The sequence below is a fragment of the Micromonospora sp. WMMD723 genome (assembly GCF_049863385.1).
Taxonomy (GTDB): Bacteria; Actinomycetota; Actinomycetes; order Mycobacteriales; family Micromonosporaceae; genus Micromonospora; species Micromonospora wenchangensis.
The window spans coordinates 4,132,547-4,190,217 of record NZ_JBMKNR010000001.1 but is presented as its reverse complement, the minus strand read 5'-3'; the positions used below and the strand labels follow the sequence as shown (position 1 = coordinate 4,190,217).

Below are 57,671 nucleotides of genomic sequence, written 5' to 3'. Positions count from 1 at the left end.
CGCCGGGAAATTCGGCAACGTCGAAATGTCATTACCCAACTGCGCCGTCTCCGAGGTGAACCTGTCCCCCGTCAACTGCATCCCGTCACCCGAGTCACCAGCAAACCGGATCACCACCCGGTCCAACTGACGCACCTCGGTCCTGCCGGGCGTCCCGCCGTCCGCCGCCGGCGCATCGTCGTACCGGGTGGTGGAGGTCATGGGCGATCACGTCCCTCTCTGCTGCGCGACCCGCACCACGACGGTGCGTTGCCGGCGAACGGCGGGCCGACACCCGGCCCCGGCGGTACCAGCGCAGCCATCGGCCGGCGCGGTACGGCGGCGCAGGTCCGTACCGCCGGGGTCGGCGACCCCGGCGTCATCCTGCGGGGTCGCCGACCGCATCAAGCGCCGGCGAGCGCGTGCGACCACACGCTAGGTTCCGGCCCCGGCCGTGCCAACCCTTAGCGATCCCCTACCCCCACCCGGCTGCGAGCGGCCGGACGACGGGCTGTCCGGGGCGTCCACCGGGGACGGCGCAGGGGGCGCGTGCCTCGACCCGACATGGGACACTTGTCTACATGGGCGAGCTGACCAGCGGCGCAGTGGCCGAGCCGGGGTCACCGCTGCGGCCGGGCGATCCGGAGCACGTCGGGCCCTACCGGCTGCGTCGCCTGCTCGGCTCGGGCGGCATGGGGGTGGTGTTCCTGGCCGAGGCCCCGGGCGGGGGCCGGGTGGCGGTCAAGGTCGTCCACGACGAGCTGCGCTCCCGGCCGGAGTTCCGGCGACGGTTCGCCCGCGAGGTCGCCGCCGCCGGCCGGGTGGCCGACTTCTGCACCGCCCGGGTGCTCGACGCCGACCCGCAGGGGCCGGTCCCCTACCTCGTCACCGAGTACGTGACAGGCTCGTCCCTGCACGAGCACGTGACCCGGCACGGCTCGCTCTCCGGCCCGCAGGCCGAGGCGCTCGCCGTCGGCGTGGCCGCCGGGCTCACCGCGATCCACGCCGCCGGGCTGGCCCACGGCGACCTGACCCCCCGCAACGTCCTGCTGTCCCCGTTCGGCCCGAAGGTCATCGACTTCGGGTTGGCGAGCCTGATCGAGGCGCTCGACCCGACCACCGGCCCCTCGTACGGCACCCCGGGCTGGTTGGCCCCGGAACGTCTCGCCGGTTTCCCGCCGGCCCAGCCCGCCGACGTCTACGCCTGGGGCATCCTCGTCGGCTGGGCCGCCACCGGCCGGCTACCGGTGGACCCCCGGGTGCACCCGGGGGGCCCGCCCGACCTGAGCGGGCTGCCCGCGGGCCTGGCGGCGGTGGTCGCGCGGGCGCTGCGCACCGAGCCCGGCCAGCGCCCCACCGCGCGGGAGGCGATGCTGATCCTCGTCGGCAGTGCCGACACGGCCAGCATCCGGTCGGCGGTGGAACCGGTGGCGGCCACCACCGAGCAGCTCGACGGCACCCGGTGGTACCCGGCGACCGGCCAGCCGGCCACCCTGGTCGCCCCGACGCCGCCGCCACGTCGCCCGCCGCCGTCCTGGCCGGCGGTGCTGACCGGGGTGGTGGCGGTAGTGGCCCTCGTCGTGCTGGGCGTGGTCGCGCTGCGCCAGGCCGACCAGCGCGGCGCGCCGTCCGCCGGGCCGGGCCCGTCCGCGCCGTCCGGCGTCGTCACGCCGAGCCCCACCCCGAGCCCGTCACCCACTCCGAGTCCCACCCCCGCCACCGCGACCGGGCAGGACGGGTCGTTGGAGTTCACCGTGACGGGGGTGCACTGCGGGTCGCGCGAGATCGGGTTCTGGCCGTTGACCCAGAAGGCGGACGGCGTGTTCTGCATGGTCGACGTCGACGTGGTCAACAAGGGGTCCAAGGGCACCATCGTCTGGCCGCTGAGCCAACGGTTGGTCGACGCCGACGGGCGCGGGTACACCCCCGACACCCGTTCCCTGCTCTACTATCCGGACACGCAACGGTTGACGAAGAAGATCGAGCCCGGCGCGACGGTCAGCGGCTCACTGGTCTACGACACGCCGGTCGGTGCCGAGCTGCGCCAACTGGTCGTCCACGACACGCCACTGAGTGCGGGCACCACCATCGATCTGCCGTGACCGGGGAGCCGGAGGACATGGACGTCGCCAACGCCGCGGAACTCATCGGGCGGGCCCTGTCGCGGGCGCTGCACGCCACCGGGCGCGGTGTGCTGCTCGTCGCCAGCGCCGCGCTCAGCCTGGCCCTGCTCGTCGCCACCGTGCTCGCCACGGCGTTCATCTCGCTCGGCGTCGGGGTGCTGCTGCTGCCCCTGGTCACCCCGCTGGTCCGCCGGGTCACCGGGCTGTGCCGGGACCTCGCCGGCCGGGCCGGGGTGCCGATCGCCACGCCCTACCTTCCCGCGCCGCCCACCGAGCGGGGCGTGGTCGGCTGGGTGCAGCGCTGCCGGTCCATCCTCACCGACCCGGCGACCTGGCGGGACCTGCTGTTCCTCCTGCTCAACGTGCTGGTCGGTTTCGTGCTCGGCCTGCTGCCGGTGACCCTGCTGGTCTACTCGGTGGAGGGGCTGGTGCTCTCCGCCGGGTTCTGGATGCTGATGCGGGAGTCCGGAGTGGACTTCTGGTACGGCTTCACCCCGATGGACACCTGGCCGCACGCGGTGCTCGGCGCGCTGGTCAGCCTGGTGGTGTTCGCGATCTGGGTGGCCGCCGCCCCCGGGGTGGTGGCCGGGCACGCCTACTTCGCCCGGACGCTGCTGGGTCCGAGCGAACGGGCGGAGATCGCCTCGCGGATGCGGCACCTCTCCGAGACCCGCTCGGACGTGATCAACATCCAGGCCACCGAGCTGCGCCGGATCGAACGGGACCTGCACGACGGCGCGCAGGCCCGGCTGGTGGCGATCGGCATGAAGCTCGGCGCGGCCACCCGGCAGCTACGCACCAATCCGGACGTCGCGGAGACCCTGCTGGTGGACGCCCGCAACGCGACCGCCAGCGCACTGGAGGAGCTGCGCTGCCTGATCCGGGGCATCCATCCGCCGGTGCTGGCCGAGCGGGGGCTGGAGGACGCCATCCGGGCGATCGCGTTGGAGAGCCCGATCGAGGTCGACGTCACCGCCGACGTCCCCGGCCGGCTGGCCGCCCCGGCGGAGTCCGCCGTCTACTTCGCCCTGTCCGAGCTGTTGAACAACGTGGTCAAGCACTCCAACGCCGACCGGGCCAGCATCGACCTGCGGCACGAGGACGGTTCGCTGCGGGCCGTCGTGATCGACAACGGTCATGGCGGGGCCGACGCCAGCCTCGGCACCGGACTCCGGGGCATCGAGCGGCGCTGTGCTACGTTCGACGGGACGCTCGACCTCAGCAGTCCCGAAGGTGGGCCGACCGTCGCGATCCTGGAGCTGCCGTGCGCGTTGTACTCGCCGAGGACCTCTTCCTTCTGAGGCAGGGAATGGTCCAGCTCCTGGAGTCCTACGACTTCGAGATCGTCGCGGCGGTCGACAACGGACCGGCTCTGCTCGACGCCCTGGTGACCCTCCGCCCGGAGGTCGCGGTGGTCGACGTGCGACTGCCGCCCACGTTCACCGACGAGGGCCTGCAGGCTGCACTGGAGGCGCGTCGCCGCTGCCCCGGCCTGCCGATCCTGGTGCTCTCCCAGCACGTCGAGCAGCTGTACGCCAAGGAACTGCTCGCCGACGCCAGCGGGGGGATCGGCTACCTGCTGAAGGACCGGGTGCTCAACAGCGACCAGTTCGTCGACGCGATCCGCCGGGTCGCCGACGGGGGCACCGCGATGGACCCGCAGGTGATCTCCCAACTGCTGGCCGGCCGGTCCCGTCGGGAGCCGCTGTCGACCCTCACCCCGCGCGAGCGGGAGGTGCTGAAGCTGATGGCCGAGGGATGTTCAAATACGGCCATCGCCCAGCGTCTCATCGTCAGCCAGGGTGCCGTCGCCAAGTACACCACCAGCATCTTCACCAAGCTCGACCTCACCCCGGCTGACGACAGCAACCGGCGGGTGCTGGCCGTGCTGGCGTACCTGAACGGCACCCGGGCCGACGTCGGCTGACCCCGACGCCACATGCGACGGTGCCCCCGGTCGGTCGACCGGGGGCACCGTCGTGTGTGCGGGTTGCCGTCACTCGACGGCGACGGCGGCCTCCGCCGGCCGGGAGAGCATCACCCGGCGGCCCGGCAGCACGGTGGCGGCGAAGGCGAGCACGGTCGCGCCCGCCACCACGGCCAGGTAGATCCAGATCGGGCCGGAGGGCACCGGTCGGCCCAGCACCACGATGCTGAACGGCATCAGCGTGGCGATGGAGGCGATGGTGCCGAGCACCACCCCGATGACCGCGACCATGCCCGCCTCCACACTGAGCATCTGGAGGGCCTGCTTGCGGGTGGCGCCGATGAGCCGCTGCATGCCCAACTCCCGGCGTCGGCCGGCGGTCGCCACGATCAGGGTGTTCGCCACCGAGATCATCGTGTAGCCGGCGACCAGGGCGACGAGTAGGTAGTTGACCCAGGCCTGGGTCTTGGTCCGTTCGGCGAACGTGGTGATCGCATCCCGGCCCTCGATCATGGTGCCCGGCTGGTTGGCGACCTTCTCCCGCAGGCTGGCCGTCAGCGCGTCCCGACTGGTGCCGGGCTCGGCGGTGACCAGGATCTGCCGGGACAGGCCGGTCGTGCTGTGCGCGGCGAGCAGGTCGGCGGGGAGCAGGATCGTCTCGAACCCCTTCTTCGCCGGGTAGAGCGCCACCACCCGCAGGTCCACCGCCGAGCGGTCACCGAGCCGCAGGGTGATCTGGTCACCGACGCCGACGTTGAGGTTCTTGCCGGCCACCTCGGGCAGCGCCACCGTGTCGCCCCGCAGGTCCCCCAGATTGCCGTCGCTGGTGCGCACCCCGGTGATGCCGGCGGCGCTGGCCCCGCTGACCCCCTGCAACGGCCAGGGCGACTCGACGTGCGACCCGTCGTACGGCTTGTTGATCCAGCCGGCGCTGGTCACGTACGCCGAGGCCTCCTCGACGCCCGGCGCGGACCGGATCGCCTCCACCGTGTCGGCGGGGAAGCCGCCAGTGGTGGAGCTGAGCACCAGGTCGGCCCGGAGGTTGTCCGAGTAGTAGCGCTCGGCGGCCTCGTTCTGGGTGGTCTGGAGGTAGAAGTTGGCCACCGCCAGCGCCACGGCCAGCATGATCGGCGTGACCGCGGAGGCCACCCGGACGGCCCGGGTGCGGACGTTGACCGTGCCGAGGTAGCCGGCGAGGCCGAAGAACGCCCGCACCGGCAGGCTGAGCACGCCGGCCAGCAGCCGGGTCAGCCCCGGGCTGATCAACGCGATCGAGATCGCCCAGCACATCACCGCCGGCCCGGCGGTCGCGGACGCCACCGCGCCCTGCATCACGATCGCCGTCACCAGGATCAGCGCGAACCCGGCGGCGAAGAACAGGATGGAGAACACCACCCGGGGCCAGCTCACCCACTTGCGCTGCAGGGCCGCCTCGGCGATGCCGGCGGTGGGCTTGGTCTTGGAGGGGCGACGGCCGGCAACGTAGGCGGCCACCATGGCGGCGAAGATGCCGATCGCGGGCGCGGCCAGGTAGGGGATGAAACCCTGGTGGAACTGCACCACCGGCGAGATGACCCCGGCGTCGGAGACGATGTCGTAGAGCAGCGGCCCGAGGAACACCCCGGGCGCGCAGCCGAGGATCGCCGCGCCGACCGCGACGACGAGCGCCTCGCGGCGCACCATCGCGCGGATCTGCCGGGGCGTCGCGCCGATCGAGCGCAGCAGCGCGATCTCCTTCTGCCGCTGCTGCACCGACAGGCCCAGGGTGCTGGCGACCACGAAGATCGCCACGAAGACCGTCATGCCGGCGAACACCCCGGAGAGCGGGATGAGCTGCGCCTGGCCGCCGACCGCCTCGGGGAACTCCGCCGCGCCCCGGTCGTCGCCGGTGAGCACGACGAGCTTGCGGTCGGCGAGGGTCCGCTCGATCCGGTCGCGCAGCGCGTCGAGGTCGGTGCCGGGCTTGGCCAGCACACCGATCGCGTCCGCCGTGCCGGTGTGCGGGTTGAGCCGCCGCTCGTCGTCGTCGGAGAAGAACAGCGCCGACTGGCTCAGCTCACCGGGCGGCGCGGCGATGCCGGTCACCTGGAAGGACGACTGGACCCCGCCGACCACGACGTCGACCCGGTCGCCGACCTTGATCCGGGCCAGCTTGGCCACGGCCCGGTCCAGCACCACCTGACCGGCCTGGGCCGGCGGCTGCCCGTCGAGCCGGTACGGCCCGAGCTGCGCCGACTCCCAGCGGTGGCCCAGCGACTGCGTCCCGACGATCACGGGTGCGCCGTTGCGGACGACGGTGGCGGCGAACGACGCCTCGGCCACCGCCCGTTCGACCCCGGGCACGCCCTGGATCTTGCCGACCAGTCCCGGGTCGATCCAGTACCGCTCGGCCAGCGGCACCGACTTGATGTTCTTGGTGTCCTGCGGGTCCTTCTTGGGCACACCGTAGGTCTGCTTGCCGCTCACCACCACGTCGGCCGCCGCCAGCCGCTGCGGCGGGACGGCCATCCGGATGCCGGTCTCCATCAGCCCGCCACAGGCGACGATCAGCGCCACGCCGAAGAAGACCGCGATGAACGTCGCGATGAAGGCGAGCTTGCGGTAGCGCAGGGTGCGCCACGCGAGGTACGTCATCAGAAGCCACCCCTGCCGGTGGCCTGCGGCGCGCGGTTCTGCTGCCATGCGGTCAGGTGGGTCATCCGCTCGGCCACCACGTCGGCGGTCGGTGCCTCCAGCTCGCCGATGAACTGCCCGTCGGCGAGGAACAGCACCCGGTGCGCGGCGGCGGCGGCGACCGGGTCGTGGGTCACCATGATGATCGTCTGGCCGCCGCTGGAGACCGTCTCGCGGAGCAGTTGCAGCACCTCGATGGTGGTCTGGGTGTCCAGCGCGCCCGTCGGCTCGTCGGCGAAGATGACCGCCGGCCGCATGATCAGCGCCCGCGCGATCGCGACCCGCTGCTGCTGACCACCGGACAGCTCGCTCGGCAGGTGCTTGCGCCGCTCGGCCAGGCCCACCCGGCCCAGCACCTCCACCACGGAGTGCCGGTCGGGCCGGCGGCCGGCCAGCCGGAACGGCAGGCCCACGTTCTGCTCGACGTTGAGCGCCGGCATCAGGTTGAACGCCTGGAAGATGAAGCCCACCCGCTCCCGGCGCAGCCGGGTCAGCTGGTTCTCGTTCATGCCGCTGAGTTCCTTGCCGTCCAGCACAACCGAGCCGGACGAGGGCACGTCGAGCCCCGCCGCGCAGTGCAGGAAGGTGCTCTTGCCGGAGCCGGACGGCCCCATCACCGCCGTGAAGCTGCCCCGGGGGAAGCTCATTGTCACACCCCGCAGCGCGTCGACGCGGTTGTCGCCGCGTCCGTACGTCTTGCGCACGTCGTCGAGCCGCACCGCGTCGGCACCACTGGCCGGCGTCCGCCGGTCCTTGTTTCTGTCCACCTCAAGCTCCCCGCAAAAGAACGTCGCCGAACGGCGGTGGGTACATGTTTCACGGTATGGATCGGGCCGTTTGCGCTCAATGGAGCTAATGACCCGAAGGGGTGGGCCTAGGCCCACCCCGGAATCGCCACCTCTGACGAGTTCAGCTCGCCTGGACCGCCGACTCCCACTGCGGCCAGGAGCGCTCGGCGCCGCCCGGCGCCACGGCGAGCAGCCCGGCCCCGGCGGCGTCCATCGGCAGGCCCAGCGACAGCTCGGTGCGCCGCCGGACGTTCAGCTTCCGGTAGACCCGGGTCAGGTGCTGCTCGACCGTGCTCACCGTGATGTAGAGCTTCTTGCCGATCTCCCGGTTGGTGTGGCCGAGCGCGGCGAGGGTCGCCACCCGCTGCTCGGCGTCACTGAGCCGGGACATCTCCTCGTGCTCCGGCGGGGTGTCCGGGTCGTCGGCACCGGCCGCGTCGCCCCCGGGAAGCAGCCGGCGGCACAGCGCCTGCGCCTGGATGTCCTTGGCGAGCTGCATCGCGCTGCGGGCCACCACCCGCGAGGTGTTGAACTCGCCCCGCCCGTAGTGCGCGCTGCTGAGCGCGGCCAGGGCCAGGAAGAGCTGGTAGCGGTCGCCAGACTCCTGGAGCAGGTTGGCCGCCTGCCGCAGGGTGTTGACCCGCTGCTTCACGTCCAGCGCGGAACCGAGCAGCCGTAGCGAGATGCCCCGGGTACGGGCGTTGTCGGCACCGGGCCGGGAGAGCTGCTCGGTCACCATGCCCCGGGCCCGGTCGGGCCGGCCGGAACGCAGGTAGACCTGGGCCAGGTCGCCGCGCCAGGGCAGCAGGGTCGGCAGGTCCATGCCCCACTGGGTGGCCAGCTGCCCGCAGGTCTCGAAGTCGGCCAGTGCCGCGTGCACCCGCCCGCCGGCCAGGTGCAGGTGGCCCCGGGCCCGCAGGTACATCGGCCAGAACCAGGTGTCGCGCATCGCGTCCGGGATGACGTGCTTGAGCTGTGCCTCGGCCTCGTCGAGCTTGTCCATGCCGATCTTGGCGAGCAGCATGTTGGACAGCGGTGACCCGATCGCCACGCCCCAGTTGTGCGGGGACATCGCGTCCAGCGCCTCCCGGGCGAACCGCTCGCTGAGCGGCAGGTCGCCCTGGCGCAGCGCGATGTGCGAACGGACGTCGGACAGGATGGCGTGCCAGGTGGTGGCGCCCCGGGCGCCGGCCTCGGTGCCGAGCACGTCGCACCAGTGCACGGCACGGTCCATCCGGTCGGCGTAGACCAGCGTCTGGAGGGCGCACAGCGCCGACTCCAGCCCGACGTCGACCAGCAGGTGGCTGCCGAGCACCTGCTCGGCGCGGGCGATCACCTCGTCGGTCACCCCGTCGGTGAGCACGGCGGTCAGCGACGGGGTGGCCGAGCCGAGGGAGCCGTCGGAGCGGGCCGGGGCGACGGCCGGCGCGACGTCGGTGGCGTCGAGTTCGGCGAAGGCGACGGGGAAGTGCAGCCGCAGCCACTCCGCGCACCCCTCCAGCTCGGCGGCGGTGGTGGCGTCGAGCTGCTGCCGGGTGTCACGCAGGTGCCGCAGGGTCTCCTGGGCGTCCGCCCGGTGCCCGTGCCAGAGTTGGTAGCGCAGCAGCGCGGCGGCGTGCCGTTCGGAGAGGTGACCGGCCCGCAGCGCCTCACGCTGCGACTGGAGGTGCTGGCTCACCGCCGCCGGGTTGACCCGCCACTGGCAGGCGGCCAGCATCGCGGTCAGCGCCGCCCGGCGCGGCTCGTCGTCGCACATCTCGTGCGCCAGCTTGAGCGACTCCACCGCGTCGTCGACGCGGTCCTCGGCCAGCGCGTGGGTGGCCGAGTCCTGGAGCACCGTGATCGCCCACGGTTCGGCCAGGCCACCCGCGGCGAGCAGGTGCCCACCGATCGCCGGTGCCGGGGCACCCTCGGCGTGCAGCAGTTCCGCCGCCCGGGCGTGCATGTCGGACAGCGCGTCCGGGGCCAGGTCGTGCAGGACGGCCGCCCGCGCCGCCGGATGCCGGAACCGGCCGCCGTGCAGCAGACCGGACATGGTCAGCGCGTTGAGCACCCACTGGACCCGGGCCGGCTTGGTGTCCAGCAGCCGCGCCAGCAGGGCCGGGGTGGCGAAGTCACCGAGCAGGGCCAACCCGTGGGCGGTCTCCAGGATGGTCGGATCCCAGCGGCGCAGGCAGGACAGGACGGCCTGGCGGAACTGGTCGCCGACGGCCACCTCGGTGGGCTCCGTCGTCCCGGCGACCCGCCGGTCCTGGCCGAGCGCGTGCAGCAGCAACGGGTTGCCACCGCTGACCTCGTGGTACGCCGGAGCGAGCGCCGTGGCCGTCGCGTCGTCGGTCCAGCCGCGCAGCAGTTCGGCGACGCCCGCCTCGGACAGCGGTGACAGCTGGATGTTGCAGAAGCTCGCCTGCCGGCTGATCTCGGCCCGGAACTCCGGGTGGAACGGCTGCGGCTGCGGCGACTCGGTGAGCACCACCAGGATCTGCGCGGCGGTGAGCCGGCGCTGGAGGTAGAGCAGGGTGCGCAGGGTCTGCTCGTCGGCGAACTCGACGTCGTCGACGAGCAGCACGAGCGGCCGGTTGCGGGCGATGTCGAGCAGTTCGACGCACATCGCGTGCACGGCCCTGATGTCGGCGTCGCCCTCCGTGGCGACGCCCTCGATGTCGACGTACGCGCCGATGCGCCGCATCACCTCGTTCGGCAGCGGCACGCTGTGGAACAGCTGCCCCATCACGGCCGCGGGCAGCAGGCGTTCGGCCCGGGAGCAGGCGGCGCGCAGCACCAGCCCGCCCGCCGCGCCGACGTGGTCGGCGAAGGCCCGCAACAGCTCGGTCTTGCCCGTGGCGCCGGGGCCGCTGATCAGTGCGACCCGCCCCCTGCCCGTGGCACTGTCGGAGTAAAGGCCCCGCAAGATGTCAAGCTCGCGGCTTCTCTCCACAAAATCCACCCGTCTCCCCCCAGGTCAGCGATGAGGCATCGAACGGGCGCTGCCGACTCCGGGCCAGGCCCCCCCGACGAAACCGTTCGGCTCGATGCCACGCGGCCACCGGGACCCACCCGGTCCCCGGCCCACGTCGGCCGGCAAACCGGGCCTTGCAATGATGACTGCCAATTGATTGATGGCTTTCACCGCGTCCCGACGGCGAGCACAGCATACATAGACACCCGTACAAGACGGTAGTGGGGTGGTGATACTTCGTCACCGATATTACGAGCGGGGATGGCGTTTTGTCGGTTTGTTGTCCCCGGTCGAGAAATTACCACTCGGTAGCAATTACATGATCGAAGAGCCATCGCGACCCCTCCCACCTGCAGGGATGGCCGCAGATTCATCCTCCGACACAGGGCCCTGACCTGGGAAATGACTCCGACAGAGGTCTCCTACCGGAATTTTTCGGGCCAACTCCCCCGGCCCGCACGGTTACCCCCGACGTCGGCACACCACCACCCACCGGACGAGAAGCAGCGAATCGGGCAATCTACTCTTGAGCAAAAATTGAGTTTCGGGAAGAAGACGACCCTATTACAGAAGCAATTCATAAGCCACCGTCAATGCTGTCACCCATGCGACAAGCCGAGGGACGCACAAATGCGACTCACCGGGCCACAAAGTAACCGCAGGTTGGCCGGCCGTTGAAATCTGGTCGCCGGCCGGGAGTTAGGGGTCGCTTCCGGGTATGCGCCGGCCGGCGCTGCCGCCACGCTGGAGGCATCCGAGGACAGTGACGCGAAACACGGTTTGCAGCGTCGCCGTCCCCAGCCGAGGAGGAAAGCGTGGACGATCTCACACGGGTGAGCAGCGCGCGGCGGTTCAGCGGCGTTCGCGGCGACGACCACTTCGACGTCGTGCTCGAAGGTGGCCCGGCCGGGCTGACCGCCATCGAGCGGGCCCACAGCGCGCCGGCCGGCACCGGCCGGATCAAGGTGCCCTACCTGGGCGGCTACGAGCACTTCGAGCGTTCCAGCGACCACGACGGCCTCAACGACGACGCCTCGCGGGTGGTGGTCTTCCACTGGACCATGCGGACGAAGATCGCCGAATGACGGGTACGACGGGCGGGGCGCCGGTGGCCGGCGCCCCGCCCGTCGTGGTGTCCGTACCCGGTACGACCGGCGACCCGCCCGACGCCTGCGGCGGGCGGCTACCCACCGGTCCCCGCCGCAGGGGGTGTCCTGCCCGGGGAGGACCGACACCCCGGCCGGGGCACGGGTCCGGTCAGGCCGCCGGACCGCCGGGGACCGCGCGGTGCAGTTCCGCCCCGATCAGCTTGATCACGTCGGCGGCGTGGTCGTTGAGGTAGAAGTGCCCACCGGGATAGACCCGGACGTCGCACTCCGCGGTGGTGTGCCGGGCCCAGTCGTGCGCCTCGTCCACGGTGGTCATCGGGTCCGCGTCCCCGGTCAGCACGGTGATCGGGGCGTCCAGGCGCTGGTCCGGGTCGGTCCGGTAGGTCTCCACCGCCTTGTAGTCGCCACGCACCGCGGGCAGGATCATCGGCAGCAGCTCCGGGTCACCCAGCACCCTCGGGTCCGAGCCGCTGAGCCGGGCCAGCTCCCGCAGCACTCCGGCATCGTCGCGGGTGTGCACGTAACGCTCGTCGCGGACCCTCGACGGCGCCCGGCGACCGGAGGCGAACAGGCGCACCGGCGGCTGACCCGTCCGCGTCTGCAACCGCAGCCCCACCTCGTAGGCGAGCACGGCGCCCATGCTGTGCCCGAAGAGCGCCACCGGCCGGTCCAGCCACGGCCGCAGCGCCTCGAACACCCCGTCGGCCAGGGCGGCGACGGAATCCAGCACCGGCTCGTGCCGGCGGTCCTGCCGACCCGGGTACTGGATCGCCAGCACCTCGACCGTGGGCGAGAGGGCCCGGGAGACCGGGAACAGGTAGCTGGCCGAGCCACCGGCGTGTGGCAGCGCCACCAGCCGGATCGCGCTGGTCGGCGACGGATGGAACCGCCGCACCCAGAGGTCGTTCTCGAGCGTTGCCGTCATCACTGGTCCCCTACCGGATCGGCGCTGCGGGTGCGCCCCACAGCAGGACGTTCTCCAGCGGGCCACCCCCGTGCCGACGCTCCGGCCGGCCCGCCGGACGCGGTGTCGCGCCGGTGCCCTCGGGTGGCTCCGGTGCCCGCAGTCGATGCGAGCGTAGGAACGCTCGAAACGCCGGAACAACCCCTAAGCAGCGCTGCTCCCCCCTAGCCCGGCACCGCCACGGACGACGGTGGCGTCCCCGCCCACCGCGGGAACGCCACCGTCGGGACCGTACGGTCAGGCCACCGGATGTGCCGGCCGGGCCGGTGGGGCGGTCGACTCGGGTCCGATCCGGACCACCGGCGAACCGGTGTCGAGGTGTCCACCCGTCGCGGCCTGTGCCGCGTGGGTCGCCGGGTCGCCGCCCGTGCCCGCCCCGTCTGGGTCGGCGGCGGCGTCCGGGTCGACCGGCGGGGTGTCGTCGGCACCGGCGGGGCCGCCTGACGGATCCTGGCCGGGCACCGAGGCCCCGACGTTACGCAGCAGCACGGCGGCCAGGACCGCCGTCACCACCAGAATGCCGGCCGCGGCGAGCGCGGCGACCCGCAGCTCGTCGGCGAAGGCGGCCCGGGCCAGCGTGACCAGCGTGTCCGCCGCGGTGGCGGAGAGCGTACGGCTCTCCTCGACCGCGCCACCCAGGGTCTCCCGGGCGGTCGCCCAGGAGTCGGCCGGGACGCCGTCGGGTGCCCCACCGGCGAGTTGCCGCCGGTAGACGTACGTGCCGATGCTGCCGAGGATCGCCACACCGAGCGCCGCGCCGAACTGGCTGCCGGTCTCGGAGAGCCCGGCCGCCGCGCCGGCCCGCTCCGGCGGCGCGGTGGAGACGATCAACTCGGCGCTGAGCGTCAGCACCATCGCGATGCCACCCGTCATCAGTGCCTGGCCCACCACCACCATGGCCAGCCCCGAGTCGTCGCCGACCTGGGCGAGCACCAGGCAGCCGGCGGCACCCACCAGCAGGCCCCCGGCGGCGACGTAGGCCCGCCGGAAGCGCTGCGCCAGCATCGGCGCGAGCACCGCCGCGCCGATGCCCGCCGCACCGGCGGCCGGCAACGACCACAGGCCGGCGGTGAACGGCCGCAGCCCGAGCACCAACTGGAGGTACTGGCTGATGAAGAACATGAACCCGACCAGCGCGAAGTTGGCGAGCACGTTCATCACCACGGCCGCGCTGAACGCGGGGGCGCGGAACAGCCGGACGTCGATCACCGGATCGGCGAGCCGCCGCTGACGCAGGACGAACACGGTCAGGAAGAGCAACCCGGCGAGCACACCGGCCACCGGCGGCCAGGTCATGCCGTCCTCGGCGAACTGCTTGATGCCCCAGATCATCGGCAGCACGGCGACGAACGCCAGCACCGTGCTGAGCAGGTCGAGCCGGCCGGCGGCGGGGTTGCGGAACTCGGGCAGCAGCAACGGGGCCAGGATAAGCAGGAGCAGCATGATCGGCACGTTGATCTCGAAGACGGTGCCCCAGGAGAAGTACTGCAACAGCGCCCCGCCGGCCACCAGGCCGATGACGCCACCGGCGGAGAAGCCGGCCGCCCACATGCCGATCGCGGCCCGGCGCTCGTTCTCGTCGTGGAACATGTTGCGGATCAACGACATGGTCGACGGCATGAGCGTCGCACCTGCGGCACCCATCACCGCCCGGGTCCCGATCAGCATGCCGGGACTGGTGGAGAGGGCCGTGGCCACGGATGCGGCACCGAACACCGCCGCGCCGATCATCAGCAGCCGGCGGCGCCCGATCCGGTCCCCCAGGGTCCCCATCGGAATCAGCAGGCCGGCCAGCACGAAGGCGTAGACGTCCGTGATCCAGAGGAGCTGACTGCTGGTCGGCTCAAGGTCCGCCGTGATGAACGGCAGAGCGTACGACAGCACGGTCATGTCCATGCTGATGATCAGTGTCACCATGACGAGTACCGCGAGGCCGATCCACTCGCGACGGCCGGCCTTTGCCTGCGCTGTAGCCATGGCCGAAAGCTACCACCGGATTTAGACGCTCGTATACATCCGGTGGATGAATTAGGGGGTGGTTCCGAGTAGGGTGACGCCGTGGGTCATCGGGAACGCCTGCTGGCAGGGGCCAGGGTCTGCCTCTACGAGCGCGGCTACACACGCACCACCGCCCGTGACATCGTCGCCGCCTCGGACACGAATCTGGCGTCGATCGGGTACCACTTCGGTTCCAAGGAGGCGCTGCTGACCGCCGCCCTGGTACAGGCGTTCGAGGAGTGGGGTGTCGAGATCGACCGGGTGTTGCGCGACGGCACCCAACCCGACCTGATGGACCGGCTGGAGACCATGTGGACCGGCCTGGTGGAGTCGTTCGGCACGCACCGGCCGCTCTGGGTCGCCGGGATCGAGGCGTTCGCGCTGGCCGAGCACCTGCCGGTGCTGCGGGAGCAGCTCGCCGAGACGTACACCCGGGCCCGCCCGGCGCTGGCCACCTTCGTGATCCGCAACGGTGGTGAGAACGTCCCCGAGGAGACCCGCAGGGCCGTCGGCTCGTTCCTGCTGGCGTTGATGACCGGCCTGACGGTGCAGCGGCTGCTCGATCCCGAGGCCGCCCCCTCCGGCAGGGACCTGGCCGAGGCGCTGCGGGTGATCGTCGGCGCGGTCAACGAGTCCGGCGACCCCGGGCACCCCTGCACCGACGCCTGACCGCCGGCCGCCGGGCCGCGTCCCGGCCGACCCGACAGGGGTACGACCCGCCGCGGCCCGCGTACAGGGGGTCGGGATAGGGGTCGGGGCGACACCGCCGCCGGCCGGACCCGCCGGGCCGGTCACTCCACCCGGACCAGACCGGCACGGAGCATGTCCTCCAGCCAGACGTCGAAGTCGCGCCGGGTGACCGCCGGATCGGCCGACCACTGCCGGGCCAGCACACCGGCCGCCCGCTCCAACGAGCCGCCCTGCTGCTGCAACGCGATCCACATCGCGGCGGCGGTCGCCCCGAACCGGTATCGCAGCCCGCTCCGTTCGGAGATCAGCTCAAGCTGCCCGTTCCGGGTGACCTTGGCGACGATGCCCTGTTCGAGTCGCACCCGCATCCTCCCTGCCTCTCCCCGTGTCCACCCTGGTGGCACCCTGTGGCGAACCGTGACGTCCACCAGGCCCGGTCACTACCGTATGAGGTCGGACGGTGACACGGTACGGCCATGGACCCACGTCGAAGGTGGACAAAAGCCCACCCGTACGCGGGAGGAACCCCGAGGCCCGCCGGCCACCCGTGGGGGTCGACGGACCTCGGGCCTCCTCGGAAGAGGGTCAGTCGGACGCCTCCAACTCGTCGTCGAGGATGTCGAACAACTCGTCCGCGGTGACCGACGCCAGGTCCCGGGCGTCCGACGTCACCTCGGCCGCCCCGTACGCCGCGTTCCACCGGGACATCAGCGCCTGGAGCCGGACGGTGATCCGGCCCCGTTCCGCCTCGTCCGGCACGGTGCCGTCCAGCAGCGTCTCCCACCGGGCCAGCTCCGCCTCCAGCGACGGTGCGGCCGGCAGGTCACCGGCCAGCTCGGACCGGACGAACCGGGCCACCGCCGTCGGGCTGGGGTGGTCGTAGATGAGCGTCGCCGGCAACCGCAGCCCGGTCGCCGCACCGAGGCTGTTGCGGAACTCCACGGCCGCGAGGGAGTCGAAGCCCAACTCCAGGAAGCCCTTGTCCACGTCCAGCAGGTGCGGGCGGTCGTGCCCCAGCACCTCGGCCGCGCGGGCCCGGACCAGCTCGGTCACGGTCCGGTCGGCGTCGTCAGGCGACAGCCCCGCCAGCCGGTCGGCCAACGGCTTCTCCCCCGCCACCGGGCCGGCCGCACCGGCCGCCGCCCGCCGGGCGGGCGCCCGGACCAGGCCGCGCCACAGCGGCGGCACCCCGTCGGCCCGGGACCGGATCGCGGCCAGGTCCAGCCGGACCGGCAGGGCCACCGCCGGCACCGGCCCGAGGGTCGCGTCGAACAGCGCCAACGCGTCGGGCGTGGACAACGCGCCCACCCCGGAACGGGCCATCCGGCGCAGGTCCGCCGCACCGAGGTGCCCGGTCATCCCGCTGCCCGCCTCGGCCCACAGGCCCCACGCCAGCGCGGTGCCGGCGAGACCGTGCGCCCGCCGGTGCTGGGCGAGGGCGTCCAGGTAGGCGTTCGCCGCGGTGTAGCTGGCCTGGCCGGCGCCACCCAGGGTGGCCGCCGCCGAGGAGAACAGCACGAACCAGCGCAGTGGCCGGTGCAGGGTGAGTTCGTGCAGGTGACGGGCGGCCTCCGCCTTGGGGCCGAGCACCGCCGCCGCCCGCTGCGGGGTCAACGTCGGCAGCAACCCGTCGTCGACCACCCCGGCGGCGTGGACCACCCCGGTCAGCGGGTGCTCGGCGGGCACCCCGTCGAGCAGGGCCGCCACCGCCGCCCGGTCGGCCAGGTCGCAGGAGGCCACCGTCACCTCCGCGCCGGCCGCCGTCAGGCGGGCGGTCAGCTCGTCCACCCCCGGGGCCGCCGGGCCGCGCCGGCTGGCCAGCAGCAGCCGTCGTACGCCGTGCCGGGTCACCAGGTGCTCGGCGAGCAGCCGGCCCAGGCCCCCGGTGCCGCCGGTGACCAGCACCGTGCCCGTCGGGTCGATGCCGGCGGGCGGCTCTTCGTCGGGCACCGGCAGCGCCGCCAGCCGGGGCGCGAGCAGGCCACCGCGACGGACCGCCAGTTGCGGTTCGCCGTCGACGGCCAGCGCCGCCCGCACCCCCGCCGGGTCCGGCCCGTCGACGTCGATCAGGACCAGCCGGCCCGGGTTCTCCTCCTGCGCGGCCCGGACCAGCCCCCAGACGGTGGCGTCCACCGGCCGGGGCACGTCCTCGCCGTCGACGGTGGCGACCGCCCGGGTCGTCACCAGCGCCAGCCGGGCACCGGCGAACCGGTCGTCGGCGAGCCACTGCTGCACCAGGGACAGCGCCCCGGTGGCCACCGCCGAGGGGGAATCCGACGGGGAACGCCAGGCCACCACGACGGTGTCCGGCGTGCCGTCCCGCGCCGCGAGCGCGGCGAGGTCGGCGTGCCGGGACACCCCGAGGCCGAGGTCGTCGTCGCCGAGGACCACGGTCGTGCCGTCGCCGGTGCCCTGCGGCGTCTCCACCGCGGTCCAGGTGACCTGGTACAGCGACGAGCGGTGCCCGGACCGCGCCCCGCCCAGCTGGTCGGCGGCGAGCGGCCGGACCACCAGCGAGGCCACCGAGGCGACCGGTGCGCCGGTGGTGTCGGCCAGGTCGAACGCCACCTCCTGCGGGCCGGTCGGGCGCAGCCGCACCCGCAGCGCCGTCGCGCCGGTGGCGTGCAGGGTGACGCCACGCCAGGCGAACGGCAGCCGCAGCTGGTCGTCGTCCGGCTCGTCCCCGGTCAGGTCGAGGGTGTGCAGCACCGCGTCGAACAGCGCCGGGTGCAGGCCGAACCGACCGGCCGTCGACGTCGCCTCGTCGGGGAGCGCCACCTCGGCGTACACCTCGTCGCCGTTGCGCCAGGCGGCCCGCAGGCCCTGGAAGAGCGGACCGTAGTGGTAGCCGGCGTCGGCCAGCCGGTCGTAGCGGCCGGCCAGGTCGACCGGGATCGACCCGGCGGGCGGCCAGGCGTCGCCGGCCGGACCGGCCGACGCGGTCGACGCCGCCGGGGCCAGCACGCCGGTGGCGTGCCGGGTCCATCCGTCGACGCCGTCCTCCGGCCGGGAGTGCACGGTGACCGGGCAGCGTCCCGTCCCGTCGGGCGCTCCCACCACCACCTGCAGGTCGACGCCGCCCCGGGGCGGGACGACCAGCGGGGCCTCCAGCGTCAACTCCTCCACCTGGGCGCAGCCGACCTGGTCAGCGGCGCGGACGGCCAGCTCGACGAACGCCGTGCCGGGCAGCAGCACCGTGCCGGCGAGATCGTGTTCGGCGAGCCACGGGTGGGTCCGCAGCGACAACCGGCCGGTCAGCACGGTGCCGTCGGCACCGGCCAGCCCGACGACCGCGCCGAGCAGCGGGTGGGCGGCCGGCCGCTGACCCAGCGCCGGCACGTCACCGCCGCCCGCTGGAGCGTCCAGCCAGAGCCGACGCCGCTGGAACGGGTACGTCGGCAGGTCGGTGACCCGGGCGCCGGTGGGCACGAACCAGGCCCGCCAGTCGACCGGGACACCTCGGGTGTGCAGGGTGGCGAGGGCGGTCAGCAGGGTCGCCGCCTCGTCCCGGCCGCCGCGCAGCACCGGCACCAGGGTGACGCCCCCGGTGTCGGTGACGCACTCCCGGCCCATCGCGGTGAGCACCGCGTCCGGGCCCACCTCCAGGAACGTGGTGACGCCGGCCGCCTCCAGGGTGGCGATCCCGTCGCTGAACCGGACCGCCTCCCGGACGTGCCGCACCCAGTAGCCGGGGGTGGTGATCTCGTCGGGGTCGGCGAGCCGGCCGGTCAGGTTGGACACCACCGGCACCCGTGGCGGTGCGAAGGTCAACCCGGCGGCGACCCGGTGGAACTCGGCCAGCATCGGCTCCATGTGCGGGGAGTGGAACGCGTGGCTGACCCGCAGCCGCTTGATCCGGCGTCCCCGGGCCCGCCAGTCGTCGGCGAGCGCGCCGACGGCGTCGTGGTCACCGGAGATCACCACGGACCGGGGGCCGTTGACCGCCGCGACACCCAGCTCGGTCTCCCGACCGGCCAGCTCCCCGCGCATCTCCTCCTCGGACGCCTCGACGGCGACCATCGCGCCGTCCTCCCGCATCGCCTGCATCAGCCGGCCGCGTGCGGTGACCAGGGTCGCGGCGTCGGGCAGCGACAGCACCCCGGCGACGTGCGCGGCGCTGATCTCGCCGATGGAGTGCCCGGCGACCAGGTCGGGCCGGACGCCCCACGATTCGAGCAGCCGGTACAGCGCCACCTCGATGGCGAACAGCGCGCTCTGGCTGTAGACCGTCTGGTCGAGCAGCGCGGCGTCGGCGACGTCGGGTTCGGTGTAGAGCACCTCCCGCAGCGGCCGGTCGAGCTGCGCGTCCAGGTGGGCGCACACCTCGGCGAACGCCGCCGCGAAGGCCGGGTACGCCGCGGCCAGCTCGCGGCCCATGCCGAGGCGCTGCGCGCCCTGGCCGGTGAAGAGCATGGCGAGCTTGCCGGCCGACGGCGTCCCCTGCACCCACTCGGCGGGGTCGGTGCCCCCGGCGGCCGCGCGCAGGGCGCGGACCGCGTCGTCCCCGGCCGGGGCGACCACCACGGCCCGACGTTCCAGCACCGCCCGGGTGGTGGCCAGCGAGTACGCCACGTCCAGGGTGGCCCCGGTGTCGGCTACCAGCCCGGCCTGGGCGCGCAGCGCCTCCGCCGAGCGGGCGGAGAGCAGCCAGGGCAGCACCGGTGGGGTGTGCGGGGCGTCCCCGTCGGCCGGCGTCGCCTCGACCGCCGGTGCCTGCTCGATGATGACGTGGGCGTTGGTGCCGCTGATGCCGAACGAGGAGACACCGGCACGGCGGGGCCGCTCCAGTGCCGGCCACTGCTGCGCCTCGGTGAGCAGCCGGACCGCCCCGGCCGACCAGTCCACCTGCGGCGACGGCTGGTCGGCGTGCAGGGTGCGGGGCAGCACCCCGTTGCGCATCGCCAACACCATCTTGATCACGCCAGCGACACCTGCCGCGCCCTGGGTGTGGCCGATGTTCGACTTGATCGAGCCGAGCCAGAGCGGCCGGTCCTGCGGACGGTCCTGACCGTAGGTGGCGAGGACCGCCTGTGCCTCGATCGGGTCGCCCAGGGTGGTGCCGGTGCCGTGTGCCTCGACCAGGTCGACCTCGTCGGGGCGGACGTCCGCGGCGGCCAGCGCCTGCCGGATGACCCGCTGCTGGGCGGGACCGTTCGGGGCGGTCAGGCCGTTGGACGCGCCATCCTGGTTGATCGCCGAACCCCGCACCACGGCGAGAACGTGGTGACCGTGGCGTTCGGCGTCGGAGAGCCGCTCCAGCAGCAGCATGCCCGCCCCCTCGGACATGCCGGTGCCGTCGGCGTCGGCGGAGAAGGACTTGCACCGGCCGTCTGCGGCCAGCCCCCGCTGGAGGCTGAAGTCCAGGAAGGTGTCCGGCTTGGACATCACCGTGACCCCGCCGGCCAGCGCGAGCGAGCACTCGCCGGAGCGCAGCGCCTGCACGGCCAGGTGGATCGCCACCAGCGACGACGAACACGCGGTGTCGACGCTGACCGCCGGCCCCTCCAGGCCCAGGGTGTACGAGATCCGCCCGGACGCGACGCTCGCCATGCTGCCGTTGCCCAGGTAGCCCGCCAACTCCTCGGGCACCTCGGACAGCCGGCTGCCGTAGTCGTGGTACATGACCCCGGTGAACACCCCGGTCGGGCTGCCCTTGAGCGAGGTCGGGTCGATCCCGGCCCGCTCCAGCACCTCCCACGACGTCTCCAGCAGCAACCGCTGCTGCGGGTCCATCGCGACCGCCTCACGCGGGCCGATGCCGAAGAAGTCGGGGTCGAAGTCGGCCGCGTCGTAGAGGAAACCACCCTCCAGCGAGTACGTCCGGCCGGGCTTGCCGGGCTCCGGGTCGTAGAGGTGGTCGAGGTCCCAGCCGCGGTCGGTGGGGAACGACGAGATGGCGTCCGCGCCGTCGACCAGGAGTTGCCACAGGTCCTCCGGGGTGCGGACCCCGCCGGGGAAGCGGCAGCTCATCGCCACGATGGCGACGGGTTCGTCGACCACCGGCCGGACCACCGTGCTCGGCTGCGCCGACGCCGGTCCGCCGAGGATCGTGCCGTGCAGGTACCCGGCCAGCGCGGTCGGGTTCGGGTAGTCGAACACCAGGGTCGCCGGCAGCCGCAGCCCGGTGGCGGTGTTGAGCCTGTTGCGCAGCTCGACGGCGGCCAGCGAGTCGAAGCCGAGTTCCTTGAACGCCCGCGCCGGCTCGACGGCGGTGCCGCTGTCGTGGCCGAGGACGGCCGCGACGTTGGCCCGGACCAGGTCGAGCAGCACCCGGTGCTGGTCGTCCGCGTCGAGGGTGACGAGCTGCCGGTGCAGGCCGGAGCCGGTGACCGGGGTGGCCGGACCACCCGCCGCCCGTCGGGCCGGGAGCCGGACCAGGCCCCGGAACAGCGCCGGGAGCTGCTGGCCCTGGGCGCGCAGCGCGGCGGTGTCCAGCCGCACCGGCACCAGCAGCGGCTCGTCGCCGGCGACGGCCGCGTCCAGCAGGGCCAGACCCCGGTCGGAGTCCAGCGGCAGGACGCCGGAGCGGGCCATCCGGGCCACGTCGGCCTCGCCGAGGTGCGCGGTCATCCCACTGCGCTGCTCCCAGAAACCCCAGGCCAGCGACGTGGCCGGTAGGCCCAGGGCCCGCCGGTGCGCGGCCAGGGCGTCGACGAAGACGTTCGCGGCGGCGTAGTTGGCCTGCCCCGCCCCGTCGAGGACCCCGGCGGCGGAGGAGAACAGCACGAACGCCGACAGGTCACGGTCGCGGGTCAGCTCGTGCAGGTGCCAGGCCGGGTCGGCCTTGGCCCGCCACACGGTGTCGAGCTGTTCCTGGGTCAGGGCGGTCAGCAGGCCGTCGTCGAGGACCCCGGTGGTGTGCACGACGGCGGTCAACGCCGGGATGCCGTCCAGCAGGGTGGCGACGGCGTCCCGGTCCGCCAGGTCGGCGGCCACCACCTCGACGGTGGCCCCGAGGCCGGTCAGTTCGTCGCGCAGCTCCGCCGCGCCCGGCGCGGTCAGCCCGCGCCGCGAGGTCAGGACCAGGTCCCGCACCCCGTGCACCGTCACCAGGTGCCGGGCGACGAGCGCGCCCAGCACACCGGTGCCGCCGGTGACCAGGACGGTGCCGTCGGCCCGCCACGCTCCACCGGTGGTGGTCGCGCGGGCCAGGCGCGGCACCCGCACCTGGCCGTCGCGCAGCGACAGCTCCGGCTCACCGGTGCCCACCGCCGCCAGGATCTCCTCCACCTGAGTCTCCGGATCGGCGTCCACCAGCACGAACTGGCCGGGGTTCTCCGCCTGCGCGGCGCGGACCAGGCCCCAGATCGGGGCGTGGGCCAGGTCGGTGCCGCCGTCGGCGGCACCGTTGGTGATCACGACCAGCCGGGCTGCGGCCTGGGTCGGGTCGGCGAGCCAGGACTGGAGCAGGGCGAGGGTCTCCCCCACCGCCGTCCGGGCGGCGGTGGCCGGGTCGAGGTCGGCGGCGGGCGGGGTGAGCGGGGCGAGCACGACGTCGGGTACGCCGAGGCCGAGACCCTCCAGGTAGCCCCACGACTCGGCGGCGGTGCCGGTGGGCACGGTCACCCAGTCGACGCGGTAGAGGTCCCCGTCGGTCGGGGCGGCGGCGGTGAGCTGGACCGGGCGGGACACCAGCGCGCCGACCACGGCGACCGGTTCGCCGTCCGGGTCGGCCAGGTGCAGGGTGGCGGACTCCGGGCCGCTGGCAGTGACCTTCACCCGCAGGGCGGTGGCGCCCGTGGCGTGCAGCGTCACATCCGTCCAGGCGAACGGCAGATACGGCGGACGACCCACCGGCACCGGCTCACCGATCCCCACCACCTGCAACGCCGCATCCAACAACGCCGGATGCACCCCGAACCGCGACGCCTCCCCATGCGCCTCCTCCGGAAGCGCAACCTCAGCAAACACCACCTCACCAACCCGCCAGGCAGCCTGCACCCCCTGGAACACCGGACCATACTCGTACCCCTGCACCACCAGGTCGTCATACAACCCCGCCGTCGGCACCGGCACCGCACCCGACGGCGGCCAGACCCGCAGGTCGAAGCCGGGGTCGGTGACGTCGGCGGAGAGCACGCCGGTGGCGTGCCGGACCCAACTGCCGGTGTGTTCCGGCCGGGAGTGCACGGTGACCGTCCGGCGGCCGGTGTCGTCGGCGGCGGCGAGCAGCAACTGCACCTGTACGGCACCCTGCTCGGGCAGGATCAGCGGGGCGTGCAGGGTCAGCTCGTCGAGGTGGCCGAGGCCGACGTCGTCCCCGGCGTGCAGGACGAGTTCGACGAAGCCGGTGCCGGGCAGCAGGACGGTGCCGTTGACGGCGTGGTCGGCCAGCCACGGGTGGGTGTCCAGCGAGATCCGGCCGGTGAACAGCACCTCGCCGGACTCGGCCATGGTGACGGCGGCCCCCCACAGCGGGTGCCCGGCGGAGCCGAGACCGGCGGAGGTGAGGTCGGCGCTGCCACCGGTGGCGTTCAGCCAGTAGCGGCGGCGCTGGAACGGGTACGTCGGCAGCGGCACCTCGCCCCGGGGCCGGGCCGGCAGCACCGGCGACCAGTCGACGGTGACGCCCCGGGCGAACGCCTCACCGAGCGAGGTGAGCCAGCGGTGCAGCCCGCCCTCGCCCCGGCGCAGCGACCCGACGGCGGCGACCTCGACGCCCGCGTCGGCGGCGGTCTCCTCGACACCCATGGTCAGCACCGGGTGCGCGCTGCACTCCAGGAACACCCGCATCCCGGCGTCGAGCAGGGCGCGGGTGGTCTCCTCGAAGCGGACGGTCTGCCGCAGGTTGGTGTACCAGTAGCCGGCGTCCAGGCCGGTGGTGTCCAGCACCCGACCGGTGACGGTCGAGTAGAACGGGACCGTGGCGGCACGGGGGGTGACCTGGGCGAGGTCGGCACGTAGCCGCTGCTCGATCAGCTCCACCTGGGCCGAGTGCGACGCGTAGTCCACGTTCACCCGCTTGGCCCGCAGCCCCTCGGCGGTCAGCGTCGCGACCAGGTCGTCGACGGCGTCCGGGTCACCGGAGACGACGACGGAGGAGGTGCCGTTGACGGTGGCGATCGAGATGCGGTCGGCGTAGCCGGTCAGCCGTTCGGCCGCCGCCCGCTCGGGCAGGCCGATGGAGGCCATCGCACCCCGACCCGCCAACACCTCCGCAATCGCCAAACTCCGCAACGCCACCACCAACGCCCCATCCCGCAACGACAAACCACCCGCCACCACCGCCGCCGCGATCTCACCCTGCGAATGCCCAATCACCGCATCCGGCACCACCCCGAACGACCGCCACAACCCCGCCAACGACACCATCACCGCCCACAACACCGGCTGCACCACATCAACCCGCTCCAACGACGGAGCACCCTCCACACCCCGCAAAACCTCAACCAACCGCCAATCCACAAACTCCGACAACGCCACCCCACACTCACCGATCCGCTCCGCAAACACCGGAGACGAATCCAACAACTCCACCGCCATCCCCACCCACTGCGAACCCTGCCCCGGGAACACGAAGACCGTGCCGCCCTGGAGCACACCGGGGGCGGTGCCGTTCTCGGCGAACGCCCGCGCCCCGGCGACGAAGTCGCTCCGGTCGCCGACGATCACCGTGCGCCGGTCGAGCAGCGCCCGCCCGGTCGCCAACGCGTACGCGAGGTCACCGGCCCTGACGGACCCGTCGCCCGCGACGTCGGCCACCCGGGCGGCCTGCTCCCGCAGGGCCTGGTCGGTGCGGGCCGACAGCACCCAGGGCAGCAGCTCCGGCTCGGGGACGTCGACCGGCGGTTCCTCGGCCGGGGGTGCCTGTTCGAGGATGACGTGGGCGTTGGTGCCGCTGATGCCGAACGAGGAGACACCGGCACGGCGGGGCCGCTCCAGCGCGGGCCACGGCTGCGTCTCGGTGAGCAGCCGCACCGCCCCGGCCGACCAGTCCACCTGCGGGGTGGGCTCGTCCACGTGCAGGGTGCGGGGCAGCACCCCGTTGCGCATCGCCAACACCATCTTGATCACACCGGCGACGCCTGCCGCACCCTGGGTGTGCCCGATGTTCGACTTCACCGAGCCGAGCCAGAGCGGCCGGTCCCCGGGCCGTTCCTGACCGTAGGTGGCCAGCAGCGCCTGCGCCTCGATGGGGTCACCGAGGGTGGTGCCGGTGCCGTGCGCCTCGACGGCGTCCACCTCGGTGGCCGGGATGCCACCGGCCGCCGCGAGGGCCTGCCGGATCACCCGCTGCTGCGAGGGACCGTTCGGGGCGGTCAGGCCGTTGGACGCGCCGTCCTGGTTGATCGCCGAACCCCGCACCACGGCGAGGACGTGGTGACCGTGGCGTTCGGCGTCGGAGAGCCGCTCCAGCAGCAGCATGCCGACGCCCTCGGACATCGCCGTGCCGTCCGCGCCGGCCGCGAAGGACTTGCACCGGTGGTCGGCGGCCAGGCCCCGCTGGAGGCTGAACTCGATGAACGTGTCCGGGGTGGACATCACGGTGACGCCACCGGCCAGCGCCAGCGAGCACTCGCCGGAGCGCAGCGCCTGCACGGCCAGGTGGATCGCCACCAGCGACGACGAACACGCGGTGTCGACGCTGACCGCCGGCCCCTCCAGGCCGAGGGTGTAGGCGATCCGGCCGGACGCGACGCTGGCCATGCTGCCGTTGCCCAGGTAACCGGCGAGTTCCTCGGGTACCTCGGGCAGCCGGCTGGCGTAGTCGTGGTACATGACCCCGGCGAAGACACCGGTGAGGCTGCCGCGCAGCGAGTTCGGGTCGATGCCGGCCCGCTCCAGGGCCTCCCACGAGGTTTCCAGCAGCAGCCGCTGCTGCGGGTCCATCGCGATTGCCTCACGCGGGCTGATCCCGAAGAAGTCCGGGTCGAAGTCGGCCGCGTCGTAGAGGAAACCGCCCTCCATGGCGTACGTCTTGCCGGTCCGGCCGGGCTCCGGGTCGTACATGCCGGCGAGGTCCCAGCCCCGGTCGGTGGGGAACGGGGTGATCGCGTCGGTGCCGTCGGCGAGCAGTCGCCACAGGTCCTCGGGGGTGCGGACCCCGCCGGGGAAGCGGCAGCTCATCGCCACGATGGCGACGGGTTCGTCGTCGGCGACGGGGGTGGCCACGGTCGGGGCCTGCGGGGTGGCCGCACCGAGGATCCTGGTGTGCAGGTAGTCGGCGAGCGCGGTCGGGTTGGGGTAGTCGAAGACCAGGGTCGCCGGCAGCCGCAGCCCGGTGGCGGTGTTGAGCTTGTTGCGCAGCTCGACGGCGGCCAGCGAGTCGAAGCCGAGTTCCCGGAACGCCCGGGACGGCTCGACGGTGGCCGGGCTCTCGTGGCCGAGCACCCCGGCGACGTTGGCCCGGACCAGGTCGAGCAGCAGTCGCCGCTGGTCGGCGTCGGCGAGGCCGAGCAGTTGCCGGTGCAGTGCCGAGCCGCCGACCGGCGTCGCGGTCGCACCGGCGGCCCGTCGGGCCGGGAGCCGGACCAGGCCCCGGAACAGCGCCGGGAGCTGCTGGCCCTGGGCCCGCAGCGCGGCGGTGTCCAGCCGGACCGGCACCAGCAGCGGCTCGTCGGTGGCGACCGCCGCGTCCAGCAGGGCGAGACCCTGGTCGGTGCCGATGCCGAGCACGCCGGAGCGGGCCATCCGGGCCACGTCGGCCTCGCCGAGGTGCGCGGTCATCCCACTGCGCTGCTCCCAGAAACCCCAGGCCAGCGACGTGGCCGGCAGGCCCAGGGCCCGCCGGTGCGCGGCCAGGGCGTCGACGAAGACGTTCGCGGCGGCGTAGTTGCCCTGCCCGGAGCCGTCGACCACGCCGGCGGCCGAGGAGAACAGCACGAACGCGGACAGCTCACGGTCCCGGGTGAGGTCGTGCAGGTGCCAGGCCGGGGTGGCCTTGGCCCGCCACACGGTGTCGAGCTGCGCGTCGGTGAACGCGGCGACGGTACCGTCGTCCAGCGCGCCGGTGGTGTGCACGACGGCGGTCAACGCCGGGATGGCGTCGAGCACCCCGGCGACCGCGTCCCGGTCGGCCAGGTCGGCCGCCACCACCTCCACGGAGGCACCCAACGCCGCCAACTCGTCCCGCAACTCCACCGCACCCGGCGCGGTCAACCCGCGCCGGGAGGTCAGGACCAGGTCCCGCACCCCGTGCACCTCCACCAGGTGCCGGGCCACCAGCCCGCCCAGCACACCGGTGCCACCGGTCACCAGCACCGCACCGTCGGCCCGCCACACCGGCTCCCCGGCGGCGGCGCGGGCCAGGCGCGGCACCCGCACCTGACCGTCGCGCAGCGACAGCTCCGGCTCACCGGTGCCCACCGCCGCCAGGATCTCCTCCACCGGAGTCTCCGGATCGGCGTCCACCAGCACGAACTGACCCGGGTTCTCCACCTGGGCGGCCCGGACCAGGCCCCACACCGGGGCGTGCACCAGGTCGGTCACCTGGTCGGCCGCGCCGCTGGTGAGCACCACCAGCCGGGACTCGGCCAACCGGGGGTCGGCCAGCCAGCGCTGCAGCAGCGCGAGCGCCGTACCCACCGCGGCCCGCGCGGCCACCTCGACGTCGGCGACCGGTCCGTCGCCCGTGAGACGGGCGAGGACCAGCTCCGGCACGTCGTCGGCGAGATCCGCCAGGTGGGCCCACGAGGGCGTCGTCGGGGTGGCGGGCACCGCGACGGTGGTCCAGTCGACCCGGTAGAGGTTGCCCTCGGTGGTGGCGGCGGCGAGCTGCACCGGCCGGGACACCAGGGAACCGATCTCGGCGACCGGCGCACCGGTCGGGTCGGCCAGGTGCAGGGTGACCGCCTCCGGGCCGGTCGGGGTGACCCGCACCCGCAGGGCGGTGGCGCCCGTGGCGTGCAGCGTCACATCCGTCCAGGCGAACGGCAGATACGGCGGACGACCCACCGGCACCGGCTCACCGATCCCCACCACCTGCAACGCCGCATCCAACAACGCCGGATGCACCCCGAACCGCGACGCCTCCCCATGCGCCTCCTCCGGAAGCGCAACCTCAGCAAACACCACCTCACCAACCCGCCAGGCAGCCTGCACCCCCTGGAACACCGGACCATACTCGTACCCCTGCACCACCAGGTCGTCATACAACCCCGCCGTCGGCACCGGCACCGCACCCGACGGCGGCCACGCCGACAGGTCGAAGCCGGCGGCGGCCGGGGTGTCGGTGAGCACGGCGGTGGCGTGCCGGGTCCACGGCTGTTCCGCCTCGGCGTGCTCGGCCCGGGAGTGGACGCTGACGGTCCGCCGGGTCGACTCGTCGGCGGCGGTCATCAGCAGCTGTACCTGCACGGCGGTGCGCTCGGCGAGCAGCAGCGGGGCGTGCAGGGTCAGCTCCTCCAGGTGGCCGAGGCCGACGTGGTCACCGGCGTGCAGCACCATCTCGACGAAGGCCGCACCGGGCAGCAGGACGGTGCCGTTGACGGCGTGGTCGGCCAGCCACGGGTGGGTGTCCAGCGAGATCCGGGCGGTGAACAGCACCTCACCGGACTCGGCCATCGCCACCGACGCACCCCACAGCGGGTGGCCGGCCGCGCCGAGGCCCACCGACGCCACGTCGGTCGTGCCGCTGGTCGCGTCGATCCAGTAGCGGCGGCGCTGGAACGGGTACGTCGGCAGCGGCACCTCCCCGCGCGGACGCGCCGGCAACGCCGACGACCAGTCCACCGGCACCCCACGGACGAACGCCTCACCCAGCGAGGTGAGCCAACGACGCAGCCCGCCCTCGCCCCGGCGCAGCGACCCGACGGCGGCGACCTCGACGCCCGCGTCGGCGGCGGTCTCCTCGACACCCATGGTCAGCACCGGGTGCGCGCTGCACTCCAGGAACACCCGCATCCCCGCCCGCAGCAGCACCCGGGTGGTCTCCTCGAAGCGGACGGTCTGCCGCAGGTTGGTGTACCAGTAGCCGGCGTCCAGGCCGGTGGTGTCCAGCACCCCGGCGGTCACCGTGGAGTAGAACGGCACGGTCGACGACCGGGGCGACACCTCGGCGAGGTCGTCGCGCAGCCGCTGCTCGATCAGCTCCACCTGGGCCGAGTGCGACGCGTAGTCCACGTTCACCCGCTTGGCCCGCACCTCCTCGGCGCTGAGAGCGGCGACGAGGTCGTCGACGGCGTCCGGGTCACCGGAGACCACCACCGACGACACCCCGTTGACCGTGGCGATGGACACCCGGCCGTCGTAGGCGTCGAGGCGCTCGCGGACCCGCTCGGCGGGCAGGCCGATGGAGGCCATCGCACCCCGACCCGCCAACACCTCCGCAATCGCCAAACTCCGCAACGCCACCACCAACGCCCCATCCCGCAACGACAAACCACCCGCCACCACCGCCGCCGCGATCTCACCCTGCGAATGCCCAATCACCGCATCCGGCACCACCCCGAACGACCGCCACAACCCCGCCAACGACACCATCACCGCCCACAACACCGGCTGCACCACATCAACCCGCTCCAACGACGGAGCACCCTCCACACCCCGCAAAACCTCAACCAACCGCCAATCCACAAACTCCGACAACGCCACCCCACACTCACCGATCCGCTCCGCAAACACCGGAGACGAATCCAACAACTCCACCGCCATCCCCACCCACTGCGAACCCTGCCCCGGGAACACGAACACCACCCCGGAGCCGCCCTGCAACGGCGTCGGCACCGCGGCCCCGGCGACCAGGGCGTCCGCGCCGGTCAGGAAGTCGCTGACGTCGCCGACGACGACGGCCCGCCGGTCCAGCGCCGCCCGCCCCTTGGCCAGCGCGTACGCGAGGTCACCCGGGTCGGTGGTGGTGGCGGCGACGGCGGCCCGCAGCTGGGCGGCCTGGGCGCGCAGTGCCTCCTCGGTCTTGGCCGACAGCACCCACGGCAGCACGGCCGGCGGCGGGACGATCTCGCCCTCCAGCTCGACCGGCGGGGCCTCCTCCACGATGACGTGGGCGTTGGTGCCGCTGATGCCGAACGACGACACGCCCGCCCGGCGCGGCCGGTCCAGCGCCGGCCACGGCTGCGCCTCGGTGAGCAGCCGCACCTCGCCGGCCGACCAGTCGATCTGCGGGGACGGCTCGTCGGCGTGCAGGGTGCGGGGCAGCAGACCGTTGCGCATCGCCAGCACCATCTTGATCACGCCCGCGACACCTGCCGCACCCTGGGTGTGGCCGATGTTCGACTTGATCGAGCCGAGCCACAGCGGACGCTCACCCGGCCGGCCCTGCCCGTAGGTGGCCAGCAGCGCCTGCGCCTCGATCGGGTCGCCGAGAGCCGTGCCGGTGCCGTGCGCCTCCACCGCGTCGACCTCGGTCGCCGGGATGCCACCGGCCGAGGCCAGCGCCTGCCGGATCACCCGCTGCTGCGAGGGACCGTTCGGGGCGGTCAGCCCGTTGGACGCGCCGTCCTGGTTGGTGGCCGAGCCCCGGATCACCGCGAGCACCTGGTGGCCGTTGGCCCGCGCGTCGGAGAGCCGCTCCAGCAGCAGCATGCCGGCGCCCTCACCCCAGCCGGTGCCGTCGGCCCCGGCGGCGAACGACTTGGAGCGGCCGTCCTTGGCCAGGCCCCGCTGGCGGCTGAAGTCGATGAACGTGTCCGGGGTGGACATCACCGTGACGCCGCCGGCCAACGCCAGCGAGCACTCCCCGGCCCGCAGCGCCTGCACGGCCAGGTGGATCGCCACCAGCGACGACGAGCAGGCGGTGTCGATCGACACGGCCGGCCCCTCCAGACCGAGGGTGTAGGCGACCCGGCCGGAGACGATGCTGGCGAGGCTGCCGTTGCCCAGGTAACCGGCCAGCTCGTCGGGCACCTGGTGCAGGCGCAGCGCGTAGTCGTGGTACATGACGCCGGCGAAGACACCGGTCGGGCTGCCCTTGAGCGAGGTCGGGTCGATCCCGGCCCGCTCCAGCACCTCCCACGACGTCTCCAGCAGCAACCGCTGCTGCGGGTCCATCGCGACCGCCTCACGCGGGCTGATCCCGAAGAAGTCCGCGTCGAAGTCGGCCGCGTCGTAGAGGAAACCACCCTCCATCGAGTACGTCTTGCCGGGCTTGCCGGGCTCCGGGTCGTACATGCCGGCCAGGTCCCAGCCCCGGTCGGTGGGGAACGGGGAGACCGCGTCGACGCCGCCCTCCAACAGCTCCCACAGCTGCTCCGGAGTGCTCACCCCACCGGGGAAGCGGCAGCTCATCGACACGATCGCGATCGGCTCCTGGGTGAACGAGGCAGGTGCCAGCTCCGGCACCACCGGGTCCACGTCGGTGCCGAGCACGGTGGAGACCACGAACTCGGCGAGCGCCACCGGCGTCGGGTAGTCGAAGACCAGGGTCGCCGGCAGCCGCAGCCCGGTGGCGGCGTTGAGCCGGTTACGCAGCTCCACCGCGGCCAGCGAGTCGAAACCCAGCTCGTTGAAGGCGCGGCGGGGCTCGATCGCCTCCGCACCGTCGTGGCCGAGCACGGCGGCGACGTGCGCGCGGACCAGGTCGAGGGTGACCCGGTCCCGTTCGGCCGGGGTGAGGCCGGCGAACTGCCGGGCCAGCCCCTGGGCGGCGTCCGCCGGGCCGGCGGCCTGCGCGGCCCGCCGGGCCGGCAGCGGCACCAGGCCGCGCAGCAGCGCCGGCACCCCGTCGGGCCGGTTGCGCAGCGCGGTCAGGTCGACCCGGATCGGGGCGAGCACCGGCTCGTCGACGCCGAGCGCCGCGTCGAGCAGGGCCAGGTTCTCGGCCGGGCTGAGGCCGGGCATGCCGGACCGCTCGATGCGCTGCAACGCGGCGGCGTCCAGCTGGCCGCCCATGCCGCTGTCACCGGTCCACAGACCCCAGGTGAGGGCGACGGCGGGCCGGCCCTGCGCCCGACGGGTGGTGGCCAGCGCGTTCAGGGTGGCGTTCGCGGCGGCGTAGTTGCCCTGCCCGGCGCAGTCGAGCAGGCTCGCCAGCGAGGAGAAGAGCACGAAGGCGGTCAGGTCGGCGTCGCGGGTCAGCCGGTCGAGGTTGACCGCGCCGTCCAGCTTGGCCTGCAGCACCGCGTCGAGCCGCTGCGGGGTGAGCGAGCCGATCGTCCCGTCGTCGACGATGCCGGCGGCGTGCACCACCGCCCGCAACGGCCGGTCGGCCGGGACGGCGGCGAGCAACGCGGCCAGGGCGTCGGCGTCGGCCGCGTCGCAGGCGGCCACGTCGACGCTCGCGCCTGCCGCTTCCAGTTCCGCGCGCAGCTGCGCCACACCGGCCGCCGCCGGGCCACGACGACTGGTCAACAGCAGGTGGCGTACGCCGTGGTTGCCGGCCAGGTGCCGGGCGACGTGCGCGCCGAGCCCGCCGGTGCCGCCGGTGACCAGCACCGTGCCGTCGGTCGGCCACCCGGCGGCGTCGTCGTTGCCGTCGGGGGTGGTGGCGACCCGGGCCAGCCGGGGCACACTGATCTCCCCGTCACGTACCCGCAGCTCCGGTTCGCCGGTGGCCAGGGCGGCGGCCAGCAGCGACGTGGGGGCGTCGGCGAGCCGGACGGTGACGAACCGGTCCGGGTTCTCCGTCTGCGCGGCGCGCAGCAGACCCCAGACCGCCTCGGTGGCGAGGTCGTCGGCGCGGCTGACGAAGACCAGCCGGGTGCCGGCCAGCCGCGCGTCGGCCAGCCACTGCTGCAGCAGCGTCAACGCGTCGGCGGTGGCGGCCCGGACGTCACCGGCGTCGACCCCGACGAACGCGAACTCGGGGGCGGTCGCGCCGGCGTCGATCGCGGCGCCCAGTGCGGCCGGGTCGGCGTACCGGGGGGCGGTGCCGATCCGCTCGTCGCCGAGCACCGCCCAGCGGGGGGTGCCCGTCGGGGCGGGCCGGTGACCGAGCTTCGTCCACTCCAGCCGGAACAGCCGCTCGTGGTAGCCGCCCCGGGCGGCGGTGAGCTGGGCGGTGGAGACCGGCCGGGAGACGAACGACCGCACCGAGGCCACCGGTGCGCCGGTGGCGTCGGCGAGGGTCACCGACACGCTGTCCCCGGCGGCCGGGGCGATCCGCACCCGCACCTCGGCCGCACCGGCGGCGTGCAGGGTGACGTCGTTCCAGGCGAACGGGATGCGCACCGCGTCGTCGGTGGGCTCGCCCCGGTGGGCCGCGTCGATGGCGTGCAGGGCGGCGTCCAGCACCGCCGGGTGCAGGCCGAAGCGGGCCGCCTCGGCCCGGCTGTCGGCGGGGAGCGCGACCTCGGCGTACACCTCCTGGCCGCGTCGCCAGACGGCCTTGAGGCCCTGGAAGACCGGGCCGTAGCCGTAGCCCTGGTCGGCCAGTTCGGCGTAGATGCCGGCCAGGTCGACCGGCCGGGCGTCGCGCGGCGGCCACTGGGTGAGCGGCTGACCGGCGTCGACGGCCTCCGGGGTGAGGAAGCCGCTGACGTGCCGGGTCCACAGCTGGTCGTCCGGGTCGGACCCGTCGGGCCGCGAGTAGACGGCCACCGGGCAGCGGCCGGCCGGGTCGGCGGCGCCGACGACCACCTGGAGGGCGACGCCGCGCTCGTCGAGCGCCAGCGGAGCCTCCAGGGTCAGCTCCTCGACGGTGGGGCAGCCGACCTGGTCGCCGGCCCGCACGGCCAGCTCGACGAAGGCGGTGCCGGGCAGCAGCGCCACCCCGGAGATGGTGTGGTCGGCCAGCCACGGGTGGCTGCGCAGCGACACCCGACCGGTGAGCACCACGCCGTCGCCGCCGGCCAGGCCGACGACCGCACCGACCAGCGGGTGCCCGGCGGCGAGCTGACCGAAGCCGGTCGCGTCGGCGCTGCCGCCGCCGGATTCCATCCAGAACCGGCGACGCTGGAACGGGTACGTGGGCAGCGCGACCCGACGCGCCCCACGGGCGGCGAAGAACGCCGTCCAGTCCACCGGCACCCCCCGCACGTGGGCGCGGGCGACGGCGGCGACGACGTCGGCCTCCTCGTCGTGGTCGGCGCGCAGCAGCGGGGCGAAGACCGCGTCGGCGTCGTCGTCGAGACAGGCCGGACCCATCGCGGAGAGCACACCGGCCGGACCGAGTTCGAGGAAGGTGGTGACCCCCTCGTCGGCCATGGCCCGGACGGCGTCGGCGAACCGGACGCTGTCGCGTACGTGCCGCACCCAGTATTCGGGGTCGCACAGTTCCCCGGAGAGCACCGGCCGGCCGGTGACCGTGGAAACGACCGGGATGGTCGGCGGGCGGTAGGTGAGCACGTGCGCCAGCCGGCCGAACTCGGCGAGCATCGGCGTCATCAGCGGCGAGTGGAAGGCGTGGCTGACCTTCAGCCGCTTCGTCTTGTGCCCGGCGGCGGCGAGGGCGGCGACCACCTCCAGCACGGCGTCCTCGTCGCCGGAGACCACCACCGAGGCGGGGCCGTTCACCGCGGCCAGGCCCACCTGAGCCTCGCGGCCGGCCAGCAGCGGACGGACCTGCTCCTCGGTGGCCTGCACCGAGATCATCGCGCCCTCGGCGGGGAGCTGCTGCATGAGCCGGCCCCGGGCGGCGACCAGCAGGGCGGCGTCCTCCAGGGAGAGCACCCCGGCGACGTGGGCGGCGGCCAGCTCACCGATCGAGTGCCCGGCGAGCAGGTCCGGCCGGATCCCCCACGACTCCAGCAGCCGGAACTGGGCGACCTCCACCGCGAACAGCGCGCACTGGGTGTAGGCGGTCTGGTCGAGCAGGGCCGCCTCGGCGGTGCCGGGCTCGGCGAACAGCACGTCGGCCAGCGGCACGTCCAGTTGCAGGTCGAGCCAGCCGCAGGCGTCGTCGAACGCGGTGGCGTAGACCGGGTAGCTGCGGTGCAGCTGCCGGCCGGCGTCCAGCCGCTGGCTGCCCTGCCCGGTGAACAGGAAGCCGAGCCCACCACCGGTGGCCTGGCCCAGGTGCACGCCGGGCACGTCGCCACCGGCGGCGAGGGCGGCCAGGTCCTGGACCGTCGCGGCCCGGTCCCGGGCCACCAGCACCGCCCGGTGCTCCAGCGCGGTCCGGGTGGTGGCCAGCGAGTACGCGACGTCGAGCAGTTCCGGGGCGTCCCCGTCGGTGTCCACGACGGCGAGCAACGCGGCGGCCTGGTCGCGCAGCGCGGCCTCGCCGCGGGCGGAGAGCACCACCGGCAGCACCTCGCTGGGCAGCTGCGGCACGGCGGGCACGGCCTCGTCGTCGACGGCCGGCGGCTCCTCGACGATGACGTGCGCGTTGGTGCCGCTGACCCCGAACGAGGAGACCCCGGCCCGGCGCGGGTGGCCCGCGTCGTCCCACGGGCGGGCCTCGGTGAGCAGGGCGACGGTGCCGGCGGACCAGTCCACGTTGGGGGTGGGCGCGTCGACGTGCAGGGTCTGCGGCAGCACCCGGTGCCGCATCGCCATCAGCACCTTGATCACACCGGCGACACCGGCGGCGGCCTGCGAGTGGCCGATGTTGGACTTGAGCGAACCGAGCCACAGCGGCCGGTCGGCGGGGCGTTCCCGGCCGTAGGTGGCGATGATCGCCTGCGCCTCGATGGGGTCGCCGAGGCGGGTGCCGGTGCCGTGCGCCTCGACCAGGTCGACGTCGGCGGGGGCCAGGCCGGCCGAGGCCAGCGCGGACATGATCACCCGCTGCTGGGACGGCCCGTTCGGGGCGGTCAACCCGTTGGACGCGCCGTCCTGGTTGATCGCCGATCCCCGGATCACCCCGAGCACCCGGTGGCCGTTGCGGCGGGCATCGGAGAGCCGCTCCAGCACCAGGATGCCGACCCCCTCGGCCCAGCCGGTGCCGTCGGCCGCCGCCGCGAACGGCTTGCACAGCCCGTCCGGGGCGAGGCCGCGCTGCCGGCTGAACGCGGTGAACGCGCCCGGGTGCACCATCACGGCGACGCCACCGGCCAACGCGGTGGTGCACTCACCACGCTGCACCGCCTGGCAGGCCAGGTGCAGGGCGACAAGCGAACCCGAGCAGGCGGTGTCCACGGTCAGCGTCGGGCCCTCGAAACCGAAGGTGTAGGCGAGCCGACCGGACACCACGCTCGGCGCGTTGCCGGTGAGCAGGTAGCCGTCCAGTCCCTCCGGGGCCTCGTGCAGCCGGGGGCCGTACTCCTGCGGTTCGGCGCCGATGAAGACACCGGTCTGGCTGCCGCGCAGCGACGCCGAGTCGATGCCGGCGTCCTCCAGCGCCTCCCAGGCGGTCTCCAGCACCAGCCGCTGCTGCGGGTCCATCGTCATCGCCTCGCGCGGGCTGATGCCGAAGAAGTCCGCGTCGAACTCGGCCGCGCCCTCCAGGAAACCGCCCTGGCGCACGTAGGTCTTGCCCGGCTTGCCCGGGTCCGGGTCGTAGAGCCCGTCGGTGTCCCAACCCCGGTCGGTCGGGAAGTCGCTGATCACGTGCCGGCCCTCGGCGACCAGCCGCCACAGGTCGTCGGCAGAGGTGCTGTGCCCCGGATAGCGGCAGCCGATGCCGACCACGGCGATCGGCTCGTCGTCGGCGGCGGGCCGGCGTAGCGGCGCGGCGACCGGCGCGGGTGCGGCGTCCCCACCGAGCAGGGTCCGCAGCAGCCGCCCGACCGCCTGCGGCGTCGGGTGGTCGAAGACCAGGGTGACCGGCAGGTCCAGGCCGGTCGCGGCGGTGAGCCGGCGGTGCAGCTCGACCGCGGCGAGCGAGTCGAAGCCCAGGTCGCGGAAGGGCCGGCCGGGCTCGACGGCGTCCGGGCCGTCCGGCAGTACGGTCCGCAGCACGTCGCGGGCCTGCTCCCGGACCAGCGCGGTGAGCGCCCGGTCCTGCTCGTCGGCCGTGCGGCCCTCCAGCCGCCGCCGCAGTGCCGACAGGGCGTCGGGCTCGGCACCGGTGGGGTTCACGGACTCGCTCATGGCACGCTCCACTAGGTCTCCGGGTTCGACGCCCGGCTCGGTGTGTCGGCTTTCGGCGCCCGATCACGGCAAGGCCGCCGCGACCGGTAGGGGGGACCGGTCGCGGCGGCCTCGCGGCGACCGGTGGGTTCACCGGTCGGGGCGGTGTTACTCCTCGGGCGCGAGCAGCGCGCCGGAGGCGGCGTCGCGGACCGTGATCGCGGACATCGGGCACATGTCGGCGGCGTCGATGACCGCCTCGTCGGGCGCGGTCTCCGGGGCCAGGGCGGACGCCTTGCCGGCCCGGATCTCGATCTGGCGGGGGGCCGCGCCGGCGCAGACCCCGGTACCGATGCAGGCGTCCCGGTCGACGGTGACCGTCCACCTGGTGTCCACAGCGGTCACCAGGCCACCAGCAGCTTGTTCGGGCCCCGGACCAGCAGGCCGGACTTCCACGACACGCCCGCGTCGCCGTCGGCCAGGCTCAGCTCGGGGAACCGGTCCAGGATGGTGTGCAGGGCGACCTGCAGCTCCATCCGGGCGAGCTGCGCGCCGAGGCAGTGGTGCGGGCCGTGGCCGAACGCGACGTGCGGGTTCTGCTCGCGGGTGAAGTCGAAGGTCTCCGGGTTGTCGAAGATCTCCGGGTCCCGGTTGGCCCCGGGCAGCGAGACCAGCACCGGCTCACCGGCGCGCACGGTGATCCCGCTCAGCTCCACGTCCTCCACCGCGTACCGGGGGAACATGGCGGCCGGGTTCAGCGGGATCATCCGCAGCAGTTCCTCCACGGCCGCCGGCACCAGGCTCCGGTCGGCGCGCAGCTGCGCCATCAGCTCCGGGTGGGTGAGCAGCGCGTAGACGAAGTTGGGGATGTGCGTGGAGACCGTCTCGACGCCGGTGAGCAGCAGCCCGACCCCGGCGATGGAGAGCAGCTCCTGCTCGGTCAGCCGGTCGCCCTCGTCGCGGGCCTTGACCAGCGCGCCGAGCAGGTCGTCGGTGGGCTGCTCGCGGCGCTGGGCGACCAGCTTGCCCATGTAGCCGAAGAGCTGCTCGGCGTAGACCATCAGCTGCTCGCTGGTGCTGGTCAGCCCCTCGGTCCAGATCCGGAACTGGGCCCGGTCCTCGAACGGCACCCCGAGCAGCTCGCAGATGACGGTGATCGGGTACGGCAGGGCGAACAGCTCGACCAGGTCACCCGGGGAGCCCTTGGCGATCATCTCGTCGACGTACTCGTTGGCGATGCGCTGGGCACCCTCGCGCATCTCGTTGACCCGGCGGGCGGTCAGTGCCTTGCCGGCGAGCTTGCGCAGCCGGGTGTGGTCCGGCGGGTCGAGGCCGATGATGCCCTCGTAGGTCATCTCCTCGCGGGTGCGGGGCTGGTCCTTGCCCTGCGCCGCGGCCCGGCTGAACCGCGGGTCGGTCAGCACGGTCTTGACGTCCTCGTACCGGGTGGCGAGCCAGGACACCTCGCCGTACGGCAGTTGCACCCGGGCCAGCGGCTCGGTGCTGCGCAGCAGCCCGTAGACGGGGTCGATGTCGATCCCGGGCGCCTCGCTGAACGGATATTTACGGATCTCCTGATCGATCGTCACGGAGCACTCCCTCGGGTCGCACCGGGCGCACGTGATCCGGCGCTGGCATCGGTGTCTGCACGGCCGCTCGGTGCGGTACGGCGTATCCGGGCGACACGCCGGGCGCCGGCCGGACCAGGCGAGGGATACGTAATCAGGAAAGGAAATCCACCTACACCCCCGCGACGCCCCTAGCCTCCCCCTACCGGCTGCGCTAAGGGGCGGCTCTGGGGTTCCGCTAGGGGTCCGGGCGGACGGGCCGCCACTAGCGTGTGGGCGAGGCAACGCGCTGTTGACCGTCGAGCGATTCTCGCGGGCGCGCACCGGTGATTGAGTCACGCCACGTCGGTGGGCGCAACCCCCCATGGAGGATGGTTGATGTCCCTGCTCGTTTCCACGACCGCCGATCCGGGGCGGTTCCACTCCTTCGGGCCGCACCACATCGAAGAGCTGGGCGGCCGGTACGGATTGTCGGCCGACAATCTGCACGCGATCCGCACCATTTCCCAGGTGCTGCCCTTCCGGGTCAACGAGTACGTCCTGTCGCACCTGATCGACTGGGACCGCATCCCGGACGACCCGATCTTCCGGCTGGTGTTCCCGCAGCGCGGCATGCTCGCCGCCGACGACGAGCGGATCGTCGGCGACCTGCTGCGCGCCGGTGACCGCAAGGGGCTGCGCGGCGAGGTGGCCCGGATCAGGGCGGGGCTCAACCCGCATCCGTCCGGGCAGCAGCAGCACAACGTGCCCAGCCTGGACGGTCAGGAACTGCCGGGCATGCAGCACAAGTACCGGGAGACGGTGCTGTACTTCCCGCAGCAGGGGCAGACCTGCCACGCGTACTGCACCTACTGCTTCCGGTGGGCGCAGTTCGTCGGGGACGCCGACCTGCGGTTCGCCGCACCCGGCCCGGAGCAGTTGGTGAGCTACCTGCACCGGCACCCGGCGGTCACCGACGTGCTGGTCACCGGGGGCGACCCGATGATCATGTCGACGGAGCGGCTGCGCAGCCACGTGGAGCCGCTGCTGACGGTCGACACGGTGCGCACCATCCGGTTCGGCACCAAGGCGGTCGCCTACTGGCCGTACCGGTTCGTCTCCGACACCGACGCCGACGACCTGCTGCGGTTGTTCGAGCAGGTGGTCGCGTCGGGGCGCAGCGTCGCGGTGATGGCGCACTTCAGCCACCCCCGGGAGCTGGCCACCGAGGTCGCCACCCGGGCCATCGCCCGGATCAGGTCGACCGGGGCGGTGGTCTACTGCCAGGCCCCGCTGATCCGCTACGTCAACGACGACGCCCGCGCCTGGAGCGAGATGTGGCGGGCGGAGCTGGCCGTCGGCGCGGTGCCCTACTACATGTTCGTCGAGCGGGACACCGGTCCCCGGGACTACTTCCAGGTGCCGCTGACCCGGGCCGCCGACATCTTCCGTACCGCGTACCAGGATCTGCCCGGACTGGCCCGGACGGTGCGCGGACCGGTCATGTCGGCCACCCCCGGCAAGGTCCTCGTCGACGGCGTCGAGCGGACCCCGGACGGCGACTTCTTCCAGCTCCGGCTGATCCAGGCCCGCGACCGGCGGCTGGTCGGCCGGCCGTTCCGGGCCCGCTGGTCGGCCGACGCGGCCTGGCTGAGCGACCTGGAACTGGACCCGACGGCCCCGGCGGACATCCTCGCCGCGGTCAGCCCCAGCGCGGCCCGCCCCGGCGCGGCCGTCACCGCCTGAACACCCACCGACCCGAAGGGAGCTGGCGATGGCCGGCCGGAAGATTTCGCCCAACCTCGCGCTCGACCAGATGGTCGCGCAGCGCATCGCCGCGGGCGAGTCCATCGTGCACCTGGGCTTCGGCGAGTCCCGCCTGCCGGTGTTCCCGCCGCTGCTGCGGGCGCTGACCGAGGGCGGCGACCGCAACGCCTACGGGCCGGTGGTCGGTGACCCGGCCACCCGGGACGCGGTGGCCGGGTACTTCTCCCGCCGCCGGCTGCCCACCGAGGCCGACCAGGTGATCATCGCGCCGGGCAGCAAGCCGCTGCTGATGGCCCTGCAACTGGTCGTCGGCGGGGACACCCTGCTCGCCGCGCCGAGCTGGGTCACCTACGCCCCGCAGGCCCGGCTCGCCGGCCGGACCGCGCTGGGGGTGCCGGTGCCCGAGTCGTGCGGCGGGGTGCCCGACCCGGCGGCGCTGCGGGAGACGATCCGCGCCGCCCGGGTGCTCGGCCACGACCCGCGCATCCTGGTGCTCACCTCGCCGGACAACCCGACCGGCACGCACGCCCCGGACGACCTCGTCCGCGAGCTGTGCGCGATCGCCGAGGAGGAGGACCTGCTGATCGTCTCGGACGAGATCTACCGGGACATCCTGCACACCCCGGGCACGGACCTGCTCTCCCCCGCCGAGGTCGCACCCCGGCGGACCGTGGTGCTCACCGGGCTCAGCAAGAACCTGGCGCTCGGCGGCTGGCGGATCGGCGCGGCCCGGTTCCCGGCCGGCGGGTGGGGGGAGCGGATCCGCGCCGACGTCGCCTCGGTGGCCAGCGAGATCTGGTCCACCCTGGCCGGGCCGATGCAGTCGGTCGCCCGGTACGCCTTCGCCGAGCCGCCGGAGATCCGTGAGCGGCTCACCGAGGATGCCGCGCTGCACGGCGCGGTGGCCGGCGCGGTGCACCGGATCATGGTGGACGCGGGTGCCACCTGCCGGCCGCCGACCGGCGCGTTCTACGTCTACCCGGACTTCGCGCCGCTGCGCGAGCCGCTGGCCGAGCAGGGCATCACCGACGGGGCCACCCTGCAGCACCACCTGCTGGAGGAGCTGGGCGTGGCGGTGCTCTCCGGCCACCACTTCGGCGACCGGCCGGAGGCGCTGCGGTTCCGGGCCGCCACCAGCATGCTCTACGGCGACACCCCGGAGCAGCAGCGGCAGACCCAGACCGCCGCCGACCCGCTGACGGTGCCGCACGTCGCCGACGCGTTGGTCCGTATCGAGCAGGCCCTGGCCAAGCTCCCCCGGTGACCCGCCCCGACTCCCCCGCCGACCGCGCCGGTGCCGGTCTGCCCCGACGACAAGGACGCCCCAGATGACCAGCGCGATCGTCTTTCCCGGGATGGGTCCGTGCGACTTCGCCGACGTCGCGAAGTTCATGCTCATCGACCGGGATGCCCGCGAGCTGCTCGCCACCGCCAGCGAAGCCCTCGACTACGACCTGTTCGCCAGGTACCGCGACAGCGACAGTGACTACTCGGAGTACGCCCAGGTGGCCTTCCTGGTCAACTGCGTGGCGTTGGCCCGGTGGGCGGAACGGACCATGGACCTGCGGCCGGACCTGATCGCCGGGCCCAGCTTCGGCGGCAAGGCCGCCGCCGTGTTCAGCGGCGCGCTGGACTTCGCCGAGGCGGTCCGGATGACGGCGCGGCTGTCCCGGATCGAGACGGAGTACTTCACCGCCGAGCAGCGGGGCGTGGTGACGATGTCGTTCGTGCGTACCCCGGCCGAGCGGCTGCGGGAGATCCTGGCCGAGCTGGACGAGGCCGGCGAGTGGTACGAGATCTCCTGCTACGTGGACACCGACTTCTGGATGGTGACCCTGCACGAGGGGCGCACCGACTGGCTGGCGCAGCGGCTGCGGGCCGGCGGCGGGCTGCCGCTGTACGTGATGGACCCGCCGCTGCACGCCGCCGCGTTCGGGCCGCTGCGCGACCGGGTGGAGGCGGAGCTGTTCGGGTCGCTGCGCTTCACCGACCCGCAGATCCCGGTCGTCGCCGACCAGGACGGCACGGTACGCACCACCGCCGACGGTGTCCGGGCGATGCTGCTCGACGGGATCGTCACCCCGGTGCGCTGGCCGGAGGTGGTCGCCACGTTCCAGCGGTCCGACGTGCAGACGGTGCACGTCTGCGGGCCGGACCGGTTGTGGGGCCGGGTCGGCGCCACCGTCCGCAACTTCCGGACCACCATCGTGGACCCGCGACGGGCGATGCGGCCGATCCGTCGCGCCGTGGCCGCCTGAGCGTCGGTAGAGCACGGAGGACGAGATGACCCAGCACACCGACTACGCCCTGCACGGCCGGTTCCTCCAGGGGCTGGCCGCGGCACCCCGGGCCACCGCCCTGCACCTGCCGTCCGGGCCGGTCAGCTACGAGGAGCTGCACGCCACCGCGCTGCGCTGGGCGGGGGCACTGGCCGCCGGGCCGGACGGTCCGCCCCGGGTGGTCGGCATCCTGGCCGGCAAGACCCTGGAGTCGTACGCGGGGCTGCTGGCCACCCTGTACGTCGGCGCGACCGCCGTACCGCTGCACCCGGAGTTCCCGGCGGCCCGGACGGCGGGGATGCTCACCGCGTGCGGGGTCTCCACCCTGCTGCTCGACGAGGCCGGGTTGGCGGTCCGGGCCGAAATGGGCGACGCGGTCGCCGGGGTGCCGGTGTTCGCGCCGGTGGTGGACCCGCGCGGCAGCGGCACCGGCCCACGGCTGCCGGTGGTCGGGGCGACGCCGCTGGCCGCGCCCCGCCCCGCCGGCCCGGACGACGTGGCCTACGTGCTGTTCACCTCCGGGTCGACGGGGCGGCCCAAGGGGGTGCCGATCACCCACGGGAACCTGCGGCACTACTTCTCGGTGCTGGACGACCGGTACGACTTCGGCCCGGACGACCGGTTCTCCCAGTCGTTCGACCTGAATTTCGACTGCGCGATGTTCGACCTGTTCTGCGCCTGGGGTGCGGGGGCGAGCGTGCACCCGGTGCCGCCGGCGGCGTACCGGGACGTGCCGGCGTTCGTGGCCGAGCGGGGACTGACCGTGTGGTTCTCCACTCCGAGTGCGATCACCCTGGTCCGGCGGACCGGCCGGCTGGCCGCGGCGGCGATGCCGTCGCTGCGGTGGAGCTTCTTCGCCGGGGAGGCGCTGCACGCGGCCGACGCGGTGGACTGGCAGGCTTCGGCCCCCGCATCGACGCTGGAGAACATCTACGGCCCGACCGAGCTGACCGTGACCATCACCGGGCACCGCTGGTCGCCGCAGACCTCGCCGGGGTTGTGCGTCAACGGTCTGGTCCCGATCGGGACGCTGCACGACGGGCACGACGGGGTGCTGCTCGACGCCGACGGGGCGGCCAGCGAGGTGGAGGGGGAACTCTGCATCACCGGCCCGCAGCTCACCCCCGGCTACCTCGACCCGGCCGACGACGAGGGCCGGTTCCTGCTGCGCGACGGCCGGCGCTGGTACCGCACCGGGGACCGGGTCCGGCGGCTGGACAACAAGGAACTGATCTACCTGGGTCGGCTCGACTCGCAGGTGCAGGTGCACGGCTGGCGGGTGGAGCTGGCCGAGATCGAGCACGCCCTGCGGGGCTGCCCCGGCATCGAGGACGCGGTGACCGTGGCCCGCTCCGGCGCGGGCGGCACCGAGCTGGTGGTCTTCTACACGGGTGCGCCGACGGCCCCGGCGGAACTGTCCCGGCAGTTGCGGCAGATCCTGCCCAAGGGGATGCTGCCGCGTTCGTACCGGCACGTGCCGGAGTTCCCGTTGAACTCCAACCGCAAGGTGGACCGGGCCCGGTTGGCCCGCGAGGCCGCCGAGGGCTGACCCGGACGATCGACGCTGTCACGCCGAGATGGCGGCATCCGAGTCCTCGGATGCCGCCATCTCGCTGTCCTGGCGGTGACGCAGAAAAAACCCCTGGCCGGTCCCCCTCCTGAAGGGACCGGCCAGGGGCCGTCAGGGGTGCGGATCAGCGCTGGGCGGACTGTCCGGCGCGCTCGGCGAGGGCCCGCCGGTCGATCTTGCCGTTGGCGTTGACCGGCAGTTCGTCGATCACCCGGACCTGCTGCGGCACCATGTAGTCGGGCAGCGCCTCCAGGCAGAACGCGCCCAGCTCCATCTCCTCGACGCCGGTGACGCCCTCGTCGAGCACCACGAACGCGGCCAGCACCGGGTCCCTGCCCTCCTGGGGCAGCATCAGCGCGGCGGCCCCGGCGATGCCCGGGAACTCCCGGACCCGGCGCTCCACCTCGCCCAGCTCGACCCGGTTGCCGCGCACCTTGACCAGGGAGTCGGCCCGGCCGGTGAAGTACAGCTCCCCACCCTCGCCCCGGTAGGCCAGGTCGCCGGTACGGAAGACGACCTGCCCGGTGGCCGGGTTGAGCGGGTCGGGGACCAGCGCGGCGGCGGTGGCCTCCGGGTCGTTCCAGTAGCCGTGGAACAGGGCGGCGCTGCGCAGGTGGATCTGCCCGACGACGCCCGGGGAGTCGACCGGCCGGCCGTCCTCGTCGATCAGCAGCATCTCCGCGCCCGGGTGGGCGTGGCCGATGGAGATCCGGTCGACGTCGTCGGGCAGCGGGTTGGGCACGTCGGTGAAGGACGCGGCGATGGACTCGCTGCTGCCGAAACAGTTGACCACCCGGGCGTGCGGCAGGGCGCGTTGCAGCTCGCGCATCTCGGGCAGGGGGAAGTTCTCGCCGGAGTAGAGCACCCCGCGGATCTGCTCACCGAGCGCGGCCAGCCCGGCGAACTCGTGCCGCAGCACCCCCCGCCAGATCGACGGCACGCCGTTGACCTGGGTGGCGCCGCTGTCGGCGAGGAACTGCACGAAGCGGCGCGGCCAGCGCAGCAGCGACCGGGGCACCGGCACCACGGCGGCGCCGCTGCCCAGCGCCAGGCCGATGTCGAGCAGCGAGAAGTCGAACTGCAACGGCGAGGTGGTGGCGACCCGGTCCTCGGCGGAGACGATGCCGTGCCGCAGCATCCCCCGGAAGAAGGCGAGCACGCCCCGGTGGCTCATCACCACGCCCTTGGGTCGGCCGGTGGTGCCCGACGTGAAGATCATGTAGGCCGGGTCGGTGGGCACCAGTTCCCGGCGGTGCCGGGTGCGCGGCGCGGGCGCCCGCTCGACCTGGATGCCGTCCGGGCCGAACCGGGCGGTGCCCAGCGGCGCGGGCACGCCCTCGCGGCGGCCGTCGACGGGTTGCAGGTGCAGCGCGGCGGCGGTGCTCTCGGCGATCAGCGCGAGCCGCTGGGCCGGGGTCTCCGGGCTGACCGGGATGAAGGTCAGGCCCAGCGACGAGCAGGCCAGGAAGACCGCGATGGCGGTCGGGGAGGTGTCCGACTCCAGGATCACCCGGTCACCGATGTCGAGGCCGAGTTCGTCGAGGGCGGCGGCGTAGCCGTCGACCCGCTGGGCGAGCTGACGGTACGAGATGGAGCCGACCTCGCCGCCGACGGCCTGGATGACGGCCGGTTTGTCGGGCGTCAGCCGGGCGCCCGCCAACAGGAACTCGTGCAGCGTCTCCACGGAGGCGTGCGTGCGCGCGAAGTTCTCTCGACTCATGGCCGGAGCGTATCGGCGGCCCCGCCGGCCCCCACCCGCATCGACCCCCCTAACGACCCCTTACCCGGGCCGGGCGGCGGCCGGGGAATTTGTCGGGTCGTCAGCCCCCGTGGGGCGTTGTTAGCGTCTTCTCACCCTGCACCGGAAGGAATCGCGGACATGTGGGATCAACGGTTCGAGGCCATCCTGCGCCAGCACCTGCCCTTCCTCGACCCCGAGGAGACGCTGCTGGCCGGCACCAGCCTGCGCGACTCCGGCCTGGACTCCCTCGCCATGGTCGAACTGCTGGCCACCCTGGAGAGCGAGTACGACGTGCGCTTCGTCGACGAGGCGATGTCGATGGAGACGTTCGCCACCCCGCAGACGTTGTGGAGCGTGCTGACCGACATGCGTGGCGTGCCCGCTCCCGTGTGAGCGGCACCCGTTTCGAAAAGTGCCCGTGACCGCATCTGGTCACGGGCACTTTTCGCGGTCCTGCCCTCAGCGTCCGATCGCGTCCAGCGCGGCGAGGTCGTCGGCGGTGAGCGTCAGCCCCGCCCCGGCGACGTTCTCCCGCAGGTGCGCCACCGACGAGGTGCCGGGGATGAGCAGGATGTTGGGCGAGCGCTGCAGCAGCCAGGCCAGGGCGACGGCCATCGGGGTGGCGTCCCGGCGGGCGGCCACGGCCGACAGCGCGGCGGACTGCAACGGGCTGAACCCGCCCAGCGGGAAGTACGGCACGTAGGCCACCCCCTGCGCGGCGAGCTGGTCGATCAGCGCGTCGTCCTGCCGGTACGCCAGGTTGTAGAGGTTCTGCACGCAGACGATCGGGGCGATCGACTGCGCCTCGGCGACCTGCTCCGCCGTCACGTTGCTGAGCCCCAGGTGCCGGATCAGGCCCTTGCGCTGGAGTGCGACGAGCGCCTCGAGCGGCTCGGCGAGGGAGCCGGCCCGGGGCCCCGTGGCGTCACCGAGCCGGAGGTTGACCAGGTCCAGGGCCTCGACGCCGAGGTTCTCCAGGTTCTCCTCGACGGCCCGGCGCAGTTGCTCCGGCTCCCGCGCCGTGGGCCAGCCGCCCTGCGCGTCCCGGGTGGCACCGACCTTGGTCACCAGGTGCAGCCCCTCGGGGTACGGGTGCAGGGCCTCGCGGATCAGCCGGTTGGTCACGTGCGGCCCGTAGGCGTCGCTGGTGTCGATGTGCGTGATGCCGAGGGCGACGACCTCCCGCAGGACGGCCAGCGCGGCGTCCGGGTCGGCGGGCGGTCCCATCACCCCGGGACCGGCGAGTTGCATGGCGCCGTAGCCGAACCGGGTGACGGTCAGGTCGCCCAGCGTCCAGGTGCCGCCGGGCAGAGTACGGGTGAGCATGCGGGTTACCTCGGCCTTTCTTGGTGAACGGGCTGGTACCGGACCACTATCGGTGAGGTAGGTTTCTGGTGGGAAGTAGGCACCTGAAAGTGCGTAGCGCACCGACTGCGGGAGGAACGGCGATGACCACGAGGACGGCGGCCGAGCGCCGCGCGGAGACGGCGGTGGCGTACGACGCGTTCGTGGCGCAGTGTCCCAGTCGCGAACTGCTCGCCCGGATCTCCGACAAGTGGGTCGCGCTGGTGCTGGCCGCGCTGCGCACCGACGGCTCGCACCGGTTCGGCGCGGACTGTGCCGGCACCCCCCGGCCGATGCGCTACTCGGAGCTGTCCCGCCTGCTCGCCGGGGTCAGCCAGAAGATGCTCACCCAGACGCTGCGCACCCTGGAACGCGACGGCCTGGTCAGCCGGACCGCGACGGCGACCGTGCCGGTCACGGTCACCTACGAGCTGACCGACCTCGGCTTCTCCCTGCACGAGACGATGCGTGCCCTCAAGACGTGGGCCGAAACGCACCTGGACGACGTGCACGCCCACCGGGCGGCCTACGACGCCCGGCACCCCGCCCCGGCGGCCCGCCCCGCCTGAGCGGGCCGGCCGGGCGGTCGGGGCTCAGAGCTTGTCGAGGAACTGGGTGAGGATCTCGGTGAACCGCTCCGGGGTCTCCAGGTGGGGCAGGTGGCTGGCCCCCTCGATGATCTCCCAGCGGGCCCCGGGGACGAGATCGTGGAAGGGGCGCACGGCGGCGGGGGTGACCTCGTCGTACTCACCGCTGATCACCAGGGTCGGCGTGTCGATCTGCGGCAGCCGGTCGAGCAGCGAGTAGTCGCGCAGCGTGCCGGTGATGTGGAACTCGCTCGGCCCGTTCATCGCGTGGTAGACGGTCGGATCGCCGTTGATCTCCATGAAGGTGGCCATCAGCTCCGGCGGCAACGGCTTGCGCCGGCACACGTGCCGCTGGTAGAAGACCATCATCGCGGCCGTGTACGCCGGGCTGCCGGTGGTGCCGGCGGCCTCGTGCCGGCGCAGGGTCGCGTCCACGCCGGGCGGCAGCGCCGCCCGCAGCACGTCCAGCTCCGGCAGCCACAGCGGGTACGACGCGGGCGCGTTGGCGATCACCAGGCCGCGCAGCCCGGCCGGCCGGTCGGCCGCGTGGGCCGCCGCCAGCACCCCGCCCCAGGACTGCCCGAACAGCACGTACTCCTCGGCGATGCCGAGGCGGCGCAGCAGGTTGTCGAGTTCGGCGAGGAACAGCTCGACGGTCCAGAAGTCGGCGCCCCGGCCCCGCAGGTGGGTGGAGCCGCCGTTGCCGAGCTGGTCGTAGTGCACCACCGGCCAGCCGGACCGGCTCAAGCCGGCCAGGTTGAGCAGGTAGTCGTGGGTGCTGCCGGGCCCGCCGTGCAGCACCACCAGCGGTGGCTTGCCGTCGTGCAGCTCGCCCGTCACCCGGTACCAGGTCCGGTGGTCACCGAACTCGACGGTGCCCTTCGCGGTCGGTGCCAGTGTCATGTCGTCCACTCCCGGTGTCGTCACTGCGCGATCCAGTCCCGTACCACCCCGGCGGTCGTGGCGACCTGACCCTCCATCATGGTGAAGTGGTCGCCGGGCACCTCCCGGAGCGTGTGCGGGGTCTCCCAGGTGGCCCGCCACCCGTCGTCGTCCCCGCCGGCCACGATGGACTCCTGCGGCCGGACGAAGAGCACCGGCGTGTCGATCTCCTCCACCGGGCAGCTCTGCAACAGCCGGACGTAGCGGCCCATCGCCGACAGCCGGGCGCTGCTGAACTCGCCGAAGGTGGCCTCCCGGTCCAGCAGCGAGTCGAGCATGTGGGTGAAGAACGTCGCCGTGGTGCTGCCGGTGGTGAGGTAGGTGTCCAGCAGCACCACCCCGGCCGGGCCGTGCCCCTGCCGCTCCAGTTCACCGGCGGTGGCGTGGGCGAACAGGCCGCCGGAGGAGTATCCGACGATCACGTACGGCCCCTGCTCGGCGATCGGGCGGACCATCTCGGCGAAGACCCGTACCGCCGCGTCGGCGGAGGCGGGCAGGCTCTCGTCCCGGCCGAAACCGGGCACCGGCAGGGTCCACACGTCCCGGGTGCCGCCGAACTCGGCGGTGAACCGGGCGTACTGCTGGTCGCCGCCGAGCGCCATCGGCGACGGGAAGCAGATGATCGCCGGCCCCTGGTCGCCCCGGGCGAGCCGGCGCGGGGCGGGGACCTGCGGCAGGTCGGCCGGGCCGTCGAAGGTGGGCCGGATGTCGGCCACCGCGTACAGCAGGGACAGGCCCTGCTGCACCCGGCCGCTCTTGACGGCGGTGCGGAACAGCGCGCTCATCGTGTCGGCGGCGACGTCGGGCGTGCCGGCCCGCTCCTCGGCCGGTGGCGCGGCCAGCTCGGTGCGCAGCAGCGCGGCGAGTTCGTCGACGCTGCCGTGGTCGAAGACCACCCCGGTGGCCAGTCGCAGTCCGGTCGCCTCGTTGAGCGCGGTGCGCAGCTCCATCGCGGTGAGCGAGTCGAAGCCCAGCTCGACGAAGCGCAGCGCCGGGTCGAGGTCGTCGGCACCGCCGTGGCCGAGCACGGCCGCGGCGCGCGAGCGGACCAGGTCGGCCAGCAGCGCCTGCTGGCCGTCGGCGTCGAGCCCGCCGAGGGTACGCCGCAGCGCCGCCGGATCGGGCCGGTTCGTTGCCGACGCGGCCCGCCGGGTCGGGGTGACCAGGGCCCGCAGGATCGCCGGCACCTCGTCCCCCGCCGGGGTGCCCAGGTCGGCCTTGACCGGGACGAGCACCGCCTCGGCACGGGCCAGCGCCGCGTCCAGCAGGGCCAGCCCCTCCCCGGTGGACATCGGCAGCACCCCGCCCCGCGACATCCGGGCCCGGTCGGTGCCGCCAAGGTCGTCGGCCATCCCGCCGCCGGCCCACGGCCCCCAGGCCAGGGACTGGGCGGGCAGCCCGGCGGCCCGCCGCGCGCCCGCCAGCGCGTCGAGGAAGGCGTTCGCCGCCGCGTAGTTGCCCTGCCCCGGGCCACCGAGCACGCCGGCCGCCGAGGAGAACAGCACGAACGCGGTGAGGTCCGCGTCGCGGGTCAACTCGTGCAGGTGGGTGGCGGCGTCGACCTTGGGGCGCAGCACCGCGTCGAGACGGTCCCGGGTCAGCGACGGGATGATCCCGTCGTCGAGCACCCCGGCGGCGTGCACCACCCCGGTCAGCGGGTGCCCGGCGGGCACCCCGGCGAGCAGCGCGGCGACCGCGTCCCGGTCGGCCAGGTCGCAGGCGGCCACGGTGACCTCCGCTCCCCGGGCGGTGAGGTCGTCGCACAGCGCGGCCATCCCGTCGGCGTCCGGCCCACGCCGGCTGGCCAGCAGCAGGTGCCGCACCCCGTACGTGTCGACCAGGTGCCGGGCGACGAGCCCGCCGAGGGTGCCGGCGGCCCCGGTGAGCAGGACGGTCCCACCTTCGGTGAAGGCGCTGCCGGGGGTGCCGTCGGGCGCGGTGGCGGGCACCAGCCGGGCGGCGTGGGCGACGCCCTCGCGGACGACGAGCTGCGGTTCGCCGCCGGCCAGCACCGCCGGGAGCGCCTGGGCCGACCCGTCGTGGTCATCGAGGTCGACCAGGACGATCCGGCCGGGGTTCTCCGACTGGGCGGACCGGACCAGACCCCAGACCGCTGCGGCGGCCGGTTCGGTGACCCGGTCACCCTGCGCGCCGTGGGTGAGCACCAGCAGCCGGGACGACGCCAACCGCTCGTCGGCGAGCCAGCCCTGCAGCAGGGTGAGCAGCTGCCCGGTGGTGTGCCGGGCACCGGCGGCGAGGTCCCGCGAGTCGGGCTGGACGCTGGCGACCAGCACCACGTCCGGCGCGGCCCCGCCCGCGTCCAGGGCGGCGGTGAGGGCCGTCAGGTCGGGGTGGGTCTCGGCGAGCAGGCCGACGGTGTCGAGCGCGGCGGCCACCTTGAACTCGTCGACGCCGACCAGCGCCCACCGGCCGGTGGCCGGGGTGGCGGGCAGCGGCACCGGGGTCCAGTCGACCCGGTAGAGGTGGTCCTGCCGGCTGGCGCGGGCGGCGGTGAGCTGACCCGCGTCGATCTCCCGCAGTACCAGCGAGTCGACCCGGGCGACGGGTGCGCCGCTGTGGTCGGTGAGGGTGAGGGCGACCTCGTCGGGGCCGGCGGGGGTGACAGTGACCCGCACCGCGTCCGCCCCGGTGGCGTGGACGGTGACCCCGGTCCAGGAGAACGGGACGCCGGGCCGGCCCTCGCCCCGGCTCAGCCCGACGGCGTGCAGGGCCGCGTCGAACAGGGCGGGGTGCAGGTGGAACCGGTCGGCGTCGAGCACGTCGGCGGGGAGCGCCACCTCGGCGTACACCTCGTCGCCGTGCCGCCAGGCGGTCCGCAGGCCCTGGAAGACCGGGCCGTAGACCAGTCCGGCGTCGGCCATCCGCTCGTAGATCCCGTCGACGTCGACGGGGGTGGCGGCGGCCGGCGGCCAGGCGGTCGCCGGGTCGGCCGGCGGGTCTACCGGGGCCGGGGTGAGCAGGCCGGTGGCGTGCCGGGTCCACGGCACGTCCCGGTGCCGGGAGTAGACGGTGACCGGCCGGCCGCCGTCCTCGCCGGGCGCGCCGACGGCCACCTGCACCTGGACGCCGTCGTCGTCGGGGACGACCAGTGGCGCCTGGAGGGTGAGTTCGGCCAGCCGGCCGCAGCCGACCTGGTCCCCGGCCCGGACGGCGAGTTCGACGAGTCCGGTGCCGGGCAGCACGATCGTGTCGCCCAGCGCGTGCTCGGCCAGCCACGGGTGGGTACGCCGGGACAGCAGCCCGGTGGCGATCAGCCCGTCGGTGTCGGGCAGGGTGGTGACGGCTGACAGCAGCGGGTGCCCGGCGTCGAGCAGCCCGGCGGCGGTGACGTCCCGGTCCGCGCCCGTGTCCTGCATCCAGTAGTGCTGGTGCTGGAAGGCGTAGGTGGGCAGGTCGACGGTCCGGCCGCCGGGGTTGACCGCCGTCCAGTCAAGGTCGACGCCGCTGATCCACGCCTGCGCCATCCCGGTGGCGTACGCGGCCACCTGTTCCCGGTCGCGGCGCTGCAACGGAATCGCCACCGCGTCGTCGACGCAGTCGGCGACCATCGCGGTCAGCACACTGTCCGGCCCGATCTCCACGAACCGGGTCACACCCCGGGCGGCGAGGGCGGCCACCGCGTCGGCGAACCGCACCGTCCCCCGCACCTGACCCTGCCAGTATTCGACCGAACCGAGTTGATCGTCACCGGCCAGGTCGCCGGTGGCGGTCGACACCAACGGGATGCCCGCCGGGTTGGTGGTGACGCCGTCGAGGACCAGCCCGTAGCCGGCCAGCATCGGGTCCATCAGGTGCGAGTGGAACGCGTGCGACACCCGCAACCGACGGGTCTTCACCTCAAGCGACGCCTCCAGCGCCGCGATCTGCTCCTCGGTGCCGGACACGACCACCGCCCGGGGACCGTTCACGGCCGCGACGTCGACGTAACCGAGGTCCAGCTCGGCAAGCGGCGCGGCGATCGCCAGCATCGCGCCGCCCGCCGGAAGGCCCTGCATCAGACCACCCCGGGCCGCGACGACCCGACAGGCGTCGTCGAGGGACCACACCCCGGCGACGTGGGCGGCGGCCAGCTCACCGATCGAGTGACCCGCCACGAAATCCGGCTTCAACCCCCACGACTCCGCCAGGCGGAACAACGCCACCTCGACCGCGAACAACGCCGGCTGCGTCCACCCCGTCCGATCCAACACCCCGTCCGGATCGGTGAACATCACCTCCCGCAGATCACCATCCAACAACGGACCGAACGCCGCACACACCTCATCAAGGGCCTGCGCGAACACCGGGAACGCTTCGGCCAGCTCACGGCCCATCCCGACCCGCTGCGCACCCTGACCGGTGAACAACACCGCCGTACGACCGGCGACGGTCCGACCCGACACACCGCCACCCGAGGTCAGCGCCTCCAGGGAGACGGCCAGGTCAGCGGCCGTACCGCCAACGGCGACGGCCCGATGGTCCAGGGCCGCCCGACCGACGGCCAGCGAATGCCCCACGTCGACCGGCCGCTCCTCGGTGAGGAAGTCCCGCAGGCGGCCGGCCTGGGCGGTGAGGCCGGTCGTGGAACGGCTGGCCAGCGGCCAGAGCACCACGGCCGGTGCCGGCGTCGGCTCGGGGGCCACGACGGGCTGCGGGTACTCCTCGACGATGACGTGGGCGTTGGTGCCGCTGATGCCGAACGACGACACCGCCGCCCGGCGGGGGTGGCCGTTGGCGGGCCAGTCGACGGCCTCGGTGGCGAGCCGTACGTCACCGGAAGACCAGTCCACGTGCGGGCTCGGCGCGTCCACGTGCAACGTGCGCGGCACCACCCCGTGCCGCATCGCCAACACCATCTTCATCACACCCGCCACACCAGCGGCGGCCTGCGTGTGACCCAGGTTCGACTTCACCGAACCCAACCACAACGGCTGCTCCCGATCCCGACCGTACGTCGCCAGAATCGCCTGCGCCTCGATCGGATCACCCAACGTCGTACCCGTACCGTGCGCCTCCACCACATCCACCTCGGCCGCCGACACCCCCGCGTTCGCCAGAGCCTGCCGGATCACCCGCTGCTGGGAGGGACCGTTCGGGGCGGTCAGCCCGTTCGACGCGCCGTCCTGGTTGACCGCCGAGCCCCGGACGAGACCGAGGATCGTGTGCCCGTGCCGACGGGCGTCGGAGAGGCGTTCGAGCACCAGCACGCCGACGCCCTCGGACCACCCCGTCCCGTCGGCCGCCGCCGCGAACGGCTTGCACCGACCATCAGGCGCCAACCCCCGCTGCCGCGAAAACTCCACGAACGTCTCAGGCGTCGCCATCACCGTCACCCCACCGGCCAACGCCAGATCACACTCACCCGACCGCAACGCCTGACCCGCCAGATGCATCGCCACCAACGACGACGAACACGCCGTGTCGACGGTGACGGCGGGGCCTTCGAGGCCGAGGGTGTAGGCGATCCGTCCGGAGACGACGCTGCCGGCGCTGTGCCCGGTCACGTAGTCGTGGTACATGAGGCCGGCGAAGACGCCGGTGGCGGAGCCGCGTACCGACGAGGGGTCGATGCCGGCCCGCTCGAACGCCTCCCAGGAGACCTCCAGCAGTTGCCGCTGCTGCGGGTCCATCAGCACGGCCTCGCGGGGCGAGATGCCGAAGAAGGCCGGGTCGAAGCCGGCCGCGCCGGGCAGGAACCCGCCCTGGTCGGCGTAGCTGGTGTCGGGGCGGGTGCTGGTCGGGTCGTACAGCCGGGCCAGGTCCCAGCCCCGGTCGGTGGGGAAACCGTCGATGGCGTCGACGCCGTCGGCGACGAGCCGCCACAGGTCCTCCGGGGAGGACACCCCGCCGGGGTAGCGGCAGGCCATCCCGACGATCGCCACCGGCTCGTCACCGAACACAGTGGTGGCGCTCTGTCGCTCCTGTGGCACGTCGAGCGCGCCGCTCAGCTCGCCGTACAGGAACCCGGCGAGGGCCACCGGCGTCGGGTAGTCGAAGATCAGGGTGGCCGGGAGCCGCACGCCGGCCGCCGTGGAGAGGGCGTTGCGCAGCTCGACGGCGGTGAGCGAGTCGAAGCCGAGGCTCTGGAAGGTGCGGTCCGCCTCGACCGCCTCCGGGCCGGCGAGGCCGAGCACGGCGGCGACGTGGGTGTGCACCAGGTGCCGGACGGCACCGGCCCGCTCCTGCTCCGGCAGGACGGCCAGCCAGTCGCTGCCCGCCCGGTCGACGACGCTGGCGGCGGTGGCCGTACGCCGGGTCGGCCCGGTCAGGGCGCGGAACACCGGGGGCAGCCGGTCGCCGAGCGTACGCAGCGTCGGCACGTCGAGCCGGGCCGGGACGAGGGTGGCCGGTCCACCGGCGACGGCGGTGTCGAGCAGCGCCAGCCCGTCGGCGGTGGTCAGCGGCAGCACACCGCCCCGGGACATCCGCTCCCGGTCGGCGTCGGCGAGCCGGTCGGTCATCGCCGAGCCCCCGCCCCACAGGCCCCACGCCAACGACACGGCCGGCAACCCGGCGGCCCGGCGGGTGGCGGCGAGCGCGTCGAGGTAGGCGTTCGCCGCCGCGTAGTTGCCCTGCCCCGGCGCACCCAGCACCCCGGACAGCGACGAGAACAGCACGAACGCCGACAGCTCCCGGTCCCGGGTCAGCTCGTCGAGCAGCGTCGCGGCGTCCACCTTGGGCCGCAGTACCGCCGAGACCCGGTCCGGGGTCAGCGACGACACCACGCCGTCGTCGAGCACGCCTGCGGTGTGCACCACGGCCGACAGGTCCGGAACGTCGGCCAGGACGGCGGTCAGCTGGTCCCGGTCGGCCACGTCGCAGGCGACCAGGTCGACCCGCGCGCCGGCGGCGGTCAGCTCGGCGACGAGATCGTCGGCACCGGCGGCGGCCGTGCCGCTGCGCGACAGGAGCAGCAGCCTCGGCACGGCGTGCGCCGTCACCAGGTGCCGGGCCACGGCCGCGCCGAGGGCACCGGTCGCGCCGGTGACCAGCACCGTGCCGCTGCCGTAGAGCGGGGCGTCCGACGGGCTCGCCGGGAGGGTCCGGCGGACGATCCGGGGCACCCGGACGACGCCGTCGCGGATCGACACCTGCGGGTCGCCGGCCGCCAGGGCCGCCGGCAGGACGTCGTCGGGCCGGTCGGTGTCGGCGTCGACGAGCAGGATGCGGTCGGGGTTCTCCGCCTGCGCGGAGCGCAGCAGCCCCCAGACCGCCGCGCCGGCCAGGTCGGTCACGTCGTCGCCGACGGCGTGGCGGGTGAGGACGACCAGCGGCGCGGGGTCGTCCCCGGCCAGCCAGCGCTGGGTGACCGCGAGCACCCGGTGCACCTCGGCGTGCACGTCGGCGGTGCCGCCGGCCCGCAGCACCACCGCGTCGGCGGAGCCGCCGTCGGTCGGGCCGGTCGCGGTGCCGTCGACGGTGTCGGGGTGCCAGGTCCAGGTGGTGGCGGTCGGGGTGACGGTGACCGGCTGCCAGTCCAGGCCGAACAGCGCGTCGGCGACGCCGGTGCCGGCGGTGACCTGCACCGGGCGGAGCACCAGCGACCGTACGGTGGCCACGGGCGCGCCGACCGCGTCGGCGACCGCGATCCGGACCCCGCTGCCGGCCGGGGTGAGCCGGACCCGCAGGCTGGTCGCGCCGGTGGCGTGCAGCGTCACCCCCGACCAGGCGAACGGCAGGCCCCGGGGGGTGTCACCGTCGGCGCGGGTGAGGACGTGCAGGCCGGCGTCGAACAGGGCCGGGTGCAGGCCGTAGCCGTCGCTCTCCGTACCGTCGGGGAGGTCGACCTCGGCGAAGAGTTCGTCACCTGCCCGCCAGGCACGGCGGAGGCCCTGGAAGACGGGGCCGTAGTCGAGGCCGCCGGTGGCGAGGTCGTCGTAGAGGCCGGCCAGCGGCAACGGCTCGGCGTCGGCGGGGGGCCACGCGGTGAGGGCGACGCCGGGGGTGTCCCCGGCGGTGAGGACGCCGGTGGCGTGCCGGGTCCACGGGACGTCGTCGCGTTCCCGGGAGTGCACCAGGACGGCCCGGCGGCCGGTCGGGTCGGGCGTCTCCACGGCGACCTGCACCTCGACGCTGCCGGCGGCGGGGACGACGAGCGGCGCGTGCAGGGTCAGCTCGTCGAGCAGGCCGACGCCGACCTGGTCACCGCCGTGGATGGCGAGTTCGACGAGGCCGGTGCCGGGGAACACGACGGTTCCGCCGACGGCGTGGTCGGCGAGCCACGGGTGGGTGTGCAGCGACCACCGGCCGGTGAAGACGACACCGTCGGTGTTGGCCAGCGGCACGGTGGCGTCGAGCAGCGGGTGGGTGGCGGCGAGCAGGCCGGCGCCGACGAGGGCCGGGTCGTAGAGCCAGTAGTGCTGGCGTTGGAAGGCGTAGGTGGGCAGGTCGACCTGCCGGGCGGCGGGATGGATGGCGGCCCAGTCGAGGTCGACGCCGGTGGTCCACGCCTGCGCCATCCCGGTGGCGTACGCGGCGACCTGCTCCCGGTCGCGGCGCTGCAACGGGATGGTCACCGCGTCGTCGACGCAGTCGGCGACCATCGCGGTCAGCACACTGTCCGGCCCGATCTCCACGAACCGGGTGACGCCTCGGGCCGCGAGGGCGGCGACGGCGTCGGCGAACCGGACGGTCCCCCGCACCTGGCCCTGCCAGTACTCGGCGCTGCCCAACTCGTCGTCACTGGCCAGGTCACCGGTGGCGGTGGACACCAACGGAATGCCTGCCGGGTTCGCGGTCACCCCGTCGACGACCTGCCCGTACTCGGTGAGCATCGGGTCCATCAGGTGCGAGTGGAACGCGTGCGACACCCGCAACCGACGCGTCTTCACCTCAAGCGAGGCTTCCAGCGACGCGATCTGCTCCTCCGTGCCGGACACGACCACCGCCCGGGGACCG

Annotated in this window: 25 protein-coding genes (2 of these 25 running past the window's edge); 11 read left to right on the top strand and 14 right to left on the bottom strand. The window is 73.8% G+C overall.

The window, feature by feature from the left end; translation table 11 throughout:
- A protein-coding gene (locus ACN261_RS18485; RefSeq protein WP_421486600.1) for a 2-oxoacid:acceptor oxidoreductase subunit alpha crosses the window boundary here: on the bottom strand, positions 1-201 show its start. The gene continues 1,701 nt to the left of window position 1, outside the view; the window shows 201 of its 1,902 coding nt (coding positions 1-201); the start codon lies at positions 199-201; its stop codon lies off the left edge, out of view.
- Between the two features lie 359 nt (positions 202-560).
- Between ACN261_RS18485 and ACN261_RS18480 the strand changes: the two genes are divergently transcribed.
- Genes ACN261_RS18480 through ACN261_RS18470 form a run of 3 tightly spaced genes read left to right on the top strand, consistent with a single transcriptional unit; the run spans position 561 to position 4,029 of the window.
- Positions 561-2,081, top strand: coding sequence for a serine/threonine-protein kinase (locus ACN261_RS18480; protein ID WP_425851242.1), 1,521 nt, complete (start codon positions 561-563; stop codon positions 2,079-2,081).
- A 17-nt stretch (positions 2,082-2,098) separates the two neighbouring features.
- Positions 2,099-3,403 (top strand): sensor histidine kinase, encoded by a 1,305-nt coding sequence (locus ACN261_RS18475; RefSeq protein WP_421487045.1) that lies wholly within the window; start codon positions 2,099-2,101, stop codon positions 3,401-3,403.
- The gene (locus ACN261_RS18470) at positions 3,367-4,029 is read left to right on the top strand and encodes a response regulator (RefSeq protein WP_204928153.1); all 663 of its coding nucleotides are present in this window, start codon (positions 3,367-3,369) and stop codon (positions 4,027-4,029) included. The genes ACN261_RS18475 and ACN261_RS18470 overlap by 37 nt, the downstream gene beginning before the upstream one ends.
- Positions 4,030-4,098: 69 nt before the next feature.
- Here ACN261_RS18470 and ACN261_RS18465 read toward each other — a convergent pair whose 3' ends face one another.
- The 3 genes from ACN261_RS18465 to ACN261_RS18455 all read right to left on the bottom strand — a co-directional run bounded on the left by ACN261_RS18465 (position 4,099) and on the right by ACN261_RS18455 (position 10,437).
- Positions 4,099-6,663 carry an FtsX-like permease family protein gene (locus ACN261_RS18465; RefSeq protein ID WP_421486598.1) on the bottom strand — a complete coding sequence of 855 codons (2,565 nt, stop codon included), beginning with the start codon at positions 6,661-6,663 and terminating at the stop codon, positions 4,099-4,101.
- Entirely contained in the window at positions 6,663-7,469 is an 807-nt protein-coding gene (locus ACN261_RS18460; RefSeq protein WP_421486597.1) for an ABC transporter ATP-binding protein, read from the bottom strand. The genes ACN261_RS18465 and ACN261_RS18460 overlap by 1 nt, the downstream gene beginning before the upstream one ends.
- Positions 7,470-7,611: 142 nt before the next feature.
- Positions 7,612-10,437, bottom strand: coding sequence for an AAA family ATPase (locus tag ACN261_RS18455; RefSeq protein WP_421486596.1), 2,826 nt, complete (start codon positions 10,435-10,437; stop codon positions 7,612-7,614).
- A gap of 827 nt (positions 10,438-11,264) precedes the next feature.
- Between ACN261_RS18455 and ACN261_RS18450 the strand changes: the two genes are divergently transcribed.
- Complete coding sequence (locus tag ACN261_RS18450) at positions 11,265-11,534, top strand: DUF5988 family protein (RefSeq protein WP_421486595.1); 270 nt, start codon at positions 11,265-11,267, stop codon at positions 11,532-11,534.
- Positions 11,535-11,706: 172 nt separating this feature from the next.
- On the opposite strand, the gene ACN261_RS18445 is transcribed toward ACN261_RS18450, so the two are convergent.
- Complete coding sequence (locus ACN261_RS18445; protein ID WP_425851237.1) at positions 11,707-12,483, bottom strand: thioesterase II family protein; 777 nt, start codon at positions 12,481-12,483, stop codon at positions 11,707-11,709.
- A 276-nt stretch (positions 12,484-12,759) separates the two neighbouring features.
- The gene (locus ACN261_RS18440; RefSeq protein WP_421486593.1) at positions 12,760-14,499 is read right to left on the bottom strand and encodes an MFS transporter; all 1,740 of its coding nucleotides are present in this window, start codon (positions 14,497-14,499) and stop codon (positions 12,760-12,762) included.
- A gap of 81 nt (positions 14,500-14,580) precedes the next feature.
- Between ACN261_RS18440 and ACN261_RS18435 the strand changes: the two genes are divergently transcribed.
- The gene (locus ACN261_RS18435) at positions 14,581-15,189 is read left to right on the top strand and encodes a TetR/AcrR family transcriptional regulator (protein ID WP_421486592.1); all 609 of its coding nucleotides are present in this window, start codon (positions 14,581-14,583) and stop codon (positions 15,187-15,189) included.
- Positions 15,190-15,311: 122 nt separating this feature from the next.
- Here ACN261_RS18435 and ACN261_RS18430 read toward each other — a convergent pair whose 3' ends face one another.
- The 4 genes from ACN261_RS18430 to ACN261_RS18415 form a co-directional block, all read right to left on the bottom strand.
- Positions 15,312-15,578 (bottom strand): PqqD family protein, encoded by a 267-nt coding sequence (locus ACN261_RS18430; protein WP_204928161.1) that lies wholly within the window; start codon positions 15,576-15,578, stop codon positions 15,312-15,314.
- A gap of 217 nt (positions 15,579-15,795) precedes the next feature.
- On the bottom strand, positions 15,796-37,005 hold the full coding sequence (locus ACN261_RS18425; RefSeq protein WP_425853623.1) for an SDR family NAD(P)-dependent oxidoreductase: 21,210 nt from the start codon (positions 37,003-37,005) through the stop codon (positions 15,796-15,798).
- A 159-nt stretch (positions 37,006-37,164) separates the two neighbouring features.
- Positions 37,165-37,401, bottom strand: a complete 237-nt coding sequence (locus tag ACN261_RS18420) for a ferredoxin (RefSeq protein WP_088642118.1) — start codon at positions 37,399-37,401, stop codon at positions 37,165-37,167.
- On the bottom strand, positions 37,398-38,585 hold the full coding sequence (locus ACN261_RS18415; protein WP_204928163.1) for a cytochrome P450: 1,188 nt from the start codon (positions 38,583-38,585) through the stop codon (positions 37,398-37,400). The genes ACN261_RS18420 and ACN261_RS18415 overlap by 4 nt, the downstream gene beginning before the upstream one ends.
- 357 nt (positions 38,586-38,942) lie before the next feature.
- Here ACN261_RS18415 and ACN261_RS18410 point away from each other — a divergent pair, with 357 nt between their 5' ends.
- The 4 genes from ACN261_RS18410 (at position 38,943) to ACN261_RS18395 (ending at position 44,138) form a co-directional block, all read left to right on the top strand.
- A complete protein-coding gene (locus tag ACN261_RS18410; RefSeq protein ID WP_421486591.1) occupies positions 38,943-40,289 on the top strand; it encodes a KamA family radical SAM protein in 1,347 nt (448 codons plus the stop codon).
- A gap of 28 nt (positions 40,290-40,317) precedes the next feature.
- Positions 40,318-41,574, top strand: a complete 1,257-nt coding sequence (locus ACN261_RS18405; protein WP_425851233.1) for a pyridoxal phosphate-dependent aminotransferase — start codon at positions 40,318-40,320, stop codon at positions 41,572-41,574.
- A 64-nt stretch (positions 41,575-41,638) separates the two neighbouring features.
- Positions 41,639-42,568, top strand: coding sequence for an ACP S-malonyltransferase (locus ACN261_RS18400; protein WP_421486589.1), 930 nt, complete (start codon positions 41,639-41,641; stop codon positions 42,566-42,568).
- 25 nt (positions 42,569-42,593) lie between these two features.
- Positions 42,594-44,138 carry an AMP-binding protein gene (locus tag ACN261_RS18395; protein ID WP_421486588.1) on the top strand — a complete coding sequence of 515 codons (1,545 nt, stop codon included), beginning with the start codon at positions 42,594-42,596 and terminating at the stop codon, positions 44,136-44,138.
- A 145-nt stretch (positions 44,139-44,283) separates the two neighbouring features.
- Here the strand turns inward: ACN261_RS18395 and ACN261_RS18390 are convergent, their stop codons facing one another.
- Positions 44,284-45,879, bottom strand: coding sequence for a D-alanine--poly(phosphoribitol) ligase (locus tag ACN261_RS18390; RefSeq protein ID WP_421486587.1), 1,596 nt, complete (start codon positions 45,877-45,879; stop codon positions 44,284-44,286).
- Between the two features lie 159 nt (positions 45,880-46,038).
- Here ACN261_RS18390 and ACN261_RS18385 point away from each other — a divergent pair, with 159 nt between their 5' ends.
- Entirely contained in the window at positions 46,039-46,293 is a 255-nt protein-coding gene (locus ACN261_RS18385; RefSeq protein WP_088642125.1) for a phosphopantetheine-binding protein, read from the top strand.
- Between the two features lie 66 nt (positions 46,294-46,359).
- Here the strand turns inward: ACN261_RS18385 and ACN261_RS18380 are convergent, their stop codons facing one another.
- Positions 46,360-47,226, bottom strand: coding sequence for an aldo/keto reductase family oxidoreductase (locus ACN261_RS18380; protein WP_421486586.1), 867 nt, complete (start codon positions 47,224-47,226; stop codon positions 46,360-46,362).
- A gap of 122 nt (positions 47,227-47,348) precedes the next feature.
- On the opposite strand from ACN261_RS18380, the gene ACN261_RS18375 reads away from it, so the two are divergent.
- Complete coding sequence (locus tag ACN261_RS18375) at positions 47,349-47,813, top strand: winged helix-turn-helix transcriptional regulator (protein ID WP_421486585.1); 465 nt, start codon at positions 47,349-47,351, stop codon at positions 47,811-47,813.
- 24 nt (positions 47,814-47,837) lie between these two features.
- On the opposite strand, the gene ACN261_RS18370 is transcribed toward ACN261_RS18375, so the two are convergent.
- Together ACN261_RS18370 and ACN261_RS18365 are read right to left on the bottom strand one after the other, a co-directional pair.
- Positions 47,838-48,743, bottom strand: a complete 906-nt coding sequence (locus ACN261_RS18370; protein WP_421487043.1) for a proline iminopeptidase-family hydrolase — start codon at positions 48,741-48,743, stop codon at positions 47,838-47,840.
- 11 nt (positions 48,744-48,754) lie between these two features.
- A protein-coding gene (locus ACN261_RS18365) for an SDR family NAD(P)-dependent oxidoreductase (protein WP_425851230.1) crosses the window boundary here: on the bottom strand, positions 48,755-57,671 show its 3' portion. The gene runs 7,100 nt beyond the window's last position; 8,917 of the gene's 16,017 nt are visible here — the last part of the coding sequence; the start codon falls outside the window, past its right edge — the gene reads right to left on this strand; it ends in the stop codon at positions 48,755-48,757.

Bases quoted from the DNA above. Each gene is read 5' to 3' on its own strand.
- ACN261_RS18380 (WP_421486586.1), bottom strand. From the start codon at position 47,226: ATGCTCACCCGTACTCTGCCCGGCGGCACCTGGACGCTGGGCGACCTG.
- ACN261_RS18445 (WP_425851237.1), bottom strand. From the start codon at position 12,483: ATGACGGCAACGCTCGAGAACGACCTCTGGGTGCGGCGGTTCCATCCG.
- ACN261_RS18405 (WP_425851233.1), top strand. From the start codon at position 40,318: ATGGCCGGCCGGAAGATTTCGCCCAACCTCGCGCTCGACCAGATGGTC.
- ACN261_RS18440 (WP_421486593.1), bottom strand. From the start codon at position 14,499: ATGGCTACAGCGCAGGCAAAGGCCGGCCGTCGCGAGTGGATCGGCCTC.
- ACN261_RS18480 (WP_425851242.1), top strand. From the start codon at position 561: ATGGGCGAGCTGACCAGCGGCGCAGTGGCCGAGCCGGGGTCACCGCTG.
- ACN261_RS18390 (WP_421486587.1), bottom strand. From the start codon at position 45,879: ATGAGTCGAGAGAACTTCGCGCGCACGCACGCCTCCGTGGAGACGCTG.
- ACN261_RS18375 (WP_421486585.1), top strand. From the start codon at position 47,349: ATGACCACGAGGACGGCGGCCGAGCGCCGCGCGGAGACGGCGGTGGCG.
- ACN261_RS18385 (WP_088642125.1), top strand. From the start codon at position 46,039: ATGTGGGATCAACGGTTCGAGGCCATCCTGCGCCAGCACCTGCCCTTC.
- ACN261_RS18395 (WP_421486588.1), top strand. From the start codon at position 42,594: ATGACCCAGCACACCGACTACGCCCTGCACGGCCGGTTCCTCCAGGGG.
- ACN261_RS18400 (WP_421486589.1), top strand. From the start codon at position 41,639: ATGACCAGCGCGATCGTCTTTCCCGGGATGGGTCCGTGCGACTTCGCC.
- ACN261_RS18410 (WP_421486591.1), top strand. From the start codon at position 38,943: ATGTCCCTGCTCGTTTCCACGACCGCCGATCCGGGGCGGTTCCACTCC.
- ACN261_RS18475 (WP_421487045.1), top strand. From the start codon at position 2,099: ATGGACGTCGCCAACGCCGCGGAACTCATCGGGCGGGCCCTGTCGCGG.
- ACN261_RS18465 (WP_421486598.1), bottom strand. From the start codon at position 6,663: ATGACGTACCTCGCGTGGCGCACCCTGCGCTACCGCAAGCTCGCCTTC.
- ACN261_RS18430 (WP_204928161.1), bottom strand. From the start codon at position 15,578: ATGCGGGTGCGACTCGAACAGGGCATCGTCGCCAAGGTCACCCGGAAC.